This is a genomic window from Bradyrhizobium sp. 137 (genome assembly GCF_023074095.1).
GTDB lineage: Bacteria > Pseudomonadota > Alphaproteobacteria > Rhizobiales > Xanthobacteraceae > Bradyrhizobium.
Genome location: NZ_JADPKU010000053.1, coordinates 281,133 through 335,354, shown reverse-complemented (window position 1 = coordinate 335,354; position 54,222 = coordinate 281,133). Strand labels below are relative to the sequence as shown.

The window sequence follows — 54,222 nt, the reverse complement described above, 5'->3', positions numbered from 1 at the left end:
GGCGGCGTAGCTCAAGCCGCGAGCGGCGGGTGCTTGATGGCGTGCTCATCGAAGATCGCCACCGCCTCGAAGCGGTAGCCGCAGGCGTGGCAATTCCAGAGATAGGAAACGCGGCCTTCGCCCGGCTCGATCCAGTCCGGGAATGGAATCGGCGTGCCGCACTGTGCACAGGGGTTCTGCGTGGGAATGTCGTCGATGTCTCGCGGGGTCATGGACGTCCTCCCGAATGCTGTTTTGAAAGCGATTTTTGGGCGGAGACACGAATGGACAGACCAGCTGTCGCGTAAGGCGCTCTGCCAGCTCCAAGCTTAACGTGAGTTTGAGTCGTAAAAGCGACGGCCCAACGAAAATCGCCGAAGGCGGCGTTTCGCCACATCATCGCCGTGTTCCCACGGCCTAACCCGCATGGGTGCAGGTCCGTTCTGCCAAGGAATATTTCGATGAAAATTTTACGCGTTGCCGCGCTGCTCGCAACCGCACTGATTTTGCCGCAGGGCGCATTCGCCGGCCAAGCCGAATACGCCGAGATGGTCGCAGCCCATGCCCGCGCCAACGGCGTGCCGGAGGCGCTGGTCCACCGCGTGATCATGCGCGAGAGCCGCTATCAGCCCGGCCTGGTCGGCCGCGGCGGCACCATCGGGCTGATGCAGATCAAGCTCGCGACCGCCCGCGGCGTCGGCTACACCGGCGATGCCGCAGGCCTGCGCGATCCCAACACCAACCTCACCTATGCGGTCAAATATCTCGCCGGCGCCTATCGCGCTGCCAACGGCGACCATGCCCGAGCCGTGCGTTATTTCGCGGGCGGCTATTACTATGCGGCAAAGCGGCAGCGGCAGGAGGCCGTGCAGGTCGCCACTATGGGCACGACCAATATGGGCGAGACCAATTTTGGCGAGACTTGGCTCGAGCCGAACGGCAACCCGCAGCCGATGCTCGGCGCCACGCCGCCCAGGAAGCTCGTCCAGCGCGTCCGCAACGCCCGGGCGCAAGTTCCTCACTAGAGATCGTCATTCCGGGGCGGTCCGCAGGACCGAACCCGGAATCTCGAGATTCTCAGGTGCGCAATTGCGCACCATAGTTCGATGCTTTGCATCGCCCCGGAATGACGGCCGTGTGGCTTAACGCGTTGACACCGCCCGTCACTGGCATACATTAGAGCCGTTCCGAGGGGTGCTCCGAGGAGGAGCTGAGATACCGCTAAATGGGCAATACCGCCCAGGACCGCGGTGACCCTTTGAACCTGATCCGGGTCATGCCGGCGAAGGGACAGGGATGTTGCAGACCACCAAGCGACCGGATTCACCGGTATCCATCATCGGCGCAGGCATCGCAGGCGCCTGGCAGGCCTTGCTGTTCGCGCAGGCCGGCCATGTCGTGACGTTACACGAGCGTGGTGACGCCGCCATGACCGATGCCACCAGCCATTGGGCCGGCGGCATGCTCGCGCCCTATTGCGAGGCGGAGGTGGCCGAGCCCATCGTCAGCCGCCTCGGCCTGCGCTCGCTCGAGATCTGGCGCCGCGAATTGCCGGAAACGCCGTTCAACGGCTCGCTCGTCGTCGCCCATCCCCGCGAGCGCAACGATTTCGAGCGCTTTGCCCGCATGACGGAGGGTCACGAGCGGCTCGATGCGGCCGGTCTTGCCGCGCTGGAGCCGTCGCTGGAGGGCCGCTTCCGCGAAGCCCTGTTCTTCCCGAGCGAGGGCCACGTCGAGCCGCGCCGCGTGCTGCCGAAATTGCACGAGCGCATCCGCGCCGCCGGCGGCACCATCAAGTTCGAAAGCCGCGTCAGCGCCGCCGAGCTCGATGGCATCGTGATCGACTGCCGCGGCCTTTCCGCGCGCGACGAGCAGCCCGACCTGCGCGGCGTCAAGGGCGAGATGATCCTGATCGAGACGGACGAGGTGCACCTTGCGCGTCCGGTGCGATTGATCCATCCGCGCTGGCCGCTCTATGTCATCCCGCGCGAGGACAATCTGTTCATGCTGGGCGCGACCTCGATCGAGGCTGAGGACACCGGCGTCAGCGTGCGCTCGGCGCTCGAGCTGCTCGGCGCGGCCTATGCGGTGCATCCTGCCTTCGGCGAAGCCCGCATCGTCGAGTTCGGCTCGGGCCTGCGCCCCGCTTTTCCCGACAATTTGCCGCGCATCGGCATTCGGGGCGAGAAGATCGCCGTCAATGGCCTCTACCGCCACGGCTTCCTGCTCGCGCCGGCGCTCGCCGAGCTGACACTTGCCTATGTCCAGCGCGGCCAGATCGACAATGAGATGATGCAGTGCGGGTGATCGTCAACGGTGAGCAGCGCGAAGTGAGCTCGGCCAGCGTCGACGCGCTGCTCACCGAGCTCGACTACGAGGGCACCCATTTCGCCATCGCGCTCAATTACGACGTCGTGCCGAAAAGCCGCTGGGCGGAGACGCAGCTGAAAGCCGGCGACGAGATCGAGATCATCACGCCGCGGCAGGGAGGGTGATGTGATGCAGGCGAGCTCTCTTCACGACGACGGCTCTTTTTGGCTCGTCATTCCGGGGCACGCGAAGCGTGAACCCGGAATCTCGCGCCGCAACTTCGAGATTCCGGATCGGACCGCGTCCCGCGGCCCGTCCGGAATGACGGGGAATTCATCATGGTGACCTTCTACGGCAAGACCTTCGCCTCGCGCCTGCTGATCGGCAGCGCGCTCTATCCCTCGCCCGCGATCATGCAGGCCGCGATCCGCGCCTCCGGCGCGAGCATTGTCACCGTGTCGCTGCGCCGCGAATCCGCCGGCGGCAAGACCGGAGACGCGTTCTGGAAGCTGATCCGCGAGCTTGACGTCACCGTGCTGCCGAACACCGCCGGTTGCCGCAGCGTGCGCGAGGCGGTGACGACGGCAAAACTCGCCCGCGAATTGTTCGGCACGTCCTGGATCAAGCTCGAAGTGATCGCCGATAACGACACGCTGCAGCCCGACGTCGTCGGCCTGGTCGAGGCCGCCAGCATCCTGATCAAGGACGGCTTTGAGGTGTTCCCCTATTGCACCGAGGATCTCTCGGTCGCCAACCGCCTGGTCGATGCCGGCTGCAAGGTGGTAATGCCATGGGCAGCCCCCATCGGCTCGGCCCGCGGCATCACCAACCGCGACGCGCTGAAACTGCTGCGCGAGCGGCTGCCCGACATCACGCTGGTGGTTGACGCCGGCTTAGGGGCGCCCTCCCACGCGGCCCACGCACTGGAGCTCGGCTACGATGCCGTGCTGCTCAACACCGCGATCGCAAAGGCCGCCGACCCGGTTGCGATGGCCAACGCCTTCCGTCTCGGCGTCGAGGCCGGCCGCACCGCTTACGAAGCCGGGCTGATGGACGCCCGCGACTTCGCCTCCCCCTCCACCCCTGTCGTTGGGACCCCGTTCTGGCATGCCGTATCCTGATCCTTTCTATCCCGTCGTCGACAGCCTCACATGGGTCGAGCGCCTGACGAAACTCGGCGTCGGCACCATCCAGCTGCGCGCGAAAGAGCTGAACGATGCCGACGCGCTGCAGATCGTCACCGATGCGCTGGCGATCACCAAGGACACGCAGGCCAAGCTGGTCGTGAACGACTATTGGCGCGCCGCGGTCGTCGCCGGCGCAAAATATCTGCATCTCGGCCAGGAGGATCTGGCGGATGCCGATCTCAAGGCCATCCGCGAGGCCGGGCTGTCGCTCGGCATCTCCACCCATGACGACGACGAGCTTGCGACCGCGCTCAAAGCCAAACCCGACTACGTCGCGCTCGGCCCGATCTTCTTCACCACGCTGAAATCGATGCGCTTCGAGCCGCAGGGCATTCCAAAAATCACCGAATGGAAAAAGCGCATCGGCGATATTCCGCTGGTCGCGATCGGCGGCATCAAGTTCGAGCACGCCGCGGAGATTTTTGCCGCGGGCGCGGATTCCATCGCCGTGGTTTCCGACGTCACGCAAAATCCCGATTCGGATGCGCGCGTGCGGCAATGGCTCGACCTCACAGTGGAGGCTGCGTGATGAAGGCTCTCTGTCCACACGCTCCGCCGTCATCGCCCGGCTTGACCGGGCGATCCAGTACGCCGCGGCCCTTCGGCTCTAGGCGCGCCGCCGCGGAGTACTGGATCCCCGGCTTTCGCGGGGATGACGGAGATCATCCACCCGGCGTCATTCCGGGGCACGCGAAGCGTGAACCCGGAATCTCGCTCAACAACCTCGAGGTTCCGGATCGGACCGCTGTGCGGTCCGTCCGGAACGACGCCCATTAAAACCGGAGAATCCCCATGAACATCCGTTCCAACCCCGACAAGACCGTCCCCGCCGTCACCACGGGTCCCCTTCCCTCCTCGCGAAAAATCTTCGCGACGCCCGACGCCGCGCCCGACCTGCGCGTGCCCCTGCGCGAGATCATCCTCTCCGAAGGCGCCGGCGAGCCGAACCTGCCGGTCTACGACACCTCGGGTCCCTACACCGACCCGAGCGTGACCATCGACGTCAACGCCGGCCTTGCGCGCAACCGCAAGCAATGGGTGCTGGAGCGCGGCGGCGTCGAAGAATATGACGGGCGCCAGATCAAGCCGGAGGACAATGGCAGCGTCTCCACCGACAAGGCCGCGCGCGCCTTCTCGGCCTATCACAAGCCGCTGCGCGGCCTTCCCGGCCACAAGATCACGCAGCTCGAATTCGCCCGCGCCGGCATCATCACCAAGGAGATGATCTACGTCGCCGCCCGCGAAAATCTCGGGCGCAAACAACAGCTCGAGCGCGCGGAAGCCGCGCTCGCCGACGGCGAGAGCTTTGGCGCATCGGTGCCAGCCTTCATCACGCCGGAGTTCGTGCGCGACGAGATCGCGCGCGGCCGCGCCATCATCCCCTGCAACATCAATCATTCCGAGCTCGAGCCGATGATCATCGGCCGCAACTTCCTGACCAAGATCAACGCCAATATCGGCAACTCGGCGGTGACTTCTTCGGTCGAGGAAGAGGTCGAGAAGATGGTGTGGGCGATCCGCTGGGGCGCCGACACCGTGATGGACCTCTCGACCGGACGCAACATCCACACCACGCGCGAATGGATCTTGCGCAACTCGCCGGTGCCGATCGGCACCGTGCCGATCTACCAGGCGCTGGAGAAGTGCAACGGCGATCCCGTGAAGCTGACCTGGGAGCTCTACAAGGACACCTTGATCGAGCAGTGCGAGCAGGGCGTCGACTACTTCACCATCCACGCCGGCGTGCGCCTGCAATATATCCACCTCACCGCCAGCCGCGTCACCGGCATCGTCAGCCGCGGCGGTTCGATCATGGCGAAGTGGTGCCTGGCGCATCATAAGGAGAGCTTCCTCTACACGCATTTCGACGAAATCTGCGACCTCATGCGCAAGTATGACGTCTCGTTCTCGCTTGGCGACGGCCTGCGCCCGGGCTCGATCGCGGATGCCAACGACCGCGCGCAGTTTGCCGAGCTGGAGACGCTCGGCGAATTGACGAAGATCGCGTGGGACAAGGGCTGCCAGGTCATGATCGAAGGCCCCGGCCACGTGCCGATGCACAAGATCAAGATCAACATGGACAAGCAGCTCAAGGAGTGCGGCGAGGCGCCATTCTACACGCTTGGACCGCTGACCACCGACATCGCGCCAGGCTACGACCACATCACCTCAGGCATCGGCGCTGCCATGATCGGCTGGTTCGGCTGCGCCATGCTCTGCTACGTCACGCCGAAGGAGCATCTCGGCCTGCCCGACCGCAACGACGTCAAGACCGGCGTCATCACCTACAAGATCGCCGCCCATGCCGCCGACCTCGCCAAGGGCCACCCCGCCGCGCAACTGCGCGACGACGCCCTCTCCCGCGCGAGATTCGAATTCCGCTGGACCGACCAATTCAACCTCGGCCTCGATCCGGACACCGCAAAGAGCTTCCACGACGAGACCCTGCCCAAGGAAGCCCACAAGGTCGCGCATTTCTGCTCGATGTGCGGTCCAAAATTCTGCTCGATGAAGATCACCCAGGACGTGCGGGATTACGCGGCGACGCTGAACGATCCGAACTCGGTGGGCATGTCGATGGCCGGCACCGTCGAAGACGGCATGAAGCAGATGAGCGAGAAGTTCAAGGAGATGGGATCGAGCGTATATTTGGATGCGGAGAAGGTGAAGGAGAGCAATCGGGTGTTGTAATTCTCCGCTCGTTATGCGCGGGCTTGCTCGAGCATCCATCAGGAGCGAGAAGCCGGGCGAAAGCTCGGCTTCTTTTTAGAGCGCAGCGTAGCCAGGGTGACATCCGGGATTGACAGCGGCCCGGACGCCGCTGACGCTCTGTAGGCTACAACGCAAAAATTGGCCGATTTGCCCACCCCTACCCTCCACCGCCTCCCCGACCAGCTCCGTCTCAACCTCCGCCTCGTCTTCGTCGGCACCGCCGCTTCTACGCGCTCGGCTGAACTCGGGCATTACTACGCCCATCCCGGCAACCGCTTCTGGCGCGCGATCCATGAGGCCGGGATCACGCCGCGGCGCTATCAGCCGAGCGAGTTTGCGGCGCTGATCGAACTCGGGATCGGCTTCACCGATCTCTCCAAGTCGGGAGCCGGGATGGATCACCAGATCGCGGCGGAGACGATCGACGTGCCGGGGTTTTGGGCGAAAATCGAAACGTATCGGCCGAGGACGATTGCGTTCACGAGCAAGAAGGCGGCGAGCTTGTTCTATGGCCGGCCGTCGGCTGCGATTGCGCTGGGGCGACAACCGCGCGATGCCAGCCTGCCGGAGGTCTTCGTGCTTCCCTCGCCGTCCGGTGCGGCGTCCGGGCATTGGACGATCGAGCCGTGGCGCGAGCTGGCGGCGTGGATCGATCGCGCGCACTGAATAGTTTCCTCGCGGAACGCCTCCGCTCTCGTGTCCCGGGCAAGCGGAGCGCAGACCCGGGACCCAGAGGCTCCGGTACGGATCCGCCATGGGCCCCGGCTCTGCAGCGCATCACGCCGCAAAAAGCGGCGCGCTGCACCGCGTCCGGGGCACGCCGCCACTCGCCTTGCGCTAGCCTGTCGGAAACTGCGTCGGTCGTTCGTCCTCTGGAAACAGACCACCCCGGAGCCTACGCATGCCCCCCACCATCACCGCCTTCGAAAACTCCCCCGACCGCGGCCGGGGGCACGCGCGCGACATGCGGGTGCGCTGGGCGCTGGAGGAGGTCGGCCAGCCCTACGATGTGCGTCTTGTTTCATTCGAGGCGATGAAGGCGCCGGCGCACCTTGCGCTGCATCCGTTCGGGCAGATCCCGACCTATGAGGACGGCGATCTCGCGCTGTTCGAGTCCGGCGCGATCGTGCTCCATATCGCCGAGCGCCATGATGGCTTGCTGCCGAAGGATGCGAATGCGCGGAGCCGTGCGATCGCGTGGATGTTTGCCGCACTCAGCACGGTGGAGCCGCCGATCGTCGAGCTCGCCATTGCGATGCTGTTCGAGCGCGACAAGAGCTGGTACGCGGAGCGCCTGCCCATGCTCCAGGACCGCGTCCGTGGCAGGCTCGGCGAATTGGCCCGCCACCTCGGCAGTGCCGACTGGCTCGACGGCGCGTTCAGCGCCGGCGATCTCATGATGGTGACGGTGCTGCGCAGGCTGAACACATCGGGCCTGCTGGACGAGTATCCTGCCGTTGCCGCCTATGTCGCCCGCGGCGAGGCGCGGCCGGCTTTCAGGCGGGCGTTCGATGCGCAGCTTGCGGTGTTCAACGCCGCGTCGCGACCGTAGGGTCGGCAAAGCGAAAGCGTGCCACCAACTGTTTTGTATTGTTCTGACACCAATGGTGGGCACGGCGCTTGCGCGCCTTCCACCCAGGGCACCTCGCCTACCGCATCGTGATCGCAAGCCCGCTGAGATCTGCATTCGCCATCAACCCGACCTGCTGGCCGGTCAATTCCAGCACCGCGCCCTTCTGGTTGGTCAGCACGATGGCACGGGCGCCGCGGCCGACGGCAAGGCCGGCACCGGCGGCGCCGTAGACGCCAGCCACATCCGAGGGACGGTTGATGTTGGAGACCCGGCCGCGCAGTACGGTTTTCGAGCCGCCGAACACGAGGCCGTAATCGAGGCCGCCGGTGGAGAGCCCATAGGTGCGGCCGCGGAAGCTGAGCACGCCGCTGCCGCCCGAGGCGCCGATGATCCAGCCCGCCTTGTAGATCGTCAGCGTCACGAAGCCGCTGCCGGCCCGTGCCGCAGTCGCAAGGCCAGCCAGGGCGATGATGGCGACCAGCGCGGCGCGGAAGGTGGATGCGAACTTCATGGGTGTCTCCGGGGGGCTATTTTTCAGGGGGATCGAATCAGACGCGACAAATCTATCCGATCGATCGCGGCGGCAACATGATGGGGGCAGACGTGACGTGCAAGATGCAGCAGCGCATCCAACTGTCATCGCCCGCGCAGTCGGGCGATCCCAGTATTCCAGAAGCGGTCATGGTTGCGTCGAGAGGCCGCGGCGTACTGGACGCGCCGGTCCCGGCTCCGCCAAGGCTACGCCGGGGCCTCAAGGGTGCTCGGCCGCCGAAGCTTTAGCGAAGGCGGCAAGCCGGGGCATGACGGTGGAGTTTGAAGCTACAGCGCATTGTCGCCATGATGCCATTCTGCCAGTGTTTTGCCCGACGGGTCAATGATTATTTCGGACTTACCGAACACGTTGACACGTCTCGGCTTTTCTACTGTGCATGGGGTTGTTTTCGCATATTTTGTTTTGAGCGGCCCCGGCCTGCCGCTACGCTCCTGAAACACGAGAACACCGACCGAGGTGATCCCATGCCGATCCAGCATTTCGCGCCCCCGCCGCACGTCAAGGCCCCGCCGCTGTCCTTTGCCACGCGCGTCGGCGACCTCCTGTTCGTCTCCGGCATTCCCGGCTTCGATGCCAATGGCGCGCTGCCCGATGGGTTCGAGGCGCAGTTCGCCAACGTCGTCGTCAACATCAGACGCGTGCTCGACGAGGCCGGCGCGACCATCCGCGACCTCGCCAAGGTCAACGTGCTCCTGACCCGCGCCGCGGACGTCGCCGCCATGAACGCGCTCTATGCCGGCGCCTTCGGCCCGCCGCCCTACCCCGCGCGCACAACTTGCGTGGTGCAGGCGCTGCCCGATCCGAAGATGCTGATCGAGATCGAAGCGGTGGCATCGCTGTCGAAGTGAGCCGCACGAAGTGCGTGTGACTTGCCGGGCACGCGGCCAAACCAAATGCCCGGCGCTGTCTGACATGTCCGTGAACGGCCGTTCCCCGGCTTGCCAAGAACCTGCTTTTACCGCACGAATTTTCGCGTCACACACTTCCCCCACAAGGAGATACTTCATGCGTCGCGCACTCGCGCTCTGTGCCGTTGCCGGCATCGCTTCTTCCGTGTTCGCCGTGCCCGCTTCGGCGAAGGCCGGCTATTACGTGATCCGCTGGGACAACACCGGCATCTGCCAGGTCTGGAACGAGGACCTGCAATACAAGCCGTTCCAGTTCGGCGTGTCGACCTACAAGGTCGTCAGCAAGCCGCTGCCGACCTTCCAGGCCGCCTCCGACCTCCAGATCAAGCTGCGCTCGGAGCGCCGCTGCACGCTCTGAAGCTGACGCAACGGACCGGGTTTGAAGGGCGGATCGCACAGGCGATCCGCCCTTTTCTTTTCGGAAGAGGGCTCGCGTTTTCCGGGCCAAATTCACGCATTTTCCCGCGTGTCCGCTTTGAACCCGATCGGCCCGCGGACCTACTCACATCTTGTCCGGGGCGTATGCCAAAAACGTCCCGCACCGCCCCTCCCCGTCATTGTCGGGAGGCGCATCCCATCTTTCATTTTGAGGAGCTGATCATGCATCGTATTTCCGTGCTCTGCGCAGCCGTCGGTCTTGCCGTCACTGCGTTCGTCGCTGCGAGCCCTGCCGAGGCCGGCTATCACCTGATCCGCTGGCAGGACACCGGCTTCTGCCAGATCTGGGACGAGAGCATCCCGACCATGCCCTGGCCTTCCGACTATGCCCGCGTCAGCGCGACCGTCCCGACGTTCGGCGATGCGTTGATGGTGAAAGATCAGGCGCTCAGGAACGGCCATTGCACCTGGTAACGATTCGATCGGCGGACGAAGAGCCGTGCAAGGACGCCAGCGTTCTTGCCCGGCCGTTTTTTTGCGTGAACGTGAGCTGACCCGCTCTCAAGCGTCCTTGTGTGCACCCGGATGAATCAGGATGTCGCGCGCGGCGGCGAGGTCGATGAAGGCTTGCGCGCTGCCGCCATGGTCGGGATGCATGTCCTTGGCGGCGCGACGATAGGCCCGGTTGATGTCCTCGCAAGTGAGCTGCACGGCGAGCGGCAGGCCGAGAACCTTGCGGGCGCGATCCTCGCGCGACAGCTTCTTCGGCATGGCATTGCGGCGACCGAAGCGCGGAGCGGTCAGATCATGAATGACATCGAGGACCACGCCGACGCGGCGCTGGGCCGCCAGCGTGACGCTGTGATCGTCATTGTCCGCGGCCTGGCGCAGCACCGGCAGCGCCTGCTCCGCCGCCTGGCGCAGCGTGACGTCGCTGCTCATCCGCGCGATCTCGGCCACTAAGCGGCCCGCCTCGGCCCAATCGGCAGACTGCGCCGACCGCAGGCGCTCAAGCGCCAGTTTCCACGATTCAAGCCGTTCCATCATGCGCGCAACGTTTAGCAATCAAGATCAATATGCCAAGGTCGCCGTTTCCGACCCCTTAATTTCGAGTTAGGTTTTCGTGAAACTTCGCAAAGAAATCGGGAGGAAACTGTCATGGCATTGCTCGCAAACCACATCGCCGTGGTCACCGGCGCCGGTTCCGGCATCGGCCGGGCGATTGCGGCCGGCTACGCGCGGGAAGGCGCGCAAGTGGTGCTGCTCGACGTCAATGCCGACACGGTGGCGGAGGCCGCGCAGGAGATCCGCAAAGCTGGGGGCAAGGCCGAGAGCTTTGCGCTGGACGTGACCAGGCGCGAGGATTGCTTCGCGCTGGCACAGCAAATCGCCGACAAGGTCGGGCAGGTCTCGATCCTCGTCAACAATGCCGGCATCACCCGCCGCAACGCCTTCACCGCCGAGACGGAGACGGTGGCCAAGGATTGGAACGACATTATCTCACTCAATCTCAACGGCGTCTTCAACATGACGCAGGCGTTCCTCGCGCCCTTGCGCGCGAGCAAGGGCCGCATCGTCAATATCGGTTCGATCCAGTCCTTCGTGCATCTGCGCACGCCGAGCTCGGCGGCCTATACCACCTCGAAACACGGCGTGCTCGGCTTCACCAAAGCGCTCGCGGTCGAGCTCGGCAAGGAAGGCGTGCGCGTCAACGCGATCGGGCCCGGCTTCATCGAGACCAACATCAACGCCAATGTGCGCGCGACCAATCCGGCGCTGGTGCAGGCCTTCGTCGATCACACCCCGCTGGCGCGCACCGGCAAGCCCGAGGACATCGTGGGACCGGCAATCTTCTTGGCCTCGGATCTGTCGGCCTTTGTCACGGGAACGATCGTGATGGTGGACGGCGGATATCGGACGGTGTGAACGAGGGATACGCGCTGTCACCGCCCGCGCAGGCGGGCGATCCAGTATTCCAGAGAGTCTGATGTCTCACGAGGTGCCGCGGGGTACTGGATCGTCCGCTTTCGCGGACGATGACACGGTATGTGACGCGAGATCGACCCGCATCAGCTCCCATCCCGCGCCAATCGCGGCGGCTTCGCGGCATTGCTGAGGTCAATTGGTGCGATCGTCCACGGTTAACCTTTCGTTAACCAAACCCGACCACCGTACATCTACGGCTTGGGGGTCGTTTGTTCTCGATCCGCTTCCAATGATGGAAGCGGGCGTTGATCGGGGAGTATGTTGATGACCACTGTTCATGTCGCCGCGTCCCAGCCGGGCGCGCAATTCCTTGCACCCAACCAGATCGTTCCGTTGCTGATCGGCGCGACCGTCGACGAGGTCGAGCGCGAGCTCGTGCTCCAGACCCTGGCGCGCTGCGACGGCAACCGCACGCGTGCCTCGCGCGTGCTCGGCCTGTCGGTGCGCACGCTGCGCAACAAGATCCGGCTCTATGCCGCCTCCGGAATCGACGTGCCCGCCTATCAGGATTAGCGCGCGGTGCCGATTGATGTTGGCCGATCCCGTGCGAGACGCGGGCGGAATTGCTGCTGTCGTCAAACGCCGCTAAGTAGCTTGCTTCCGTGACAGGAGCAGCGGCGTGGCAGACGATCAGGGACGACGGCAGGGACCTCAGGGACCGCGCGGGCGGCAGGGTGAGCCGGGACGGCCGGGACCACAGGGTCATCCGGGCCGGCGCGGCCCCGACGGCGCGCGCGGCAAGCCGGGTCCGCAAGGCAAGCCGGGGCCGATCGGAAAGGCCGGACCGCCAGGCAAGCCCGGTCCGCAAGGCAAGCAAGGCGAAGCCGGTCCGCGCGGACCGGCCGGCGCGCAGGGGCCTGTCGGACCGCAGGGGCCGGCGGGGCCGCAGGGCCCGCGTGGCGAGGCCGGACCGCCCGGCCAATTGCCGTCGATCGAACAGGTGCTGCCGTGGCTCGAGCAACTCTTCGACGCCTGGGACGAACGCCGCCGCCAGCGCGAGCGTGAAGCCGCCGAGCGTGAGGCGCTGGAGGCCGCCGTGCAGGAGCCCGACGAGCCGATCGCCGATGACGGAAGCGACGACGAAGAAGAGGTCGATAGGAAAAAGAAGAAAAAGAAGAAGCACGGCAGCAAGGGTTAGCAGACGAGCCTAGTCCTTGTTTTCGCGTCGCGGCAGCATGCCCATGCGCTCGAACTGCCAGCGCATGGCGCGATACCAGAGATAGCCCACTGCGGCGCCGCACAGGGCGAGGATGATCATGTTCATGCTCGAGAAGGAGCCGCCCCACCACATCATCCAGGCAGTCCACAGCACTGTGAGGACGATGGCACCTGCTTTCAGAGGAAGAAGGGGGCGGCTCATGATCCTGCTCCGGGCTGTCAAAATCCCGGCGGTGATCATCGCGCAGTAGGATTCTTGCTTCCGTGAGCCAGATCACGGAATGGGCTATCGGGAAAACCTATCCGAACCGCAGCCGCGAGCGCTCCTTTGCCTTTTCCGCCTCGACCTCGCGGTCGCGCGCCGGCGCATGGGTGTGCAGCGAGGCCAACAGCCGCCGCGCCGCCTCCGAGACTTCCGCCACCGCGCGCTCGAACACCTCCTCATTGGCCTGCGACGGCTTGTTGAAGCCGGACAGCTTTCGCACGAACTGGAGCGCGCTGGCGTGGATCTCGTCCTCCGTCGCCGGTGGTTCGAAGTTGAACAGCGTCTTGATGTTGCGGCACATGCAGTCTCTCCGGATATATCCCCCAGGACGGTCGTCAACGGCGAAATCCTACATCCTTCCCCGCACTTCTGTTAAGTTCCGTGGCAACGCGGCCGCCCAATACGTGCCGCATGGGGAGAGAAACATGAAGGCTTCTTGCGCGGCCTTGTCGGCCGTTCTGCTTTCCATCTCAACGTCAGCATGGGCAGCCGACTATCCGGCGCCGAACCAAGGCGACTGGATCGCCAGGGAGTTCAAGTTCCACACCGGCGAGACCATGCCGGAGCTGAAGCTGCACTACACCACCGTCGGCGAGCCGAGCGGACAGCCCGTGCTGGTGCTGCACGGAACAGGCGGCTCGGGCGCGAGCATGCTGTCGCCCGCCTTTGCCGGCGAGCTGTTCGGCGCCGGGCAACCGCTCGATGCCTCCAAATACTACATCATCATTCCCGACAGCATCGGCCATGGCAAATCATCAAAGCCGTCCGACGGCCTGAAGACGAGATTTCCGAAGTACAATTACGACGACATGGTCGAGGCGCAACATCGCCTGGTGACGGAGGGCCCCGGCATCAAGCATCTGCGGCTCGTCATCGGCAATTCGATGGGCGGCATGCACACTTGGCTGTGGGGCGGAAAAATTCCCGAGCGCGATGGACGCGCTGATCCCGATGGCCTCGCAGCCGACCGAGATGGCCTCCCGCAACTGGATGCTGCGGCGGATCATGCTCGACACCATCCGCAACGATCCCGATTACAATGGCGGCAATTACACCAGCCAGCCGCGCATGATGAAATACGCCATCACGGCCTATGGCATCGCCAGCATCGGCGGCACGCTGGCCTATCAGCAGCAGGCGCCGACAGCAGCGAAGGCCGACAAGATCGTCGACGATCGGCTCGCGACGCCGATCACTGCGGATGCCAACGACTTCGTTTATCAGTGGGAGTCCTCGCATGACTACAATGCCGGGGAGAAGCTGGAGCAAATCGAAGCCCCGCTGCTTCTGATCAATTCCGCCGACGACGAGCGCAACCCACCCGAGACTGGCATTACGGACGCTGCGATGAAGCGGGTCAAGAACGGCCGACTCTTCCTGATCCCAGCGAGCACTGAGACGCGCGGCCACGGCACCACCGGCAATGCGAAATTCTACAGCGAGCAAATCAGGCAATTTCTGCAGACGGCGCCGCAGCGGACGATGTAGGAGCGCCACACGCGCCCTCATCTCGCAAGGCAACATATGCAGCGCCTCGACGCCGCATATGATTTGAGCAATGCATTGCGCTGACAGCTCGGTTAATCGCGCCGACGATACGAATCGACGCGCGGGACAATCGCGCCTTTCGTCGGCGGATGCGGTTTAGCGGTATGGATTTCGTTGGCTGGAGGCGCCTGATCGGGTAGCTTGAGGGAAACCAGAAGCGGAGGCATGCCGTTGACCGATCTTTGCGCCGAAGACCTCGCCACCATCTATGCCAAGCCATCGCCGCGCGTCATTGCGAAAGCGCGGCCCGCGATCGATGCGCATGCGAAGAAATTCATCGAGATGTCGCCGTTCTGCGTGCTCGCGACATCGGGAGCGGACGGCAGCGTCGACGCTTCGCCCCGCGGCGGCGGCATCGGCTTCGTCCACGTTGCCGGTCCGAACCAGCTGTTGATGCCCGACCGCTCCGGCAACAACCGGATCGACAGTTTTCGCAACGTCGTCGAAGGCTCGGGCTTCGTGCACCTGTTGTTCTTCGTACCAGGGATCGACGAGACGCTGCGCGTCGGCGGACGCGGCACGTTATCGGCTGATCCGGATCTGCTTGCCTCGATGGTGGAATTCGGCAAGCCGCCGCGCGCGGTACTGAACGTCGCCGTCAGCGAGTCTATTTCCACTGCGGCAAGGCGCTGATGCGCTCGAAGCTATGGTCACCGGAGAAGGTGCAGCGCTCGGTGATGCCGAGCATCGTCGAAATCATCCACGAGCAGACCAGCCTCGGTGAGCCGCAGAGTCAGGAGATCGTGGAGGAGCTCTACAAGACGCAGCTGTAGCTGGCGCAACCGGTGTCGTCCCGGCGAAGGCCGGGACGACAGTGGGGAATGCAGCGCTAACGCGCCAGATTAATGCCCCTCGCCTTCGAGCCCGCCGACGTGCTTCTGCGTGTAGAGTTCGATGCCAATACGGCCGATCAGGTCGAGCTGGGTTTCGAGGAAATCGATGTGATGCTCCTCGTCGCTCATCAGCTTCTCGAACAGGTCACGCGTGACGTAGTCCTTGACGCCATGGCAGTAGGTCGCCGCTTCCTGGTAGAGCGCCCGGGCGCTCATCTCGGCGGCGAGGTCGCACTCGATGATCTCCTTGACGTTCTGGCCGATGCGCAAGGGATCGAGCACCTGCATGTTCGGAAAGCCGTCGAAGAACAGAATGCGCGCGGTGAGCTTGTCGGCATGCTCCATCTCCTCGATCGACTCCTTGCGCCAGACCTTGGCCATGTCCAGCAGGCCCCAATTGTCGAGGAAACGGTAATGCAGCCAATACTGGTTGATCGCAGTCAGTTCGTGACGCAGTGCCTTATTGAGATATTCGATGACCTTTGCGTCGCCCTGCATGGTTCACTCCAGCTCTTGCAGTCCAAATCGGCCCTAAACCGAATTTAGAATGCTTCTAAATGAGTTTGCGGGCGAGGGCAACCGGCTAGTGGGCACGCAGCCGGGGGAAAAGCTCAGCAGACCATATGGAAGGTTTCAGCAGGCTGCGAGCGCGAACTGAGCGGGTTCGACCGTCTCGTCATTGGCGGCCACAGTGTGGCTGTGCGGACAGCCGGCACAGCAGGATTGGGCACAAGGGCCAAGCGCTTCGTCGATGATGGTTTTGATGGTCCGGGCACAGCGGCCGCATTCGGCGTTACAGCCGAGGCACCCATAAACCTGCTTGGCATGGCGCACGGCGTCGTCGGACTCGGCGACGGCGGCGCGGATGTCGTCATCGCTCAGCACGTTACAAGAACAAACGATCATGGAAGCGGCAGGCCCTTCGGTGATGCGTCAACATCGATATTTAAGGGGGCGGCCGGATGCAAAAGGAAAAATCGGAATTTGAAGCTATTCCAAACTGGCTCGCAAGGGCTAGAACGGCTCTAAAATAGGGCGTTGCGCTGGATCAAGATTGCAGCGGACCTAGTCGCCGCCACCGCCTCCCCCGCCATCGCTGCCGCCCCCGCAATCCCCGCCGCTGCCGCCGCCATCGCTGCTGGAACAGCTGCCGCCGTCAGTCGAGCTCCCCGAACTGTCACTGGAAAACCAGCTTCCCAGCGAGAAGCCGTCGCTCGTCCCCGAGTAGCTATCGCCGCTGCTACTGCCTCCATCGCTAGCGGCTGCTGCGCGGGACCGGCGTCCGCGGTTTTGGAGATATGTGATCCAGCCGTAGCCGATCGCGAAGACGATCCCGGCCGCAATCAATGCATTTGCCAACGCGTTGCTCATCATCGCCTCGGAGCTGCGGTCCATACTAATTGGTCGTACCCCGCAAGGGCGCCGTTCATTGATCATTCAAGCGAAGTATGGAACTCTGCCCCCAAAGAGTTCCGCATGATTGCGCGAAAGGTCAAGCCAATGAAGAAGTCGCTCGTGGCAGCCGCTGCCATCGTCACTCTGGCCCTGACGGCCGGAGCACCCGCCCATGCGCAACGCGGCGTCGCTGCGGGCGTGGCGGCCGGGATCATCGGCGGCGCCCTTGTCGGCGGCGCGCTGGCGTCTCCGTATTATTACGGACCGAGCCCGGGCTATTACGAGCCCGGCTACTATCCGCCCCGCTACTACGCTCCGGGCCCGGGCTATGTCGCCGACGATTATTACGGCGGCGGGTGTGTCTGGCAGAAGCAGCGCTTCTGGGACGGCTACGCTTGGCGCGCCCGCCGCGTCAGGGTCTGCGGCTGAGTCGCCGTGAACCGGTTCATTACGGAGGCGCCGTTCATCTTGGAGCCTGAAAAAGACCGCTTTTTCTCGTCACAGCTCCGTGTGCGTTTACCGTGGATTGACCATTTGCGCGCTTCCTAGCCCAACGGTCAATTCCATCAGAGTGTGCGTGAACCTTTGAAACCCGGGCGCCTCTAACAAGGTGAGCCCATCTCCCAGGAGAGCCCTGAGCATGAAGAAGACTTTAGTTGCTGCCCTCACGGTTGCGACAGTCGCCGGTTCGCTGGTGACCGCGACACCGTCCGCGAAGGCGCATGATGGCGTCGGCGCCGGCATCGCGGCCGGCCTGATCGGCGGCGCGATCGTCGGCGGCGCCATCGCGTCGAGCCGTCCCGCCTATGGCGGCCCCGTTTACGTGGCTGAGCCCCCGCCGCCCGCACCCTGCTACTGGCGGCGTGAGCGGTATTGGGACGGCTACGGCTGGGTCGTCCGCCCGGTCCGCGTCTGCTACTGATCCGATCGCGTGGCGCTCAGACGCGCCGCGAACGAAGCCCGGCCGAGCATCTCGGCCGGGCTTTTTCTTTTGCTGCGCTATCGCGCAGCCTGGATCGAGCGCAGCACCTCTTCGTTCGGCCAGCAATCGACCTTGAGGCCCGCCGACTTCTGATAGGCGCCGAGCGCGGCGCGGGTCTGCATGCCCGCCTTGCCGTCGATCTTGTCCTTGTAGAGCCCGATGCGCGTGAGACCGCGCTGCATGGTCTCGACGTCCTTGGTGCGCAACTGCTTCGAAGCTGACCAGGGCGTTGCGAAAGGCAGCGGGCTGGTCATGCGGTCACTGAGATGGCCGACGAACAGCACGTAGAGATCGGAGAAATTGTACTCCTTGATGACGAAGTAGTTCTTCGTGGTCAGGAACGACGGGCCGTAGATCCCTTCGGGCTGGAGCAACGAGGCCGGCTGCGCCTGCTCGGCCGCGCTGAGTTTCTGCCCGCGCACCGGCACGAAGCCTTCGCGCAGCCACTGGCCGATCGGCTTCGTCACCTCGGGCACGCCGGTGGTGCAATCGAGCTTGGCCGGCGCCTGCACCTCGTAGGCCCAGCGCACGCCACTTTGCCAGCCCTTGTTGACGAGTTGCTGCGCGGCGGACGCCAGCGCATCCGGCACCGAATGCCAGATATCGATGCGGCCGTCGCCGTCGAAATCGACCCCGTGCTTGTAATATTCGGACGGCAGGAACTGAGTGAGGCCGGTCGCACCGGCCCAGGACGAGCGCATGTCCTTGCGCGTCACCACGCCCTCGCCGAGGATCTTCAGCGAGAGGATGAACTCGTTGCGGTACTGATCCTTGCGGCGTCCGACATAGGCCTGTGTCGCCAGCACGCGGACGAGATCGTAAGGCAGCGTGTAGCGGCCGTAATCGGTCTCGCGGCCCCAGATCGCGAGCATGACGGTCGCAGGTACACCGGATTTCTTTTCGATCTCGGTCAGCGCGGTGCGATATTTTTGCAGCAGCCGCTGCCCCTCGCCTGCAAGCCGTGCGATCGAGGCTTCCTTGACGTAGTCGGCGGGCACCTGCACGAACTCGGCCTGCGACGGCGCACCGGTGGCGGGCCGCCCCGGCAGGATCAGATCGGGCAGCTTGTAGTCGGGCTCGAGCCCGCGCGTCTGTTCCTCGAAGGTCGCGCGCGAGACGCCGGCGGCCTGCGCCTCGGGCCACAGCGAGGCGACGAACTGTGTGAAAGCTGCGTCGGCGGCGCGGGCGGGCGACAGGCCACAAGTGACAGTGATCACCGCAGCGATGAGCGCCCGCCACATCATGCCGAAATCACCGCGTCAGCTTCTTGTACTTCACGCGGTGCGGAATGATGCTGTCCTGGCCGAGTCGGCGCATCTTGTCCTTCTCGTAATCCTGGAAGTTGCCCTCGAACCATTCGACATGGCTGTCGCCCTCGAACGCGAGGATGTGCGTCGCGATGCGGTCGAGGAACCAGCGATCGTGGCTGATGATGACAGCGCAGCCAGCGAAATCCTCCAGCGCCTCTTCGAGCGCGCGTAGCGTATCGACGTCGAGGTCGTTGGTCGGTTCGTCGAGCAGCAGCACGTTGGCGCCGGACTTGAGCATCTTGGCGAGGTGCACGCGGTTGCGCTCTCCGCCGGAGAGTGCGCCGACCTTCTTCTGCTGGTCGGCACCCTTGAAGTTGAACGCCGAGCAATAGCCGCGCGAGTTCACTTCCTTCTTGCCGAGCAGGATCAATTCGTTGCCGCCGGAGATCTCCTCCCACACGGTCTTCTTGCCGTCGAGCGCATCGCGCGACTGATCGACATAGCCAAGATGCACGGTCTCGCCGACCGTGATCGTGCCGGAGTCCGGGTTCTCCTGGCCCGTGATCATCCTGAACAAAGTGGTTTTGCCGGCGCCGTTGGGACCGATGACGCCGACGATACCACCTGGCGGCAGCTTGAACGTGAGGTCGTCGATCAGGAGACGATCGCCGAAGCCTTTGCTGAGCCCCTCGAAATCGACCACGTTGGCGCCGAGCCGCTCGGCAACCGGGATGATGATCTGTGCGGTCTGGGTCTGCTTCTCGCTCGCCTTCTTGAGTAGCTCCTCATAGCGCTGGTAGCGCGCCTTTGACTTGGCCTGGCGCGCCTTCGGCGAGGAGGCGACCCATTCCTGCTCGCGAGCGAGCGTCTTCTGATGCGCGGCGTCCTCGCGGCCTTCCTGCTCGAGGCGCTTCTGCTTCTGCACCAGCCAGGACGAGTAATTGCCCTCATAGGGAATGCCGCGGCCGCGGTCGAGCTCGAGGATCCAACCCGTCACGTTGTCGAGGAAATAGCGGTCGTGGGTGACGATCAGGATCGCGCCGGGATAATTGCGCAAATGCCCTTCGAGCCACGACACGGACTCGGCATCGAGATGGTTGGTCGGTTCGTCCAGCAGCAACAGCTCGGGCTGGTCGAGCAGCAGCTTGCATAGCGCGACGCGGCGGCGCTCACCGCCGGAGAGTTTCGTCACATCGGCATCGTCGGGCGGGCAGCGCAGCGCGTCCATAGCCTGGTCGACCTTGCTGTCGAGATCCCAGAGGCCCTGGGCCTCGATCTCGTCCTGGAGCTTGGTCATCTCGTCCGCGGTCTCGTCCGAATAATTGACCGCGAGTTCGTTGTAACGGTCGAGAATCGCCTTCTGCTTGGCGACGCCCTGCATGACGTTCTCGCGCACAGAAAGCTTGGGATCGAGCTGCGGCTCCTGCTCGAGATAGCCGACGCGGGCGCCTTCGGCGACCCAGGCCTCACCGGTGTATTCCTTGTCGAGGCCGGCCATGATCTTGAGCAGGGTCGACTTGCCCGAGCCGTTGACGCCGAGCACGCCGATCTTGGCGTCCGGGTAGAAGCTCAGATGAACGTTATCGAGCACCTTCCGGGTCGGGTAGCTCTTGGTCAGGCCCTGCATGAAATAGATGAACTGGCGCGCCATCGGTCCCGTGAAACCTTCGATTTGAGGAAATTTGCTGCCGCCGATGTAGCGATCCCGCCCCCAAAGGGCAATGTTTTCCGTCCCTTCACTACGGTTGAATACGGAACGGACACCATCCGGCCACCGATCCGGACAATTGAAACCATCTTTTAATAAATCAGGCCAAAGCTCGGTGTCGCGCGGAAACAGCGCCACCCGCTCAGAATGAACGGGGAGCACAGCGAGACAGCGTCATGGCCATGATCGAGACCAACTCTCTCCCCGGTCCGGCAGACGCCGGGCACGTCTCCAGATTCGTTTCGGAGATCCAGAGCTTCTGGAAGCGCTTCTTCGCCACCGCCTTCAACCCGTACCGGCCGGAATTGCACTACATGCGCGGCCCCGGCCCGGCCTGGCGCGCCAAGCACGGCATGGACGCGCCGTTCCGCCTGAAGCCCCGCGACCTCTGAGCCCGCCCCTATCGGATTTTTTGAAGACGCCAGCTGCTTGCGCGCAGGCATAATTGCGCGCAACCATGGCCCGGCTCCGACGAGGGCGCCCCCCCGATCGCGCCGTCACCTCTCGCCATGGATGAATGCTGATGACGCGGCTGCGCTGTGCAATTCTCGACGATTATTTCAACCTCGCCCTCGACGTCGCCGACTGGCCAAAGCTCTCCGACCGCGTCGACGTCACCGTGTTCAGCCACCCATTTGCGTCCGAGCAGGCCGCGGCGAGCGCGCTGGCCGACTTCGAGATCATCTGCGCCATGCGCGAGCGCACGGCATTTCCGAAGAGCCTGTTCGACAAGCTGCCGAAGCTGAAGCTGCTCTTGACCTCCGGCATGCGCAACGCCGCCATCGACATGGAGGCCGCGAAGGTGCGTGGCGTCGCCATCGGCGGCACGCAATATTCGCGCGATCCGACCGCCCCGCTCGCCATGGGCCTGATCCTGGAACTGACCCGCGGCATCGGCCGCGAGAATGCGCGCATGCATGCCGGCGGGTTCTGGCAGACCTTTGCCGGCATCGAGATCGAGGGACTGACGCTCGGCATCGTCGGGCTCGGCAAGCTCGGCAGCAAGATGGCAGGGATCGCCAAGGCGTTCGGCATGAACGTGATCGCCTGGAGCCCGAACCTGACGCCGGAGAAGTGCAAGGAGGCCGGCGTCGGCTACGCCAGCAAGGATGAGCTGTTCGCGAAAGCCGACATCGTCACCATCCATGTGGTGCTGAGCGAGCGCTCGCGCGGGCTGGTCGGCCGCGCCGATCTCGCGCGGATGAAGCCGACCGCCTTCCTCGTCAACACCGCGCGCGGGCCGATCGTGGACGAGCAGGCGCTGCTCGAGGCCTTGCAGCAGAGGAAGATCGCAGGCGCCGGCTTGGATGTGTTCTCGGTCGAGCCGCTGCCGATCGATCATCCCTTCCGCAAGCTCGACAACCTCGTGTTGACGCCGCATCTCGGCTACGCCACTGCGGACGGCCTGCGCATCCATTACGGCCAGATGGTCGAGGCGATCGACGCCTTCACCAGGGGCGGCGAACTGCCGCGCAAGCTGGCCTGAAACGCCATGAAATCGGGATGATCATCGCTCGCTGCAAGCGTTGTTGAGCATGATCTCAGGCCGCCGAGCGCTGGCCGGCGGAAGAGCTTGCGGCGTCGGCAAAGCCATCACGCCAGGACGGGTGTGCCGGCAGCCAAGCCAGTTCGCGCTTGGCCTTGGCGTTGGAGGCGCCGCGCACCTCGGTCATCATCGCCGTCATATGCTCGCCCGCAAGCAGCCGCCCGAGCCATGCGGGCACGTGAAGCGGCGGCTTAGCACCGAGCAATTCGGCGAGCGCCGGCAGCCAGTCCCTGACCAGGGCCGGACGGTCGTCGACGATGTTGTAGATCTCGCCTGCGCGTCCGCGCTCGATGGCGGCGACCGTCGCAGAGGCGGCATCTTCGGTGTGAATGAATGACCAGTAGCCACCGCCATTGCCGATCACCGGCACGCGACGGCGACGAAGCTGCTCTCTCATCTGCGGCGACAGCGTGCCGGTGTCCGGGCCATAGAAGAATCCATAACGCAGCACGATCCCTTCGGGCCTAGTCGATGCCAGCACCGCACGCTCCAGATACTGGATCGCTTCCAGGGTGCGGCGAAGTTCCTGCGGCGGATTGGGGTCAAGCTGATCCGCTTCTGTCTTGATCGCTCCCCCGTCGCGGCTGAAGGTCCAACCGCAGAAGCTCTGGGCAATGAAGCGCTTGGCGCCGGCCTCGCGCGCGGCCGCGAGCAGAATGTCGGTTCCGCGAGTGCGCAACTCGTTGGTTCTCGCGAACGCGCGATCGAAATGCCGCAGGTCGGTAGCTGCGGCGAGATCGGTCATCTCATGGATGACCACGTCCGGCCGTGCCGCCTTTACGGCCGCGCGCATGCTCCCCGCATCGAGACCATCAGCAACGACGGATTCGGCACCAAGCTCCTCGAGAAGGCCGGCCTTCGCGGCGCTCCGGGTTGAGGCGATGACAGAATGACCGGTGGCGACAAGGAGGGGGACGAGCTTGCGACCGACGGCACCGGTGGCGCCCGCAACAAAGATTCGCATCTTGTGTTTCTCGCATTCGTGGCAACCAGCCGGGACGTAGTTGACCCCGGCCCGGATTCAAGCGAGCGAACGTGCGGACGCGGCGGAAAGGATGCGTCAAATGATTACGGCGCGTGGCCGAAGCGCACGCGCCGTTTCTCGATCGATGTTTGAGCGATCGGCCTAGCGCACGGTGACCGGCGCAGGCAGCGGCGGCACCACCGTCGGCTGCGTGCCCGGGACGGGACCGGCCTGGGCGGCCATCGGAGCCGGACCGGCAGCACCCGGCGTCGGCGCAGCGGATGCGGTCGCCGTTCCCGGCGGCGGGCCGCCCGGCAGCACCACCACGCGGGTGCCGACCTTGACGCGGTCGAACAGGTCGGAGACGTCCTCGTTCAGCATGCCAATGCAGCCGGAGGAGACGAACTTGCCGATCGTCGAGGGCTGGTTGGTGCCGTGGATGCGGTAGACGGTCGAGCCGAGATACATCGCGCGGGCGCCGAGCGGATTGCCGGGGCCACCGGCCATGAAGCGCGGCAGATAGGGCTGGCGCTCGATCATTTCGGTCGGCGGATGCCAATCCGGCCACTCGGCCTTGCGGGTGATCTTCTGCACGCCGGTCCAGGTGAAGCCGTCGCGGCCGACGCGGACGCCGTAGCGGATCGCGCGGCCGTTGCCGAGCACGTAATAGAGGTAGGTGTGTGGCGTATCGACCACGAGCGTGCCGGCCGGCTCCTTGGTCTGGAACGCGACTTCCTGGCGGCGCAGGTTCTGAGGCAGCTGCGCGGGAGCAGCATCCGGCTGCTCCTCGGGCGGTAGCGACGCGATCGTCATCGGCCGGCCATCGGCGCCGACGGGCGGCTGGCCGGCCTGGACCGTACCGGTCGCGGCGGGACCACCAACGGCCTCCGGCGGACGCAGGCCGTCATTGGCCGGTGCCTGGCCCGGACGATTGGCATAGATCACCGGCGGCGGACCGGCGGGCCGGCCGTAGCGGGGATCGTCGGGCGACATCACGGGGCCCTGGGGCGGCGCCGCCGAGTAGACCGGCGGAGCGCCGGCCGGGCGGCCATAACGCGGATCATCCGGCGACATCACCGGGCCCTGCGGGGCGGCCGAATAAACCGGCGGCGCGCCGGCCGGACGGCCGTAGCGCGGATCGTCCGCCGGTCCGGGCGGCGGCAGCGAGGCCTGCGGCATCGCGTCGTCGTCTTCGTCCAGGGCGTCGAAGTTCGGCGTGCGATCGCCCGGACGATATTCAGCCGGAGGGCCATAGCCCGGCGCCTGCTGGACCGGATAGCTCTGAGCTTGAGCGAGCGAGGTTCCCGCCGCAGCGACTGTCGCGGCAGCGCATATCGTCAGAAAGTGTTTGATCATCATCGCTCTTGTATAGTCCCCAAGCCCGATCGGACCGTTAACGGCCAGATGACGGAAGATAGCGGCACATTCAAGACGTATCAGGCTCATTTGCGCCGGATTTGCCGATTTGTGATCCGCAAGACTACCGTTGCCCCGTTGCATCACGGGGGCGGAAATCTCATCGCGCCGTCAATTGCCGCGGTGTTCGGCCTCGAATTTAACGAAGCGATGCCGAGCGTTGCGATATGGTCGAATCAGCCTGATTCGTCACCTTTTTGAACTCCGACCCCCGCGTGGCGAACGCGGCACTCAGTACCGTCCACCGCGTTCAGATGGCTCTTGGGCCCTGGCCATTTGCCGCCGGGGCGGAAATTCGCAACCGCTCGATGCTTCCCGGCTTTCGCTTCCTGTTTGCCGCGATCCTGCTGTCAACCTCCATCCTGGTGTTCGGCCTAGGGGCCGCCGCGCTGCTGCGGGCGAGCCATGAGCAGTATGTCAGCAGCCCCTCCTGGCGAAACGGCCCGCAGGAGAAGATGTTTGCGCAGGCGCCAGAGCCGGCTCAGCCCGTGCTCGCGGTCTTACGGGCGGAGCCGGAGATCACCGCCGATCCCGCACCGTCGCTGCGCGACCAGGTGCCGACGATCGCACTGCCGGTGAGTGAGCCCGAGCCGCTGGTCGCAGCAACGACCGTGACCGACGTTCAGCCGGATGTCACTGAAACCGCGCCCCAGGCCCAGGCTCCGACCGCCGAACCCCTCAAGGCCGAGACCACGCCAGACGCCGCAGCGCCGGCTCCCACCGACACGCTCACCCCTGCCGACACCACGGCATCGATCCCCGAGACGCAGCCGGCCGCTGCCGTAACAGTCGGCGGGCCGCCGCCTGCTGATTCCAGTGTTGCCTTTGATTCCAGTGTCGTCCTGACCTCCTCGGCGCTCGATGTCGCCGCGGCCAAGATGGCCGCGCTAGACGCCCCGGCGACGACGGCGGTGAAGGATGCCCCGGCGAAGCCCAAGGCCGAGAGCACCAAGACGGGCAGCAGCGCATCGGACAGCAAGGCGACCAAGCGCAAGGCGAAGGTCAAGAAGCGGCACCGCGTGGTGCGGCGCCCGCCGCCTCAGCAGTTGCAGCAACAGCTCGATCCGTTCGGACAGCGGCAGACGCTAGCAACAACGGCCACACGCACCCGCCAGTAAGGTCACGCCGGCCCGGTCGCGATCGGCGGGCCGCCGGCCTGGCCCCATTCCGACCACGAGCCGTCGTAGAGCGCGGTGTCCGTGATCCCCAAGCGATAGAGCGCGAGCGTCAGCACGCCGGCCGAGACGCCCGAGCCGCAGCTCGTCACGATCGGTGCGTCCAACTTGACGCCGGCGCCGGTGAAGGCGGCGCGGAGCTCGTCAAGCGGCTTCATGGTGCCGGTCGCGGCATCGAACAACAGATTATAGGGCACGTTGCGGGCGCCGGGAATGTGGCCGGAGCGGATGCCCGGCCGCGGCTCCGGCGAGCGGCCCTCGAAGCGGTCGGCGGCGCGCGCGTCGATCACCTGCTCGGCCCGGCTTTCGACATTGGCGATGAGCTGCTGCATGCTGCGCACGCGCTTTGCATCATAGCTCGCCTTGAACGTCGCCGGCTTCGGCTTCACCTCGCCGCTCTCGACCGGACGGCCCTCGGCGCGCCACTTCTTCAGGCCGCCATTGAGGATGCGCACATTGCTGTGGCCGTAAGACAGGAACATCCACCACGCGCGCGGCGCCGCGACCCAGCCGCCGGCATCGTAGATCACCACCGTATCGGCATTGGAGATGCCGAGATTGCCGACGTCGCGGCCGAACTGCTCGGCGCTTGGAAACATGTGCGGCAACGGGTTCGAATGATCCGACACCGCATCGACGTCGAAGAACACAGCGCCCGGCAGATGCGCGGCGAGATAGTCGTCCTTCGGCAGCGGCAGCACGCCGGGCAGCTTGAAGCTGGCGTCGAGGACCTTGACGTTGGTATCGTCGATGTGGGCGGCGAGCCATTCGGTGGAGACGAGGGGGTCGGTGGCGGTCATGCGAGGTCCTTCCTTGTGGTCATTCGGGCGCGCGTCGCGCGAGCGAGGACGATGCAGCGTCTCCGCTGTCATCGCCCGGCTTGCCGCCTTCGCCAAGGCTTCGGCGGGCCGAGCACTCCTATGGGCCTCGGCGTAGCCTGGGCGGAGCCGGGACGGGCGATCCAGTACTCCGAGACGGGTGTGATTCAACCGATAGGCCGCGGCGTACTGGAATCCCCGCCTGCGCGGGGAATGACGAGGCCCTCATCCCTTCTTCTTCGGCACCCATTGCTCGGTCGGCCCACCGGCATCGCGCCAGGCGGCGTAGCCGCCGGCGATGTGGGCGACGGGCTTGAGGCCCATGTCCTGCGCCGTCTTGGCGGCGAGCGCCGAGCGCAAGCCGCCGGCGCAATGGAAGACGAACTTCTTGTCCTCCTGGAAGATCGGTTTTGCGTACGGGCTCTGCGGATCGATCCAGAACTCGAGCATGCCGCGGGTGCAGGCGAACGCGCCGGGAATGCGGCCGTCGCGCTCGATCTCGCGGGGATCGCGGATGTCGACGATGACGACATCGCCGTTCTTGGAGATCTCGATGGCGTCCTTGGCGGAGAGCGTTTCGACCTCGGCATTGGCCTCGTCGATCAGCGCCTTGATGCCGCGCGTGATGGTCTGGGGCATGTTTGTTCCCTTCTTCTCTTCCGTCATTCCGGGGCGATGCGCAGCATCGATCCCGGAATCTCGATCGTCACACGCCATCTCGAGATTCCGGATCGGCCGCGCTGCGGGCGTCCGGAATGACGGTGGATCGCATCAGTGGGTCAATTCCTTCATCGCACCTTCCAGCCCCTCGATCGTGATCGGATACATGCGATTGGCAAAGATGCGTTTGATGATGGTGGTCGATTCCGAATAGTCCCAATGCTTCTGCTGCACCGGGTTGAGCCACACCGCATGCGGATAGGTGCGGATGATGCGGTCGAGCCAGACCGAGCCGGGCTCCTCGTTGACGTGCTCGACCGAGCCGCCCGGCACCATGATCTCGTAAGGCGACATCGAGGCGTCGCCGACGAACACGACCTTGTAGTCGTGCGGATATTTGTGCAGCACGTCCCAGGTCGGGGTGCGGTCGGTGAAGCGGCGCTTGTTCTGCTTCCACACGCCTTCGTAGAGGCAGTTGTGGAAGTAGAAATATTCCATGTGCTTGAACTCGCTCTTCGCCGCCGAGAACAGCTCCTCGACCTGCTCGATATGCGCATCCATCGAGCCGCCGATGTCGAAGAACACTAAAAGCTTCACCGCATTGCGCCGCTCGGGCCGCATGTGGACGTCGAGATAACCGTGATTGGCGGTCTCGCGGATCGTGGTGTCGAGATCGAGCTCGTCCGGCGCGCCGGTGCGCGCGAATTTGCGCAGGCGGCGCAGCGCCACCTTGATGTTGCGAATGCCGAGCTCGACATTGCCGTCGAGATCCTTGAACTCGCGCCTGTCCCACACCTTCACGGCACGGTTGTTGCGGTTCTTCTCCTGGCCGATGCGCACGCCTTCGGGATTGTAGCCGTGGGCGCCGAACGGCGAAGTGCCTGCGGTGCCGATCCACTTGCTGCCGCCCTGGTGCCGTCCCTTCTGCTCCTCGAGGCGCTTCTTCAGCGTCTCCATGAGCTTGTCCCAGCCCATGGCCTCGATCTGCTTCTTCTCTTCCTCGGTGAGATACTTCTCGGCGAGCTTCTTCAGCCACTCCTCGGGGATCTCCGCCTTCTCCATGGCGTCGAGCAGGTTTTCCAGCCCCTTGAACACGGTGCCGAAGACGCGGTCGAACTTGTCGAGATTGCGCTCGTCCTTCACCAGCGAGGCGCGCGACAGATAGTAGAAGTTCTCGACCGTGTAGTCCGCGAGGTCAGCGTCGAGCGCCTCGATCAGCGTGAGGTATTCGCGCAGCGTCACAGGGACCTGCGCGTCGCGCAGAGAGGTGAAGAATTGCAGGAACATGGGTGACAGATTGCCCGTCGGGTGCCGCACGTCAAGGGGCGGAGAACGCCGCGGGACGCTGGACCGGGTGGCTTTTTGCTCTAGAATTGGCGGCCGTAGGGGGACGTTTGCAATGGGAATTGTCGCCGCACTCATCATCGGCGCGATCGCAGGCTGGCTGGCGGGCAAGATTGTCCACGGGGCGGGATTTGGGCTGATCGGCAACATGGTCGTGGGACCATCGGCGCGCTGGTCGCGAGCTGGGTGCTGCCGCAGCTGCATATTGCTCGCCACCGGCACGGTCGGCGCCATCGTGGACGCGACGATCGGGGGCGGTGATTGTGCTGGTCATCCTTTCGCTGATAAAACGGGTCTGAAAGCCTGATCGAACCAGGAACGGCCGCTATGTGCGGCCGTTCGTTTGTCGCGGCCGGGGCCGACGCCCCTCGCTGACAGCTACCTAAGGACACGCAATGAAATTTACCGGCACCAAGGACTATGTTGCGACCGACGACCTCAAGGTCGCCGTCAATGCCTCGATCGTGCTGGAGCGCCCGCTGCTCATCAAGGGCGAGCCCGGCACGGGCAAGACGGTGCTGGCGGAGGAAGTGGCGAAGGCGCTGAACGCGCCGCTGCTGACCTGGCACATCAAGTCCACCACCAAGGCGCAGCAGGGCCTCTACGAATACGACGCGGTGTCGCGCCTGCGCGACAGCCAGCTCGGCGATGCCAGGGTGTCCGACATCAGGAACTACATCAAGCGCGGCAAGCTGTGGGAGGCCTTCACGAGCGAGCAGCGCCCGGTGCTGCTGATCGACGAGATCGACAAGGCCGATATCGAATTCCCCAACGACCTGCTGCTCGAGCTCGACCGCATGGAATTCCATGTCTACGAGACCGGCGAGACCATCAAGGCCAAGCAGCGCCCGATCATGATGATCACCTCCAACAACGAGAAGGAGCTGCCCGACGCCTTCCTGCGCCGCTGCTTCTTCCACTACATCAAATTCCCCGACGCCGACACGATGGGCCGCATCGTCGACGTCCACTTCCCCGGCATCAAGAAACGCCTGGTCGAAGAGGCGCTGCGCATCTTCTTCGAGGTGCGCGAGGTGCCCGGCTTGAAGAAGAAGCCATCGACGTCCGAACTGCTCGACTGGCTCAAGCTCTTGCTCAACGAGGACATGAGCGCCGAGCAGCTGCGCGAGCGCGACCCGCGCAAACTGATCCCGCCGCTGCACGGCGCGCTGCTCAAGAACGAGCAGGACGTGCACCTGTTCGAGCGGCTGGCGTTCCTGAGCCGGCGGGAAGTGTAGAGGTCTCGTGTCCCGGACGCGCCGCAACGCGCAAGCGTTGCTGCGCAGAGCCGGGACCCAGAAGGCGATCCGGATTGCTCGGAGACATGGGCACCGGCTCTGCAGCGCATCGCTGAAGAAGCGCTAGCTGCCTCCGGGGCACGAGAGTACGGTATGACGCACCACTGCCTCCCCATCGTCATTGCGAGCGCAGCGAAGCAATCCAGAATCTTTCCCGTTGAGGCAGTCTGGATTGCTTCGCTGCGCTCGCAATGACGGAGCAAGGGGCATCGGCGTCGTTCTCCAATTCGCATTTGCGCTGCAGACACACGTCCGCAGCCTCGCTGCGCATTTCGCCCGAGCTTTGCTTCGTCGCTCCACCCTCAAAGCCGGGAGGGCGCAGGGAAGGCCGGGCGCCGGCTGGCACCCGCGGTCCGCCGTGCGAAGGCACACGCAGAAAAACTGCACAGCGGCATACAGGTGAAGCCGAACACACGGCCTTCCCTGCGCAGTGGTTGGACGACTTATGCCGCGCTCTCCTGGGAGCCGAATTCCTTCCAGCGAAAGTCGCCGACACCGCGCCGGTTGACGCGCATGCCGCATTCGCCAGGGCTTGACCGTAGCAACGACGGCCAGGACCACACGGTTTTGCCGTACGCACGGCCCGCTTTTCGCCGCATTATCCTCCGGCGTTGTCGACGTTGCCGGAAGAATGCTGGCGAGACGAACCTGACAGCGCCGCTCGTCCGCACGCGGCCTCGGGCTCACGGAGAGCAATCCGCCCTGCCCTTGATCTCGCGTGCCGACGCTGCCGCGTCCACCGCAACCCGGCCCGCGTTTCGAACGACTCGCGAGACGCCCCTCATCATCGGGCCGGGCTGTCTCGATTTATGCCGTATTTCCGAATTTCGGTAAAGTGGAATATTTTCGTGAGAAGGGCTTGACGGGCTGCGGGGTGTTTTGCCCGACGGGTCAGCCATGCCAGCATCGTCGGGCAGGTTAGATCTCGCAGCGTTGGCTCACCCGGTCGCAGTCTGGCTCATGAATAGCTCTCGACCAATGCGGAAAGAAAGCCGCTTCCGAAGACGTCGACCAACTCCCTGTCGCGAGCGGTTCGAAGCGAGAGCCAGTTCTTGACGTCGCCGATCGTGAAGAAGCTGTCTCGAACTGCCGATATTCCTCTCAGGTCTGCGTGGCAATCGACCGCCAGAACGGCCAAGTCAACGGGACGCGCCTGATAGATAACCCACTTCTTTCTTCGATCGATGATAAACATTCCACCTGTGTCACCATCGACCCACATCTCTCGGCTTAGCTTCTTGATCTCGCGAGGCCAACTCGCCTCATTGTCCAGCCTTGCAAGAAATCTTCGGCTTGAGCTCGCAAAAACATCGACCTCGGAATCCAAACCGGAACATACAACTGCGACCTGCCGCAGGGTGGAAATGATCGACTCCGATGAATTCAGATCGATATCGGAGAAGAAATAGTTGCCGAAACGACGAGCAAATACGTCGCTGGGCAATTCACCGACAATGATGCCGTCCAACGGCTCGGCGCCCTCTTCGAGCCCTGCTTTCCTAGTCACGTCCATTCCCGATAAAGACCGCCCAGGCCATCGAGACTACAAGCGCGGAGATATTCAAGCAACTTTTAGTTGTCTGGCCGGATCGGCGGCTCCTTGAGACAGGTGAATTTGACTCGTGGAGTTTCCCTCTTACCCGGAATTCAAGCTGCGCTTGAATTCCGGACTCTCCCCGCACGCGGGGAGAGGCGAAGCGGATCACGCCACCGCCGCCTCCGGTATCCGCGCGGCTTCCATCGGCTGCTTGCCGCGGATCAGGTCCGAGGCGCGGTCGGCGATCATCATGGTGGAGGCGTTGAGGTTCGCCGAGATCATGCGCGGCATGACCGAGGCATCGATGACGCGCAGGCCTTCGAGGCCGTGGACGCGGAGCTGGTCATCGACGACCGCCCAGGTGGAATCCGCCGGACCCATGCGGCAAGTGCAGCCGGGGTGGAAGGTGGTGGTGCCGCGCTGGGTGGCGGCGTGCAAAAATTCCTCATCGGTGTTGACGTTGGGGCCGGGGAAATCTTCGTAGGCGTAATAAGGCGACAGCGGCGCGGACTTGAGAAGTCTGCGCGCGAGCTTCATGCCGGCGACGATGACGCGGCGGTCGAGCTCGGCGTCAAGATAATTGGTCTGGATGATCGGCGGCGCGAACGGATCGCTGGAGCGGATGCGCACATAGCCGCGGCTTTCCGGGCGCTGCTGCCAGGAGGCGACCGTCATGCCGGGCTCGTCCTCGAGCTGGCCCTGCACGCCTTCTTTGTAGGAGGCCGGCGTGAAGGTAAGCTGGAGATCGGAGCTCTCTGCGGTCTCTCCGGAATGCCAGAAGCAATAGACCATGGTCGGCGACAGCGAGAGCAGGCCGCGGCGTGCCGTCGCCCATTTCGCTGCTTCGACCCAGAGCCGCCAACCGCGGCGAAGCTCGTTGATGGTCTTGATGTCCTTGACGCGCGCGACCGTGCGCGGGGCGTAATGGTCCTGGAGGCCCTCGCCGACGGGGAGCGCGTGGCGCACTTTGATGCCGTGGGCCTGCAACAGATCGGGCGAGCCGATGCCGGAGAGCTGCAGCAGCTGCGGCGAATTATAGGCGCCGCCCGAGAGGATCACTTCCTTGTTGGCGCGCACCTCGACAGGCGTGCCGCCACGGCCGCCCTTCATGTAGCGCACGCCGACGGCGCGCTTGCCCTCGAAGATGATCTCGGTCGCGTGCGCATGGGTGTGCACATGCACGTTGGGGCGCTTCATCGCGGGCTTGAGGAATGCGGTGGCGCCAGAGACGCGCAGGCCGTTGTTGATGGTGCGCTGGCAGTAGGAGACGCCTTCCTGAGTCTTGCCGTTGTAATCGGGGTTGCGGGGGATACCGAGCGAGACCGCGCCTTCCATGAAGGCCTCGCAGAGCGGATCGCGCCAGTTCATGGTCGTGACGATGAGGTTGCCGTCGCGGCCGCGATAGGTGTCCTCGCCCTCGCCGATCCGCTTCTCCAGCCGCCGGAAATAAGGCAGCACGTCGGCATAGCCCCAGCCGCGATTTCCCATCTGCGCCCAGGTGTCGAAATCCATGCGCTGGCCGCGATTGTAGATGTGGCCGTTGATCGAGGACGAGCCGCCGAGCGTCTTGCCGCGCGGCGCGTAGATGCTGCGCCCGCCGGTCCAGGGCCCCGGCTCCTGCTGGTAGGCCCAGTTGATGCTCTTCATGTGGAAGGTCTTGATAAAGCCCGCCGGCAAATGGATGTAGGGATGCCAGTCGGAAGGACCTGCCTCCAGCACGCAGACGCTTGTGTTGGGATCCTCGCTCAACCGGCTGGTGAGCACGCAACCGGCGGAACCCGCGCCGACGATTACATAATCAAATCTGTCCATGGTGCCTCAGCCGCCTAGGGTGTCGTGAAGTTGAGTGACGTGCAGCGGCGCTCGCGATCACCTCTCCCCGGAGGGGAGAGCTGATCGAGCGCACCGCAAATCCAGTGTACATCATAACTAGCGCGGCTTGTCGTTGAGTTGAAATTCGAGATGCGCCTGTACGGTCGGCCATTCGGCCGCGGTGATGCTGTAGACCACGGTGTCGCGCAAGCTGCCGTTCGGCGCGACCTGATGGCTGCGCAGGATGCCGTCCTGCTTGGCCCCCAGGCGCTCGATGGCGCGGCGGCTCTGGTGGTTGAAGAAATGCGTGCGGAACTCGACGGCGATGCAGTTCAGGGTTTCGAAGGCGTGCCGCAGCAGCAGGAGCTTGCATTGCGTGTTGAGCGGGCCGCGCTGCGCGCTCTTGCCATACCAGGTCGAGCCGATCTCGACGCGCCGGTTGGCGGCGTCGATGTTCATGTAGGTCGTCATCCCGACGATCCTGCCGGCGGCGTCGAACACCGTGAACGGCAGCATCGAGCCCGCGGCCTGTAGCCCCAAGCGGCGGTCGATCTCCTTGCCCATGTTCTCCGGCAGCGGGATCGCGGTGTACCAGAGCTTCGACAGCTCGCCGTCCTTGACGGCCTCGGCCAGCCCCTCGAGATGCTGATGCGACAGCGGCTCGAGACGGGCGTGCTGTCCACGCAGGGTGATGGGGTCGGGCCAGGGCATGGAAGTCTCTCCTTACGTCATTGCCAGCGAAGCGAAGCAATCCGGACTGCCAACCCCTCATCCTGAGGAGCGCGGAACGCGCGTCTCGAAGGATGAAGGCGCGGCTGGTGGCCTCGCCCTTCGAGACGCGCGCTAAGGGCGCGCTCCTCAGGGTGAGGGTCAGGCAGGTGCTTTGCCTCGCTCTCGATGACGGTAACTAGCACCGTTCATTTGTTTAGGAAATTGAGCGGCAAACCGCCGCGCGGCCAGTCCATGGCGATCAGTTCGCCCTTGCCCGATAGGGTGATGTAGGCGGTCTTCAGCTCGGGGCCGCCGAAGGCGATGTTGGTGGTGACGCGGTCGCCGGTCGGCACCTGCTCGACCAGGGTGCCGTCGGGCGCGATCACCGAGATGCAGCCGGAGACGAGGGTGGCGACGCAGACATTGCCATTGGCTTCCACCGCGAGCGAGTCGAACATCTGGTAGCCGCCGAGGCCGCAGATCGGCTTGCCCCGTTCGCCGCGATAGATCACCTCGCGCGGCTTGAGCGTGCCCGGCGCCGAGAGCTCATAGGCCCAGAGCCGGCCCGTCGGGGTCTCCGCGATGTAGACGGTGTTCTCGTCCGGCGACAGCCCGATGCCGTTCGCCGGCAACACGCCGTGCACGACTTCCACGATCTCCTTCATGCCGGGCTTGAGGTAATACATGCCGCCGACATCCATTTCGCGCGCGCGGCGCTTGCCGAGATCGGAGAACCACAGGCCGCCCTGCTTGTCGAACACCAGATCATTGGGCCCGCGCAGATCGTGCTCGCCGCATTTGGTCACGACGGTCTCGACCTTGCCGGATTGCAGATCGACGCGCTGGATCGAGCCGCCGAGATAGTCGTCGGGCTGCGGGCCCGGCATGATCATGTTGCGGGTCGGGATCCAGGAGAAGCCGCCATTGTTGCAGATGTAGATCTTGCCGTCGGGACCCAGCGCAGCACCATTCGGGCCGCCCGGCACCTTCGCGACGATCTCCTTGCCGCCATCGGCATGAACGCGGGTCAGGCGCTGGCCGCGGATCTCCACCAGGACGACCGAACCATCCGGCATCACGACCGGCCCTTCTGGAAATTCGAGGTCGGTGGCGAGAACGCGGACGTTGGACATGTTGGGACCCTCCCGGTTGCTTGTTATGACTTGCACGGGATGTCCAGCACGGGCCCACACGCAAGATTTGCCGGCGGTTATGACAAAGTCACCGGCGCTTGCCAAGCAAGCCGGATGGTATGCCAGCGTTGCGGAAGCCCCCTATTCCCTAACCGGGACCCAGATCTCGAAGCCGCCATTGCCGGTTGCTGGATCGAACTTTTCGTCATAGCGCTCGAAGCTCGGTGCGTCCGCGGCTTTGAGGCCGGAGGCCGGCAGCCATTGATTCCAGATCGTGTTGACCGTGCGCCGGATCGAGGCGACGTGATCGGTGTGGGTGAAGACCGCGTAGCGCTGCTCGGGGATGCGGATGCGGCCGAAGCGACGCGGCAGGTCCGAGAAATCGGCGACCTCGACGCCGGCGATGTAGTCGAAATTGCCGGCATCATCGCCGTTGCAGCAAACGCCGTAGGCGACGTTACCGATGCGCGCGGGAATGTCGGCGACCTCCTGGTGAAAGCGGTGCCATAGACCGGGAATGATGGCGCCATTGTCGCAGGAGATGCGCTCGGCGGGACCGGCGACGAGGAAGGCCTTTGCAGTCTCGAAACGCGGCGGGGCAAGATGGTCGAGCATAGTGGAGTCCATGAGGATCGGCTCCTGAAGCTTGAGGTGGCTGACGCATGTCGCGGCCCTCACCGCTTCGGGCGTGGTGCCGAACTGGTCGCGGAACGCGCGGGTGAATGCTTCGTGCGAGCCGTAATCCGCCTCCAGCGCCAGTGACAGGATGTCCGGCGCACCGTTGGCAAGACTGCGCGCAGCTTCCGTCAGCCGTCGCGCGCGCACGTAACGCATCACCGGAAGCCCGGTGGCTGCCGCAAACGCACGCACGACGTGGAACCGCGACACGCCGGATATCTGCGCGATCTCGTCGAGCGTCATCGGCTCGGCCAGATGGCTCTCGACATACCAGAGCGCGCGCTGGGCTGGGTTCATGGCGATTCAGGCCCTCGTTCGAAACGCGGCGATGGTGCGCCGGTCACGCCCGCTTCGCTTGATCGGCGTTGCTGTCCTCGCATGAGGATAGTTCGGGAATGGCCACTGGCAACGCCCTCGCGTTCGTGGCTACACTGCCTGAAACCGCTCACCAGAAAGCACGGAGGAACCGCGTCATGGAAATTACCGATGTGCGGGCGCACCATATCCGCATCCCCTATGACGCCGGTGTCGCGAGCTTCCGCCAGGGCGCTTCCGCAATCACAGCCCTCGACATGGTGCTGGTCGAGGTCACGACCGATGCCGGGCTGACCGGCTGGGGCGATGCCTTCGCCTATGTCTGCCCTCGCACCACGCGCAGCGCCGTCGAGGAGATGATTGCACCCCAAGCGCGCGGGCTGAAGGTGCCTGATGCGGCCGGCATCCCTGGGGTCATGGAGCAGATCCAGCGCAATCTGCATCTGTTCGGCCGCTACGGCATCACCATGTTCGCGATCTCCGGGCTCGATATCGCGCTGTGGGACCTTGCCGCCAAGATTGAGGGCGTGCCGGTCCACCGCCTGCTCGGCGAGACCAGGCGCACGGCCATCCCGGCCTATGCCAGCCTCTTGCGGATCGGCTCGCCCGAGGCCATCGCTAGCGAATGCAGGAAGGCGCTGGCGCTCGGCTATGGCGCCATCAAGCTGCACGAGACCACGCTACCTGCCGTGTTCGCCGCACGCGAGGCGATCGGGCCCACCATTCCGCTGATGGTCGACATGAACTGCCCGCTGACGAGCGAGCAGGCGATTGCGTTCGCGAAATCATGTGCAGACGCAAGACCCATGTTCCTGGAGGAGCCGGTGTGGCCGCCGGAGGATTTTGCTGCGCTCGCCGACGTTCGCAGCAAGGGCGGGCTGAATATCGCCGCCGGCGAGAATGCCTGCACGGAATATCAATTCCGCCAGATGATGAATGCGGGCGCGGTGAGCCACGCCCAGCCCTCGGTGATCAAGGTCGGCGGCATCACGGAATTTGTGAAGGTGGCGGCGCTGGCCGATCAGCTCGGCGTCAAGATCGTCCCGCACTCCCCCTATTTCGGTCCGGGCCTGCTCGCGACGCTGCATCTGCTGGCGACGCGCGAGGACGGGCTCGTCGAGATGTTCTATCTGAAACGCGAGGCCTGCCTCTGGGGCGGCCGCGCCGATGTCGATGCGACCGGCCATGTCGCAGTGCCGAGCGGCCCTGGACTTGGCTATGAACCGGATCGCGGCGTGATGGAGCGTTATCGCGTCGCCTGATCGCCGCGCCTATTTCGCCGCGTCCTTCGCCGCCGGCGCATCCTGCTTCTTCTTCAGATCGTCGGCGGTCTTGGCTTGCGCAGCCTGGAGGTCGGCGAGCGTCTTCTGCAAGCCGGCGAGGCTCGTCTTCAACGCGTCGATCTGGCGATTGGCCGCATCCAGCCTCTGCTGATGATCGAGGCTGAGCTTGGTGAGTGTCTTCTGGAGGAAGTCGACATTGCTCTGGAGGCAGCTCGTGCGCCGTTCCATGGTCTTCTCGACCGTGCAGATCTCGATGCCGGGCACGTCCTGCGCGTGCACCGGCAGCGGCGCCAGCGTGGCGAGCAGCAACATTGCGAAACAAACGCCGGCGCTTCGGAGCAGCATGAAGGTTCCTCGTCAAATCGATCACGGCAATGTGCGCCGTTTGCGCGCAGTCGCGTGAGGCTACCACACTCGTACCGCATTCTCGCGTTGAGCTTGCGCCCGTTCCCTCGGACGGGGAACGATGATCGGCACGCGGAAAGAAGTGGGCGTTCTTTCCGCGGCTTTGTTTAGGGGAGATTTTTGGAATGGCAACGCGCGATAGACGTCTGGCGGAATTCGACGGCGCCGGAGAACCACCAGCTGGCCTGCCACTCGAGGTGCTGTGCGAGGACCACAGCGGAACGTATCAGCTGCCGTTCGCCTGCCGCTATGTGGAGGGACGCTGGCAGAACCACGAGGCCGGCATCGCGGTCGAAGCAACCGTCATCGGCTGGCGCCTGCCCCGCATGAAGCAGCGCGGGGCGGCCTGACGGCGATCCCTGTTTCAAAATGCGACGGGGCCGCGCTTCGCCTTAACCTTCGGAACGCGGCCCGAACGAATCACGTCCGAATCGGCCGTAGCGCCCCGTACGCAGCTGTTCACGGCTAGATGTCGCGAGCCGGCCGGTTCGCGCGCACAAGATCTGCGCAGGGCAGGATTGGGTTTGGGCCGGGTATTGGCGGCAGAAGTTAATCGCGTCAGGGACATGGTGGGGCAAGCCGCGTGCCTGCTGGGCGACGGTCCCCAGCCGCCGAAACGGGCAGGACAGCGCGAGGGCTGCCTAATATTCGACCTCGAGCTCCTCGATCTCGGCCGGCTCTTCCCGCGCCGCCGCGATCCATTCCTGCATCTCCGGCATGGCCATGATGGTGTCGGCATAGGCTTTCAGCGGCGCCGCGAGCTTGACGTCATACGTCATGAAGCGCGTCACCACAGGGGCGTACATCGCATCGGCCATGGTGCGCCGCTCGCCGAACAGGAAGGGACCGCCCGATGTCTCCAGGCAGTCGCGCCAGATGAAGCAGACGCGGTCGACGTCGGCCTGTGCGCGCGACCAGATCTTGAAGCCGGGAAAGTGTCCTTTCAAATTGACCGGCAGCGAGGCACGCAGCGTGGCGAACCCGGAATGGATTTCGCCTGAGATCGAGCGGCAATGCGCGCGCTGGATGCGGTCGGCCGGCAACAGCCCGGCGTCCGGCATCACCTCGTTGAGATATTCGGCGATCGCCAGCGTATCCCAGACCACGGCGCCCTCGTGCCGCAGGCACGGCACCAGGATCGACGACGACAGCAGCAGGATTTCCGCGCGCGCGGATGGATCGTCCGGCGCGGTGACGATTTCCTCGAAATCGAGCCCGGAAAATTTCGCCAGCAGCCAGCCACGCAGCGACCAGGACGAGTAGTTCTTGCTGCTGATGGTCAGTGTCGCCTTCGCCATTTGGCCCTTCCCTACGCCTGATCTCGACACCCGCGCGGCCCGTGGGCGTGCCCATGAGCTGTGCTTCCTTCAAAATGAGAGCAAGCGATGTGCCAGTTTTGCGGGCGGTTCAGCTCCCGCTTGGCTTCGATATTGCATAATGGCAGGGGTCAGGTGGGCGTTTCAGTATGATGTCGATGTATTATCAAGCCTTCCAGAACCATATGGACCTGACCGCGCCATGGCGGGCGGGGGCCTCGTCCGCGCTCAAATTCCTCAACCTGGTGCCGCAGGGCGTGTCGGATCAGCTGGTCGGCCGGCTCTCGGCGGCGCTCGAGCTGATCTCGCGCTCCACCCTCACCTATGATCGGCCGGCCTACGGCATCGACAGCGTGATGGTTGGCAATCGGGAAATTCCCGTCACCGAGGAGATCGCCTGCGCGACGCCGTTCGGCTCGCTGCTGCACTTTCGCAAGGACGGCGTGGGCGAGCAGCCGCGCATGCTGCTGGTGGCGCCGATGTCGGGCCACTTCGCGACATTGCTGCGCGGCACCGTGCAGACGCTGCTCCAGGACCACGACGTCTACATCACAGACTGGCACAATCCGCGCGACATTCCGCGCAGCAAGGGCCGCTTCGGGCTCGACGACTATACCGAGCATCTCATCGAATTCCTCGGCCAGCTCGGCCCGCGCCCTCACATGGTGGCGATCTGCCAGCCATCGGTCTCGGCGCTCGCAGCCGCCGCGATCATGTGCGAGGACAACCACCCCTCGCGGCCGGCGACGCTGACGCTGATGGCCGGACCGATCGATACCCGCATCCAGCCGACCAGGGTCAACGAATTCGCCAAGAGCAAGCCGATCGAATGGTTCGAGCGCAACCTGATCAATTACGTGCCGGTGCAGTGCCGCGGCGCCTTGCGCAAAGTCTATCCGGGATTCGTACAGCTCACCGCCTTCGTCGCGATGAATCTGGAGCGCCACATCAAGCAGCATCTGGACCTCGCCAACCACATCGCCAAGGGCGAGAAGCAGAAGGCCGCCAGCATCAAGACCTTCTATGATGAATACTTCGCCGTGATGGACCTTCCTGCGGAATTCTACATCGAGACCGTGCGCGACGTGTTCCAAGAGCACCTCTTGCCGCAGGGCCGACTGATGCATCGGGGACGCCCGGTGAACACCAAGGCCATCAGCCGCATGGGGCTGATGACGGTCGAGGGCGAGAAGGACGACATCTGCTCGATCGGCCAGACGCTCGCCGCGCAGGACCTCTGCACCGGCGTACGCGCCTATCGCCGCGTCCATCACATGCAGGCCGGCGTCGGCCATTACGGCGTGTTCTCGGGCAAGCGCTGGAACAATGAGATCTATCCGCTGCTGCGGGATTTCGTGCACGTGAATTCGTGAAGGCTCAGACGGACCATTCCTCGCCCCAAACCTGAACGAAATGGCCGGGCGACACTTCGCGATATCGCCGGCGAGGCGGCTGGTAATCCGGCGCGCGCATCGGGCTTCTGATCTCGTCGTTGGAGACGTCGCGGCGCGTACCGCGGCGCGATGGATCGGGCACCGGCACGGCAGCCATCAGCTTCTTGGTGTAGGGATGTTGCGGATTGCCGAACAATGCCGCGCGCGGGCCGATCTCGACGATCTCGCCGAGATACATCACCGCGAGGCGGTGGCTCATGCGCTCGACCACGGCGATGTCGTGGGAGATGAAAAGATAGGCAAGGCCCATGTTGGCCTGGAGATCGAGCATCAGGTTCACGACTTGGGCCTTGACCGAGACGTCAAGCGCGGAGACCGCCTCGTCCGCGACGATCAGCTTCGGCCCGAGCGCAAGCGCACGCGCAATGCAGATGCGCTGGCGCTGGCCACCGGAGAATTCGTGCGGAAAGCGCGCGGCCATATCGGCAGTCAGGCCGACGCGGACGAGAAGGTCTGCGACCTTGTCGCGCGCCTGCGACGTCGACGCGAGCCCGTTGGCGAGCAACGGAGCCGCGATCGCCGTCCCCACCGACATGCGCGGATTGAGGCTCGCGAATGGATCCTGAAAGACGATCTGCATCTGCTTGCGGAAATCGCGCAAAGCTCGGCCGTTCATGGCGAGCACGTCCTGGCCGTCGATCAGGACGGTGCCGCTGTCCGGTTCGAGCAACCTGAGAATCGAGCGGCCCGTGGTCGACTTGCCGCAACCGGATTCGCCGACCAGCGCAAGCGTCTCGCCGGCGCGCAAGGTGAAGGAGACGTTCTCGACCGCGTGGACGCGCCCGGAGATCTTGCCGAACAGGCCCGAGCGGATCGGAAAGCGCGTGGTGAGGTTTGCAACTTCGAGCAGCGGACGCTCGGCGGTCGAGACCGTGTCGGGCGTTTCCACCGGCTCGTCCGAGGTGCCCGTGAGCTTGTCGACGATGGGAAAACGCATCGGCCGCGCGCGCCCATCCATCGAGCCGAGGCGCGGCACGGCGGCGAGCAGTGCGCTTGTATAGGGATGCGACGGTGCGGCGAAGATGCGCGACGTCGCGTCGGTTTCGACCGCCTGCCCGCCATACATCACCACGGTCCGATCAGCGATCTCGGCGACCACGCCCATGTCGTGGGTGATGAAGAGGATCGACATTTCCTCCTCCTGCTGGAGCTCCTTCAAGAGCTCCAGGATCTGGGCCTGGATGGTAACGTCGAGCGCAGTGGTCGGCTCGTCCGCGATCAGGAGCTTCGGCTTGCAGGCCAGCGCCATCGCGATCATCACGCGCTGGCGCATGCCGCCGGAGAAGCGATGCGGATGCTCATGGAAGCGCGATGTCGCCGCGGGAATGCGGACGCGATCGAGCAGGCGGATGGTCTCGGCCTCCGCCGCCGCGCGCGACAGGCCGCGATGCTGCATCAGCGCCTCGGCGATCTGGAAGCCGATGGTGAGCACCGGATTGAGGCTCGTCATCGGCTCCTGGAAGATCATGGCAATGTCATTGCCGCGGATGCCCTTCATGCCCGTTTCGGGCAGCGCGAGGAGATCGCGGCCAGCGAGCGTCACGCATCCCTCGATGCGGCCACTCTCCTTCGGAATGAGCCGCATGATGGAGAGCGCGGTGACGCTCTTGCCCGAACCGGACTCCCCGACGATCGCGACGGTTTCGCGCGGCGCGACGTCGAATGAGACATTGCGGACGACCGGGATCCATCGCCGTTCGCGCATGAAGGAGGTGGTGAGGCCGGCGACCGACAGCACCGGCGCCTGCGCCTCGGCAACGCTACGATCGATTCCGCTTGCGCCCTTGCTCATGCAATTGCCCTAATAGCCACGCGTGCGATCGACGAGGCCCGGCAATTCCTCGCCGCGCCGGTGACATGCGATGACGTCGAGCACGAAATCGACCGCCGTATCCGGCATGGTCATGCTGGCATTGTGCGGCGTCAGCAGGATGCGCGGGTGGCTCCAGAACGGATGGCCAGCGGGCAGCGGCTCGGGCTCTGTGACATCGAGAACGGCGCCCGATAGCAAGCCGGTATCGAGCGCCGCGAGGAAATCGGCTTCGACGAGCTGCGGACCACGCCCGACACTGACGAGCCCTGCGCCGCGCGGCAGGCGCGCGAACAGATCGGCATTGAGGATGCCCCGGGTCTCTTCGGTCAATGGCAGCAGGCAAATGAGGATGTCGGTCTGCGACAGGAATCTTGGCAAGGTGTCAACACCGACGTAGCAGGTCACGCCCGGGATCTCGCGCGGCGAGCGGTTCCAGCCGAACAGCGGAAAGCCGAATGCCCTGAGCCGTTCGAGCACGGCGTGGCCGAGCTGGCCGAGCCCCATCACGCCGACACCCCGCCGCTTCGCCGGCGTGATCCGGATCTCGCGCCAGACCTGCTCCCTCTGCTGGGCGATGAAGTGCAGGAGATCGCGATGCAGGCCGAGCACCGCCATTGTGACATATTCCACCATGGTCTCGGCAATGCCGGGCTCCAGCATCCGGATGAGCGGAAGGTGCGGCGGAAGCTTCGTGGCGTCGAACTGATCGACACCCGCGCCAACCGAGAAGACCAGCTCGAGATGGGGGAACGTCGTGGCGATATCCTCCGGCGGCACCCACGCCACCAGATAACGAATATCGGCGGGATTGCCGATGTCGGGCCAGAGCCGGAACGGCAGATCGGGCGCGCGCTCGGCAAAGAAGCGCGCCCACTCGGCGCCGCGAACCATGTTGGCCTTGTAGAGAACCGTCATGCCGCCTCAGAACGGGCTGACCGGCGCGAGCCGCCGGCCGTCGATCATGCGCTTGTGGCTGTAAGCCACCGGGTCGACCAGCGGCGTCGAGCCGGTCACGATGTCGGCGGCGAGCTTGCCGGCCGCGGGACCAATGCCGAAGCCGTGACCGGAGAAGCCGGTGGCGAGGAAGAAGCCGGGCAGGGCATCGACCGGCGAGATCACCGGGATTGCGTCGGGCGTGCAGTCGATGGTGCCGCCCCAGGCCTCCGCGATCTCGATGTCCTTCAATTCCGGGTTCGATCGGATCAGCGACGCCAGCGCCGCACTGACCAGCGACATGTCGGGGGCCGGATCGCGCACGCGCTCAGTCTCGAACGGCGACGGCTTGTCAAAGCTCCAGCTGCTGCCGCGCACGAGCTGATCGAAGAACGACTTGCCGAACGACAATTTCAGTCCGTTCTTACGATGCTGATACGTCGGCCAAAAGGCGCGGGCGTACCGGAATAAGTCGGGCGACAGCTCGACCGTGCCGCGGTTGCGCAGCGCCAGCGTAAAGCCGCCGTCGAGACGGCGACGGATGCAGTAGAAGTCGGTGCCGAGCGCGCCGGAGGTGATCTCAGGTCCTGGGGTGGTCCGGCAAGCCGTGGCGTTGACGAGACCGATCGGCAGCTCGATGCCGTGACGGCGGCAGAACAGCGACGACCATGCCCCGCCCGACAGCAGCACCGATTGCGTGCGAATGGTGCCCTTCTCGGTGACGACGGCGCTGACCCGTCCTCCCTGAGTCTCCAGTCCGCGCGCGGCGCAGCCTTGATGGATGGTGACGCCGTGCTTTCGCGCGGCAGTGGCCAGCGCGGGCACGGCCATCGACGGCTCGGCGCGGCCGTCGCTCGGCGTGTGCAGGCCGCCTACCCATTTGTCGGCATTGCCGGGCATGCGTTCAGCGACCTCCGCCGGCGTCAGGATGGTGGAGTGGACCTGCTGCTCGCGCGCGATCGCCGCCCAGCGCTCCCAGCCGGCGAGCTCATCCTTGCTCTTGGTCAGGAACAGCACGCCGGTGCGGCGGAAACCGGCATCGACGCCGGCATCGTTCTGCATGTCCTCCCAAAGCCGCAGCGCCTCACGTGCGAGCGGAATCTCCTCGCGCGCGCGGCCCTGCTGGCGGCACCAGCCCCAATTGCGGCTCGACTGCTCGCCGCCGACATGGCCCTTCTCGACCAGTGCGACGGAAAGGCCCTTCTTCGCCAGGTGATACGCCGCAGATACGCCGATCACGCCGCCGCCGATGACGACAACGTCTGCCTGCGCCGGCAGGCGTTCATCGCTGTTGATACGATTGAGCGGCGGGGACATGGGGCACTCCTGGTATTCAGTTCAAACGGACCTAGGCTCGTCATGGGATGTTCATTCGCGGATCGAGCGCATCGCGCAGGCCGTCGCCAAGGAAATTGAAGCTCGTCACCGCCAGCGTGATGGCGACGCCCGGTACGATCGCGAGCCACGGTGCGCTGGTGAGATAGATCTGCGCGTTGTTGAGCATGTTGCCCCAGCTCGCAGCCGGCGGCTGGATGCCGTAGCCGAGATAGCTGACATAGGATTCGAGCAGGATCGCCTTGGCGACGTTCAGCGTGGCCGCGACCACGATCGGGGCAATTGCGTTGGGCACGAGCTCGCGGAACATGATGCGCAGGTTTGACGAGCCGAAGGCGAGCGCTGCAACGGCGAATTCCCGTTCCCGCAGCGAACGCACCTGGGCCTCGACGACGCGGGCGACGCTCATCCACGCCGTCGCCGCGATCAGCACGGTGGTGGTGACGAGGCCGGGTTCGGTGAGCGCCGCCAGCGCCAGCAGCAGGAAGATGGTCGGGAAGCACAGCACGGCGTCGACCAGCCGCATCAAGACCGCGCCGACCACGCCGCCATAGAACCCGGCGAAGGCGCCGACGACGATGCCGACCGCCATCGCGATCACCATCGCCACGATCCCGATCGAGAGCGAGACGCGGCCGCCCATCATCAAGCGCGCAAGCACGTCGCGGCCGAGCTCGTCGGTGCCGAGGATGTGCGCGCCCGACAGCGGCGGCGCGAACCGCTTCATGATGTCAATATAGGTGTCGTCGAAAGGCAGCAGATAAGGACCGAACGCGGAGCCGAGGACGAGCACCAGAATGATGACGGCGCCGGCGAGCGCCAGCCGATGGCGGCGGAACCGCCGCCACGCGGCTTGACCGGGGGCGAGCTGAACGGTGGAGAGGGTGGCCGTCGTCATCGCCTAGCCCACCCGAATGCGCGGATCGACAACGGCATAGAGGATGTCGGCAAGCAACGAGCCGATCAGCACCATCGTCGCCGAGAACATCAAGACGCCCATCACCACGGGATAGTCGCGATAGCCGATGGAATCGAGGAAGAGGCGCCCCATGCCGGGCCAGGTGAACACGGTCTCGGCCACCAGCGCGCCACCGAGCAGCGTCGGAAACTGGAGGCCGGCGACCGTGATCATCGGCAACAGCGCGTTCCGGAGCGCGTGCACGGTGAGGATGCGCCATTCCGGCATGCCCTTGGCGCGGGCAGTGCGGATGTAATCCTGGTTGATGACCTCGAGCATGGAGGAACGCATGAAGCGGCCCCACATCGCGGTCTCGACCAGCGCCAGCACCAGTGCCGGCGCGATGAGATGATGCAGCAGGTCGAGAAAGGAGCCGTCGCCGACGGTGTGCCGATTGCCGGCCGGCAGCCAGCCGAGCCTCACCGAGAACACGTAGATGGTAACGAGGCCGAACCAGAAGGTCGGGATCGACAGCGCGATCATGGCGCCGACGGTGGCGAGGGTATCGAACAGCGAGTAGCGGCGCAGCGCACCCAGCACGCCGATCCAGCAGCCGAGCAGCACCGCGATGATCGTCGCCGTCGCCATCAGCTCGAGGGTGGCGCCGAGATGCGAGGAGATCACGGACAGCACCGCCTCGCCGTCGCGGTAGGAGCGGCCCCAATCGCCCCACAGCATGCGGCTGAACCAGTCGAGATATTGGATCGGCAGCGGGCGATCGAGACCGAGCTGCTTGCTGACGCGGTCGAGATCCTCCTGCGTCATCTGCGCAGAGGCCGCGAATTGCGAGAGCGGGCCGCCGGGCGCCAGGTGCAGAATGGCAAAGCCGATCGCCGAGACGATCACCAGCAGCATGATCGACTGTGCCAGGCGGTTGACGACGTAACGGGCCACGTCAGGCTGCCCTGCGCACCTGATCCATCAGGCCCAGTACCATTCGCGGATGTTCCAGCAATTGATCGAGGTGTTGACGTTGGGACGGAAGCCTTGCAGCCCCTCCTTCACGCCTTCTGCGATAAAGCCTTGGAACAGCGGCAGGATGGCGAGATCGTCGCGGATCAGCTTTTGCAGGTCGCCATAGGTCGTCTTGCGCTGTGCGATCTCAAACTGCTTGGCGCCGTCGGCGAGGAGTCGATCGGCCTCCGGGCTCTTGTATTGATAGGTGTTGTAGCCTCGCCCGCCCTTGGCGGGAATGGCGCCGGAGCCGAAGCGCGGCGTCACGTCGGGGTCGCTGCCGAGCATGAAGTTTACGGACACCAGCACCGAATTGAATTTCGACTGCTGCCAGAAATCGCCCCAGATCACCGCGGCCGGCATGTTGTTGACGCGCATCGCGGCGCCGATCGCACGCCAGTCCTGGATCAGGAGCTGCTGGGTCTGCTCGCGCACCGCGTTGCCGGATGTCGTCGAATTGGTGAACTCGAGCTTGACGCCGCCCTTCTCGCGCACGCCACTGGTGCCGCGAACCCATCCCGCCGCATCGAGCAGCGCGTTGGACTTGGCGGGATCGTATTTGTGTTGCGGCAGCCCCTGTTGGAATGACCAGGCTTGCTGCGGCACGAAGCTCTCGGTCTGCGTCGGCAGGCCATAATAGAGCGCATCGATGATCGCCTGCTTGTTGATGGCGAGATAGAGCGCCTCGCGCACGGCGCGATCGGCAAAGGGACCGAACTCCAGATTCGGTGCGATATGCTCCACGGAGGACGTCGAGGAGACCACGATCCTGCGGCCCTTCAGCGTCTTCGCCTCCTGCACGAAGTTCGGCAAGATGCCTTGCAGGCCGGTGTAGTCGACTTGGCCGGTGCGGAACTGGGTATAGAGAACGGTGAGATCGGGGATGTATTTGAAGACCACGCGTTCGACGTACGGCCCCTTGCCGTGATAGCCGGTGTGGGCATTGAGCAGGATGTGGTCGCCGGGCACGCGCTCGCCCCAGCGGAACGGCCCGGTGCCGACAGGCGCATTGTGGAACGCCGAGGCGTTCGGATCGGACACCTTCTCCAGGATGTGCTTGGGCACGATGAAGGTCAGCGATCCCAGGATTGACATGTAGGGCGAGTAAGGCGCTTCCATTCGCCAGTGGATCTCGTCGGGCGCGACGACCTTGATGTCCTTGACCAGGCTATGGCCGACGCGGCTGCGGGCGCGAAAATCGGGACTGTTGATCAGTTCGAGCGAGAACTTGACGTCGTCGGCCGTGAACAGCGTGCCGTCATGCCACTTCACGTCGCTGCGCAGCTTGATTTTCCAAGTCAGGCCGTCGGGCGACAGGCCGCCATTCTCGATGGTCGGAACTTCGCGTGCGAGGTCAGGAACGAAATTGCCGGCGGGATCGATGAACCAGAGCAGCGAGAACACCTGCCACCAGATGCCCTGATCGACCTCGATGCCAGGCATCAGCGGGTGAAAGACGGTCGGCTCCTGCGACAGCGCTGCGATCACCTGCCCGCGCGGTTTGTCCGGCGGATTGGTCGGGCGCTCAACTTGCGCAAAAGCGTTGCCCGCAAGAGTCCATCCTGCCGCGGCGCCGGCCCCAAGCTGGAAGAGCTGGCGGCGATTCGGAATGCCGAGATGCACTGCTCCAACGCCGAACTTGGCGGTGCCGTCTGCCATGGCCACTCTCCATTGTCGCACGCGGCACCGTCTCCCGCGCCCCTAGACCCCGGCGGAGGGACAGGAGTGGGCTTTAGTGCTTCTAAATTTTTCAGCCAAAATTTCATCATGACTAAATACAGCTGTCAATCGCATTGCTAGTATGCGCGACCTTTTCACTCCGACTAAAGCTCGATCCGATGCGGTCCGGGGCTGAGATGATGCATGGGGAGAGCGACATGGATGATCGCGGCGATACGAACGGTCCGAAGGACGTCCCGACGATCCAGGTCGACGATGCGGTCGACCAGCGCCTCGGCGAGTCCGTGCGGCTGCTACGTCAGCGCGCCGGACTTTCGATCCAGGACGTCGCCAACAAGACCGGCCTCTCCACCGGCATGATCAGCCAGCTCGAACGTGCGCGGGCCATGCCGTCGATCCGCACGCTGCGTCTGCTCAGCATCGCACTCGACGTTCCCATTTCGTATTTCTTCGAGAGCAGCGATCCGGCCGACGTACAGCGCTACATCGTGCGCAAGAATAACCGGCGGCTGCTGCGGCTCACCGCCAGCGGCGTCGTCAAGGAAGCGCTCACGCCTGACGGCAAGGCCCAGCTCGAACTCTACGAGCTCACGCTCAATCCCGGCGCCTCCTCCGGCACCGACTTCCTGCAACACAACGGCGAGAAGGCCGGCTATATCCTCTCGGGGAGCCTGCGGCTGTGGCTGGACAACCAGGCCCATCTGCTGGAGGCCGGCGACAGCTTTCGCTTTCCGAGCATCGTGCCGCACATGTTCGACAACCCGACCCAGCAGGTGGCGCGCGCGATCTGGGTCACGACGCTGCGCCAGACCGATCCGCCGGCGGGATGACACGCGGCTTCCATTGCTGGTGACACGGACCGCCGCGCCTGGCTTCGTCGCGCTCTAGCTGATCCGGCGCCGCAGCGTGGCCGACGGCGACTCGCCGAATTTTTCGCGGTAGGCGCCGGCCATGCGGCCGAGATGGGTGAAGCCGAGGTCGAAGGCGATCTCGGTGATGGAGGCATCGGGCGCGGCATGCGCGAGCCGGACGTGAAGGCTGGCGAGGCGCATGTCGAGCAGCATCTGCGAGATCGACAGGCCGAAGTGACGGCGGAAGCCGAGCTGGAGCGCGCGGATGCCGATGCCGGACGCGCAGGCGAGCTGCGCGAGGTCGAGCGGTTCGCCGGCATTATCCGCGAGATGGTCCCGCGCAACGCGCAGCGCACGCGGCAGACGCTCGGCCTGGCCCGAAAACGTCCTGATCGCATCCGACAGGCCATGCCGCTGGCCATTGAGGAGGTGATCGAGCAGAACCTCGCGCCAATCGGCCATCGCGACCGCTGACAGCCTGCCGGCGGGACCGAAACGTTCGGCGAGCGTGATCAGCTCGGCAAGGCTGGCTCGCAACGCCCGCCCGGACGGCGCGTCGAGGTCGATCACAGGATCGAACTCCATCGTGCTGGCTGCCCTGCCCGACAGTGCCGCGGCGCGCTGCTCGACCAAACGGCGGTCGAGCAACAGGATCGCTTGGGCGCAGTCGGCCCAAATCATCCGCGTCGGGATCGTCGGCGACAGCAGTGACGCGGTCCGGTCAGGCGCCGCGTCGAGCTCACAGATGCCGGCCCGAATGCTGGCGCTGCCCGTGAGCGGGACCTGCACCAGGAAGAAGCGCTCGAGACAGCCCGGATCGATGCTGACCGATCCGCCATAGGCGACATAGTTGATGGAAAAGCCGTCGAACGCCGCGCAATTGTGCCGGGCGGAGAAGCCGGCGGCGCGTGCACACATCGGCTTGAGATCGTGCGGACAGAAGATGCGCCCAATCTGCTCGGCCGCTTCATCGACGTCATCGGTGGTAACGCGGGCGAAATCCGCAAGCCGTTCGGCTGCGGATGGTCTCGCGCTCATTTCCAGCACGGCTGCGGACATCGTCGACCACGCTTCGCGTCACGGAATTGCTTTAAGCCTATAATAGTTCCCCAGAGGCGAAAAGGGCCGCATCCGCAAAATCGTCGTGCTGCACGGCAATAGCCGCGTGCAGATTCGTTTGGCGGATAGACAGGCGGCCACGAGCGGCCGAAGCTCCATCCCCGCCGGAATCCATGAGGAGGCGCGCATGACTGCACTCGAAAAGGGCATTACCGCAAACGGCACGGGCTATGGCGGCAAGAGCTGGAACATCCTTGGTCAAGTCTATTTCCCCAAAGCCGTCACCGACTCCACCTTCGCATTCGAGACCAACAGCGATCCCGGCCAGTTCGTGCCGGTGCACATCCATCCGACTCAGGACGAGTTCATCCTGGTGCAGGAAGGCACGCTCGACCTCAAGCTCGACGGCCAATGGGTCAAGGCCCACGCCGGCGATCTCGTGCGCATGCCGCGCGGCATCCCGCACGGCTATTTCAACAAGTCCGACAAGCCCTGCCGCGCGTTGTTCTGGGTCTCGCCGATGCAGAAGCTGGAGGCGCTCTTCAACCGGTTGCACAATCTGACCGACCCTGCCGAAGTGGTGCGTATCTCGGCGCTGCACGAGGTGGACTTCCTGCCGCCCGAGGCCAACGACTAGGCGTCCGCGTCCCATCCACGTTCATCAGCTTGCAGCTCCGACGGCCGCGCCTTGCGGCCGATCGTTGCCGCTTGCGCGCGAAACACATTGGTTGCGAGCAATCCCATGGTCAGCCCCAAGCATGTCTGCGTGATCGGCGCCGGTGTCTCCGGCCTGGCCGCCGCAAAGGCGTTCTCCATCCGCGGTCACCGCGTCACCATCATCGAACGCAGCGGCGATCTCGGCGGCGTCTGGGAGCCGGCGCGCTCCTATCCCGAAGTGCAGACGCAGAGCCCGAAGGAGCTCTACCGCTACACCGACCGCGCCATGCCGGACGCCTATCCGGAATGGCCGACCGGGCCACAGGTCCACGCCTATCTCGTCGATTACGCGAGGAGCTTTGGCCTCGACCGCATGCTGCGCCTCAACACGGCGGTCGCCGGCATGGCGCGCCGTGCCGACGGCAAGCCCGGCTGGACACTCGCGCTCAGCGGCAAGAATGGCATGACAACGAACGAGGACTTCGATTTCGTCGCTGTCTGCACCGGCCAGTTCAACGAGCCGCGCGAGCTGCATTGCCCCGGCGAGGACGGCTTTCTGGCCCAGGGCGGCCAGATCCTGCATTCGTCGAAATACAACGATGCCGCCCTGGCAAAGGGGCGCCGCGTCGTCGTGCTCGGCGGCTCGAAGTCGGCGACCGACATCGCCGTGAACGCGGTAAACGCAGGCGCGCGCGAGGTGACGATCGTGATGCGCGAGCCGGTCTGGCGCATTCCCTATTTCATCGGCGGTCTCGTCAACTTCAAGCGCATCCTCTACATCCGCGTGCAGGAGGAGATGTTTCCCGGCTGGGGCATCAGCACGATGGCCCGGCTCGCCCACCGACTCGCCGCGCCGCTGGTGTGGGCGAACTGGCGCGGGCTGGAGAGCCTGTTGAAGGCGCAGCTCAAGCTCAGTCGGTGCAACATGGTGCCGAAGGAGCGGATCGAGGACGGCGTCAACTGCTCGGTGCCGATCGCAACGCCAGGCTTCTATCCGATGGTCGCCGACGGCCGCATCAAGGCGGTGTTCGGCACGTTCGATCATTTTGACGGCGACAGCATCGTAATGAGCGGTGGCGAGCGCGTTCCAGCCGATATCACCGTGCTCGCGATCGGCTACAAGCTCGGCGTGCCGTTCCTGCCCGCGGCCTATCAGCAGAAACTGGTCGATGCCGACGGGCAGTACCGGCTCTATCGCCTGATCGCCAACCCCGACCTGCCCGAGCTCGGCTTCGTTGGCTTCAACTCGTCGTTCTGCACGGTACTCTGCGCCGATCTCGCCGCCAACTGGCTGGTGCGCTATGCCGACGGCCAGCTCGCCAACCAGCCGACGGCGCAAGCCATGCATGCCAACATCGAGATGATGCTGCACTTCAAGCGTGTCGAACGGCCGGCCGCGGGCGTCTATGGCGGCCTCTGCGTCGCACCCTATCACTACCGTCATTTCGACGAGCTGATGGCCGACATCGGCGCGAAGAACCAGAAGTGCGGCGGGCTCAAAGGGCGTTTCCTGCCGCCGGACGCCGATGCCTATGCCAAGTTCCTGGCCACGGCGCCGGATTATCGCGTGGCGTAAGAGGACGGATCGGGGCTGAGCGAGATTTGCTCGCCAGCCCGCGCGTCCGATGCTTACGATCTTCCTGGCCAACGAATCGACAGGAACCGGCCATGGAGTTCAGACGTCTTGCCGCCGGAGCGCTTGCGGCGCTCGCCTTCCTTGTCACGGCACCCGCCAGCGGACAGCAGGGCACGCTCACGTCCCGGCAATCCGAGGCGCTCGCCGCCTACCAGCGGGCGCTGGCCGACTTCAAATCGATCCTGGCCGAGCGGCGGCGCCAGATCGAGGCGAAGCAGCCGCTGCCGAGCCTGCCGGGCCAGCCGCTGTACCTGGCGCGCATCGCCGTCATCAGCACCTACAAGGATCTCACCGACGCCATTCCGTCCAGAATCGGAAAGCCCAACAAGTTCGAAATTCCCCCGGCCTATTTCGATGCAGATATCGAGCCGCTGATCGACGAATATTCGAGGCTATTCGACATCATGGAGGCACCGCCCGCCGGAGCGCAAAACTCGCCGACGCCGTTCAAGGACGTCGCCGATCTCGCCTTCGCGATCGCGCGCGCCAAGGGGCTTGCACCTGAACACGCGGAAGTCGCGGGGCGCATCAGCCTCGGCCTGTTCTTCGCCGAGACCAACGGCAAGCAGAATGTCCGCAATGCGCGCTCGAACACCTATATGGGCAGCTTCCAGACCGGCCCCTCCGAGGACCGCAACGGCCGCAGGAAATGGGAAGCCCTCAAGGGGGCAATCGCGGCGATCGATCCCGAACTGAGCGCGCGCGACGACAAGGAGGAGGCGCGCACCCGCGGCACCGATCAGCGCTTCAATCACTGGACCAATGTGCGCAACGGCGTGATGAACGCGCATGCCGATCTGTTCCGGGATATCCCCGGGATCGTGAAGACGCTGCCCGACCCGATCGACCAGATGAAGCTGTTCGAGCTGATCCAGATCGTGCCCACCCCGACCAGATCCGCGCTCAAGTCGGGGGATCTCCTGAATTACCGGGTGTCCAGTCCAACGGTCATGAAGCACCTGCGCAACAACAGCATCTTCGCGTTCGGACAGGCCGATCGATCGCGAAGCTCGGCCAGCTTCCGGGAGATTCTCGCTGCGATGTGGCTGTTCAACCGCAAGTTCGAGCGGGCCATGGGGAAATATGCCGAGATCAGGGTGCGCTGAGGGTTCGGCGCACTACAACGTGGAGAACCATCATATTCCGTCCGGATCGGCGCATCCTTCAGGCCGTTGTTGTCATAGGGCTTGCGCAGCGTGCCGTTCGTCGCGGCCTCATGACAAACCTGTCAAAGGGCATGCCACCGTTTGCAGCGCAAGGCCTTTGACTGCCATGGCTATGGTGTTCCACGGCGGGGCATTTGTTGGTAGCCTGCCGCACCGACAGACAGCAATCGGGGGGCCACCGAATGACGCGCGCGAATCCCGCATCTCCCGCACGACGTAACGAAGGGTGGAGACATGTCGCGCGGGCCTTGGCAACGGCAAGCGCCGTTGTGCTGCTCGCCGGCTGCGAGGACAAGAACACGTTCGTGGCCCCACCGCCGCCCAAGGTGGACGTGGCAACGCCCGTGCAGCGCGCCGTAACGCGCTATATCGAGGCGACCGGCAACACCGCCCCGATCAAGAGCGTCGATCTCGTCGCGCGCGTGCAAGGTTTTCTGCAATCGATCGACTATCAAGACGGCACCTTCGTCAAGCAGGGCACCCAGCTCTTCACCATCGAGCCGGAGACCTACAAGCTCAAGCTCGAGCAGGCGCAGGCGGCCGAAGCCGGCGCGCAGGCCTCGCTCCGGCAGGCGGAAGCCGACTACAAG

General features: G+C 64.7%; 57 protein-coding genes, 5 pseudogenes and 1 riboswitch (2 of these 63 running past the window's edge). Of the genes and pseudogenes, 32 read left to right on the top strand and 30 right to left on the bottom strand.

Annotated elements, in window-relative coordinates:
* A pseudogene (locus IVA78_RS15515) lies at window positions 1-10 on the top strand (two-component sensor histidine kinase) (its annotated part extends 175 nt beyond the left edge of the window); the annotation flags it as partial.
* Window position 11: 1 nt separating this feature from the next.
* On the opposite strand, the gene IVA78_RS15510 reads toward IVA78_RS15515, so the two are convergent.
* Window positions 12-212 carry a hypothetical protein gene (locus IVA78_RS15510; protein ID WP_247278426.1) on the bottom strand — a complete coding sequence of 67 codons (201 nt, stop codon included), beginning with the start codon at window positions 210-212 and terminating at the stop codon, window positions 12-14.
* A gap of 228 nt (window positions 213-440) precedes the next feature.
* On the opposite strand from IVA78_RS15510, the gene IVA78_RS15505 reads away from it, so the two are divergent.
* The 8 genes from IVA78_RS15505 to IVA78_RS15470 all read left to right on the top strand — a co-directional run bounded on the left by IVA78_RS15505 (window position 441) and on the right by IVA78_RS15470 (window position 7,740).
* Window positions 441-1,004 carry a lytic transglycosylase domain-containing protein gene (locus IVA78_RS15505; RefSeq protein WP_247466248.1) on the top strand — a complete coding sequence of 188 codons (564 nt, stop codon included), beginning with the start codon at window positions 441-443 and terminating at the stop codon, window positions 1,002-1,004.
* A 155-nt stretch (window positions 1,005-1,159) separates the two neighbouring features.
* A riboswitch (TPP riboswitch) is annotated at window positions 1,160-1,288 on the top strand.
* Window positions 1,276-2,286 (top strand): FAD-dependent oxidoreductase, encoded by a 1,011-nt coding sequence (locus IVA78_RS15500; protein WP_247466244.1) that lies wholly within the window; start codon window positions 1,276-1,278, stop codon window positions 2,284-2,286. Its footprint overlaps the riboswitch before it by 13 nt.
* Entirely contained in the window at window positions 2,277-2,474 is a 198-nt protein-coding gene (gene thiS, locus IVA78_RS15495) for a sulfur carrier protein ThiS (RefSeq protein WP_247278423.1), read from the top strand. The genes IVA78_RS15500 and thiS overlap by 10 nt, the downstream gene beginning before the upstream one ends.
* 153 nt (window positions 2,475-2,627) lie before the next feature.
* Window positions 2,628-3,410 (top strand): thiazole synthase, encoded by a 783-nt coding sequence (locus IVA78_RS15490; RefSeq protein ID WP_247420501.1) that lies wholly within the window; start codon window positions 2,628-2,630, stop codon window positions 3,408-3,410.
* On the top strand, window positions 3,397-4,005 hold the full coding sequence (locus tag IVA78_RS15485; RefSeq protein WP_247466241.1) for a thiamine phosphate synthase: 609 nt from the start codon (window positions 3,397-3,399) through the stop codon (window positions 4,003-4,005). The genes IVA78_RS15490 and IVA78_RS15485 overlap by 14 nt, the downstream gene beginning before the upstream one ends.
* A gap of 263 nt (window positions 4,006-4,268) precedes the next feature.
* The gene (gene thiC / locus IVA78_RS15480; protein WP_247466238.1) at window positions 4,269-6,167 is read left to right on the top strand and encodes a phosphomethylpyrimidine synthase ThiC; all 1,899 of its coding nucleotides are present in this window, start codon (window positions 4,269-4,271) and stop codon (window positions 6,165-6,167) included.
* A gap of 168 nt (window positions 6,168-6,335) precedes the next feature.
* Complete coding sequence (locus IVA78_RS15475) at window positions 6,336-6,854, top strand: mismatch-specific DNA-glycosylase (protein ID WP_247466235.1); 519 nt, start codon at window positions 6,336-6,338, stop codon at window positions 6,852-6,854.
* 235 nt (window positions 6,855-7,089) lie between these two features.
* On the top strand, window positions 7,090-7,740 hold the full coding sequence (locus tag IVA78_RS15470) for a glutathione S-transferase family protein (RefSeq protein ID WP_247466233.1): 651 nt from the start codon (window positions 7,090-7,092) through the stop codon (window positions 7,738-7,740).
* A gap of 97 nt (window positions 7,741-7,837) precedes the next feature.
* On the opposite strand, the gene IVA78_RS15465 is transcribed toward IVA78_RS15470, so the two are convergent.
* Window positions 7,838-8,272, bottom strand: coding sequence for a hypothetical protein (locus tag IVA78_RS15465; protein ID WP_247466230.1), 435 nt, complete (start codon window positions 8,270-8,272; stop codon window positions 7,838-7,840).
* Between the two features lie 506 nt (window positions 8,273-8,778).
* Between IVA78_RS15465 and IVA78_RS15460 the strand changes: the two genes are divergently transcribed.
* From IVA78_RS15460 to IVA78_RS15450, 3 genes are all read left to right on the top strand, one after another.
* Window positions 8,779-9,162, top strand: coding sequence for a RidA family protein (locus IVA78_RS15460; RefSeq protein WP_247466227.1), 384 nt, complete (start codon window positions 8,779-8,781; stop codon window positions 9,160-9,162).
* 157 nt (window positions 9,163-9,319) lie between these two features.
* Window positions 9,320-9,580, top strand: a complete 261-nt coding sequence (locus tag IVA78_RS15455; protein ID WP_247278415.1) for a hypothetical protein — start codon at window positions 9,320-9,322, stop codon at window positions 9,578-9,580.
* Between the two features lie 242 nt (window positions 9,581-9,822).
* Window positions 9,823-10,074, top strand: a complete 252-nt coding sequence (locus IVA78_RS15450; protein WP_247278414.1) for a hypothetical protein — start codon at window positions 9,823-9,825, stop codon at window positions 10,072-10,074.
* 87 nt (window positions 10,075-10,161) lie between these two features.
* Here IVA78_RS15450 and IVA78_RS15445 read toward each other — a convergent pair whose 3' ends face one another.
* Entirely contained in the window at window positions 10,162-10,647 is a 486-nt protein-coding gene (locus tag IVA78_RS15445; protein ID WP_247466225.1) for a J domain-containing protein, read from the bottom strand.
* 111 nt (window positions 10,648-10,758) lie between these two features.
* On the opposite strand from IVA78_RS15445, the gene fabG reads away from it, so the two are divergent.
* The 3 genes from fabG to IVA78_RS15430 all read left to right on the top strand — a co-directional run bounded on the left by fabG (window position 10,759) and on the right by IVA78_RS15430 (window position 12,724).
* Entirely contained in the window at window positions 10,759-11,526 is a 768-nt protein-coding gene (gene fabG / locus IVA78_RS15440; protein WP_247278412.1) for a 3-oxoacyl-ACP reductase FabG, read from the top strand.
* 324 nt (window positions 11,527-11,850) lie between these two features.
* Window positions 11,851-12,099, top strand: coding sequence for a helix-turn-helix domain-containing protein (locus IVA78_RS15435; RefSeq protein ID WP_247466222.1), 249 nt, complete (start codon window positions 11,851-11,853; stop codon window positions 12,097-12,099).
* Window positions 12,100-12,205: 106 nt separating this feature from the next.
* On the top strand, window positions 12,206-12,724 hold the full coding sequence (locus tag IVA78_RS15430) for a collagen-like protein (protein WP_247466219.1): 519 nt from the start codon (window positions 12,206-12,208) through the stop codon (window positions 12,722-12,724).
* Window positions 12,725-12,733: 9 nt separating this feature from the next.
* Here IVA78_RS15430 and IVA78_RS15425 read toward each other — a convergent pair whose 3' ends face one another.
* Entirely contained in the window at window positions 12,734-12,946 is a 213-nt protein-coding gene (locus IVA78_RS15425) for a hypothetical protein (RefSeq protein ID WP_247466216.1), read from the bottom strand.
* Window positions 12,947-13,043: 97 nt separating this feature from the next.
* Entirely contained in the window at window positions 13,044-13,310 is a 267-nt protein-coding gene (locus IVA78_RS15420; protein ID WP_247278408.1) for a DUF2277 domain-containing protein, read from the bottom strand.
* A 124-nt stretch (window positions 13,311-13,434) separates the two neighbouring features.
* Between IVA78_RS15420 and IVA78_RS15415 the strand changes: the two are divergent.
* Both IVA78_RS15415 and IVA78_RS15410 read left to right on the top strand, forming a co-directional pair.
* A pseudogene (locus tag IVA78_RS15415) lies at window positions 13,435-14,497 on the top strand (alpha/beta fold hydrolase).
* A gap of 231 nt (window positions 14,498-14,728) precedes the next feature.
* Window positions 14,729-15,330, top strand: a pseudogene (locus tag IVA78_RS15410) (MSMEG_1061 family FMN-dependent PPOX-type flavoprotein).
* A gap of 69 nt (window positions 15,331-15,399) precedes the next feature.
* Here IVA78_RS15410 and bfr read toward each other — a convergent pair.
* From bfr to IVA78_RS15395, 3 genes are all read right to left on the bottom strand, one after another.
* Window positions 15,400-15,888: a bacterioferritin gene (gene bfr, locus IVA78_RS15405; protein WP_247278406.1), complete on the bottom strand. Its 489-nt coding sequence runs from the start codon at window positions 15,886-15,888 to the stop codon at window positions 15,400-15,402.
* 135 nt (window positions 15,889-16,023) lie between these two features.
* Window positions 16,024-16,296, bottom strand: a complete 273-nt coding sequence (locus tag IVA78_RS15400; protein WP_247278405.1) for a (2Fe-2S)-binding protein — start codon at window positions 16,294-16,296, stop codon at window positions 16,024-16,026.
* Between the two features lie 159 nt (window positions 16,297-16,455).
* Window positions 16,456-16,764 (bottom strand): hypothetical protein, encoded by a 309-nt coding sequence (locus IVA78_RS15395; RefSeq protein ID WP_247466503.1) that lies wholly within the window; start codon window positions 16,762-16,764, stop codon window positions 16,456-16,458.
* 126 nt (window positions 16,765-16,890) lie between these two features.
* Between IVA78_RS15395 and IVA78_RS15390 the strand changes: the two genes are divergently transcribed.
* Both IVA78_RS15390 and IVA78_RS15385 read left to right on the top strand, forming a co-directional pair.
* The gene (locus IVA78_RS15390) at window positions 16,891-17,214 is read left to right on the top strand and encodes a hypothetical protein (protein WP_247466500.1); all 324 of its coding nucleotides are present in this window, start codon (window positions 16,891-16,893) and stop codon (window positions 17,212-17,214) included.
* A 211-nt stretch (window positions 17,215-17,425) separates the two neighbouring features.
* On the top strand, window positions 17,426-17,707 hold the full coding sequence (locus tag IVA78_RS15385; RefSeq protein ID WP_247278404.1) for a hypothetical protein: 282 nt from the start codon (window positions 17,426-17,428) through the stop codon (window positions 17,705-17,707).
* A 77-nt stretch (window positions 17,708-17,784) separates the two neighbouring features.
* Here IVA78_RS15385 and IVA78_RS15380 read toward each other — a convergent pair whose 3' ends face one another.
* Both IVA78_RS15380 and ettA read right to left on the bottom strand, forming a co-directional pair.
* Window positions 17,785-19,011 (bottom strand): lytic murein transglycosylase, encoded by a 1,227-nt coding sequence (locus IVA78_RS15380; RefSeq protein ID WP_247466214.1) that lies wholly within the window; start codon window positions 19,009-19,011, stop codon window positions 17,785-17,787.
* Window positions 19,012-19,018: 7 nt separating this feature from the next.
* Window positions 19,019-20,668, bottom strand: a complete 1,650-nt coding sequence (ettA, locus tag IVA78_RS15375; protein WP_247466211.1) for an energy-dependent translational throttle protein EttA — start codon at window positions 20,666-20,668, stop codon at window positions 19,019-19,021.
* A 233-nt stretch (window positions 20,669-20,901) separates the two neighbouring features.
* Here ettA and IVA78_RS15370 point away from each other — a divergent pair, with 233 nt between their 5' ends.
* Together IVA78_RS15370 and IVA78_RS15365 are read left to right on the top strand one after the other, a co-directional pair.
* Window positions 20,902-21,117 carry a hypothetical protein gene (locus tag IVA78_RS15370; RefSeq protein WP_247466208.1) on the top strand — a complete coding sequence of 72 codons (216 nt, stop codon included), beginning with the start codon at window positions 20,902-20,904 and terminating at the stop codon, window positions 21,115-21,117.
* A 131-nt stretch (window positions 21,118-21,248) separates the two neighbouring features.
* Window positions 21,249-22,211: a D-2-hydroxyacid dehydrogenase family protein gene (locus IVA78_RS15365; protein ID WP_247466205.1), complete on the top strand. Its 963-nt coding sequence runs from the start codon at window positions 21,249-21,251 to the stop codon at window positions 22,209-22,211.
* Window positions 22,212-22,266: 55 nt separating this feature from the next.
* On the opposite strand, the gene IVA78_RS15360 is transcribed toward IVA78_RS15365, so the two are convergent.
* Both IVA78_RS15360 and IVA78_RS15355 read right to left on the bottom strand, forming a co-directional pair.
* Window positions 22,267-23,235 carry an NAD-dependent epimerase/dehydratase family protein gene (locus IVA78_RS15360; RefSeq protein ID WP_247466202.1) on the bottom strand — a complete coding sequence of 323 codons (969 nt, stop codon included), beginning with the start codon at window positions 23,233-23,235 and terminating at the stop codon, window positions 22,267-22,269.
* A gap of 162 nt (window positions 23,236-23,397) precedes the next feature.
* A complete protein-coding gene (locus tag IVA78_RS15355; RefSeq protein ID WP_247278603.1) occupies window positions 23,398-24,591 on the bottom strand; it encodes a L,D-transpeptidase in 1,194 nt (397 codons plus the stop codon).
* Between the two features lie 368 nt (window positions 24,592-24,959).
* Here IVA78_RS15355 and IVA78_RS15350 point away from each other — a divergent pair, with 368 nt between their 5' ends.
* On the top strand, window positions 24,960-25,769 hold the full coding sequence (locus tag IVA78_RS15350; protein WP_247466199.1) for a hypothetical protein: 810 nt from the start codon (window positions 24,960-24,962) through the stop codon (window positions 25,767-25,769).
* A gap of 2 nt (window positions 25,770-25,771) precedes the next feature.
* Here the strand turns inward: IVA78_RS15350 and sseA are convergent, their stop codons facing one another.
* The 3 genes from sseA to IVA78_RS15335 form a co-directional block, all read right to left on the bottom strand.
* Complete coding sequence (sseA, locus tag IVA78_RS15345; protein ID WP_247466196.1) at window positions 25,772-26,626, bottom strand: 3-mercaptopyruvate sulfurtransferase; 855 nt, start codon at window positions 26,624-26,626, stop codon at window positions 25,772-25,774.
* A 243-nt stretch (window positions 26,627-26,869) separates the two neighbouring features.
* Complete coding sequence (locus IVA78_RS15340; RefSeq protein WP_247466193.1) at window positions 26,870-27,283, bottom strand: rhodanese-like domain-containing protein; 414 nt, start codon at window positions 27,281-27,283, stop codon at window positions 26,870-26,872.
* A 132-nt stretch (window positions 27,284-27,415) separates the two neighbouring features.
* Window positions 27,416-28,591, bottom strand: a complete 1,176-nt coding sequence (locus IVA78_RS15335; protein WP_247278395.1) for a VWA domain-containing protein — start codon at window positions 28,589-28,591, stop codon at window positions 27,416-27,418.
* A gap of 112 nt (window positions 28,592-28,703) precedes the next feature.
* On the opposite strand from IVA78_RS15335, the pseudogene IVA78_RS15330 reads away from it, so the two are divergent.
* Window positions 28,704-28,947: pseudogene (locus IVA78_RS15330) on the top strand (GlsB/YeaQ/YmgE family stress response membrane protein).
* A 96-nt stretch (window positions 28,948-29,043) separates the two neighbouring features.
* Complete coding sequence (locus IVA78_RS15325) at window positions 29,044-29,886, top strand: MoxR family ATPase (protein WP_247333898.1); 843 nt, start codon at window positions 29,044-29,046, stop codon at window positions 29,884-29,886.
* A 1,018-nt stretch (window positions 29,887-30,904) separates the two neighbouring features.
* Here the strand turns inward: IVA78_RS15325 and IVA78_RS15320 are convergent.
* From IVA78_RS15320 to IVA78_RS15300, 5 genes are all read right to left on the bottom strand, one after another.
* On the bottom strand, window positions 30,905-31,453 hold the full coding sequence (locus IVA78_RS15320; protein WP_247466190.1) for a hypothetical protein: 549 nt from the start codon (window positions 31,451-31,453) through the stop codon (window positions 30,905-30,907).
* Between the two features lie 195 nt (window positions 31,454-31,648).
* A complete protein-coding gene (locus tag IVA78_RS15315) occupies window positions 31,649-33,295 on the bottom strand; it encodes a GMC family oxidoreductase N-terminal domain-containing protein (RefSeq protein ID WP_247278392.1) in 1,647 nt (548 codons plus the stop codon).
* A 117-nt stretch (window positions 33,296-33,412) separates the two neighbouring features.
* On the bottom strand, window positions 33,413-34,006 hold the full coding sequence (locus IVA78_RS15310) for a GNAT family protein (protein WP_247420440.1): 594 nt from the start codon (window positions 34,004-34,006) through the stop codon (window positions 33,413-33,415).
* 206 nt (window positions 34,007-34,212) lie between these two features.
* Window positions 34,213-35,139, bottom strand: a complete 927-nt coding sequence (locus IVA78_RS15305) for an SMP-30/gluconolactonase/LRE family protein (RefSeq protein WP_247466187.1) — start codon at window positions 35,137-35,139, stop codon at window positions 34,213-34,215.
* Window positions 35,140-35,280: 141 nt separating this feature from the next.
* Window positions 35,281-36,114, bottom strand: a complete 834-nt coding sequence (locus IVA78_RS15300) for an AraC family transcriptional regulator (protein ID WP_247466184.1) — start codon at window positions 36,112-36,114, stop codon at window positions 35,281-35,283.
* 176 nt (window positions 36,115-36,290) lie between these two features.
* Here IVA78_RS15300 and IVA78_RS15295 point away from each other — a divergent pair, with 176 nt between their 5' ends.
* Window positions 36,291-37,394, top strand: coding sequence for a mandelate racemase/muconate lactonizing enzyme family protein (locus IVA78_RS15295; protein WP_247466180.1), 1,104 nt, complete (start codon window positions 36,291-36,293; stop codon window positions 37,392-37,394).
* 9 nt (window positions 37,395-37,403) lie between these two features.
* On the opposite strand, the gene IVA78_RS15290 is transcribed toward IVA78_RS15295, so the two are convergent.
* Window positions 37,404-37,760, bottom strand: a complete 357-nt coding sequence (locus tag IVA78_RS15290) for a hypothetical protein (protein ID WP_247466177.1) — start codon at window positions 37,758-37,760, stop codon at window positions 37,404-37,406.
* Between the two features lie 185 nt (window positions 37,761-37,945).
* Here IVA78_RS15290 and IVA78_RS15285 point away from each other — a divergent pair, with 185 nt between their 5' ends.
* Entirely contained in the window at window positions 37,946-38,170 is a 225-nt protein-coding gene (locus IVA78_RS15285; RefSeq protein ID WP_247278387.1) for a hypothetical protein, read from the top strand.
* 291 nt (window positions 38,171-38,461) lie between these two features.
* Here IVA78_RS15285 and IVA78_RS15280 read toward each other — a convergent pair whose 3' ends face one another.
* Window positions 38,462-39,118 carry a glutathione S-transferase family protein gene (locus tag IVA78_RS15280; RefSeq protein WP_247278386.1) on the bottom strand — a complete coding sequence of 219 codons (657 nt, stop codon included), beginning with the start codon at window positions 39,116-39,118 and terminating at the stop codon, window positions 38,462-38,464.
* A gap of 167 nt (window positions 39,119-39,285) precedes the next feature.
* Here IVA78_RS15280 and phaZ point away from each other — a divergent pair, with 167 nt between their 5' ends.
* Window positions 39,286-40,509: a polyhydroxyalkanoate depolymerase gene (phaZ, locus tag IVA78_RS15275; protein ID WP_247466174.1), complete on the top strand. Its 1,224-nt coding sequence runs from the start codon at window positions 39,286-39,288 to the stop codon at window positions 40,507-40,509.
* Between the two features lie 4 nt (window positions 40,510-40,513).
* Here phaZ and IVA78_RS15270 read toward each other — a convergent pair whose 3' ends face one another.
* From IVA78_RS15270 to IVA78_RS15245, 6 genes are read right to left on the bottom strand one after another with little or no spacing between them, the layout of a single operon-like run.
* Entirely contained in the window at window positions 40,514-42,382 is a 1,869-nt protein-coding gene (locus tag IVA78_RS15270) for an ABC transporter ATP-binding protein (protein WP_247466171.1), read from the bottom strand.
* Between the two features lie 9 nt (window positions 42,383-42,391).
* On the bottom strand, window positions 42,392-43,318 hold the full coding sequence (locus tag IVA78_RS15265; RefSeq protein WP_247278383.1) for a glyoxylate/hydroxypyruvate reductase A: 927 nt from the start codon (window positions 43,316-43,318) through the stop codon (window positions 42,392-42,394).
* A 6-nt stretch (window positions 43,319-43,324) separates the two neighbouring features.
* Window positions 43,325-44,653, bottom strand: a complete 1,329-nt coding sequence (locus IVA78_RS15260) for an FAD-binding oxidoreductase (protein WP_247466168.1) — start codon at window positions 44,651-44,653, stop codon at window positions 43,325-43,327.
* 40 nt (window positions 44,654-44,693) lie between these two features.
* Window positions 44,694-45,569 carry an ABC transporter permease gene (locus IVA78_RS15255; protein ID WP_247278381.1) on the bottom strand — a complete coding sequence of 292 codons (876 nt, stop codon included), beginning with the start codon at window positions 45,567-45,569 and terminating at the stop codon, window positions 44,694-44,696.
* Between the two features lie 3 nt (window positions 45,570-45,572).
* Window positions 45,573-46,523 (bottom strand): ABC transporter permease, encoded by a 951-nt coding sequence (locus tag IVA78_RS15250; protein WP_247278380.1) that lies wholly within the window; start codon window positions 46,521-46,523, stop codon window positions 45,573-45,575.
* A gap of 27 nt (window positions 46,524-46,550) precedes the next feature.
* Window positions 46,551-48,242 carry a peptide ABC transporter substrate-binding protein gene (locus IVA78_RS15245; protein ID WP_247466165.1) on the bottom strand — a complete coding sequence of 564 codons (1,692 nt, stop codon included), beginning with the start codon at window positions 48,240-48,242 and terminating at the stop codon, window positions 46,551-46,553.
* 218 nt (window positions 48,243-48,460) lie between these two features.
* Here IVA78_RS15245 and IVA78_RS15240 point away from each other — a divergent pair, with 218 nt between their 5' ends.
* Window positions 48,461-49,093: a cupin domain-containing protein gene (locus tag IVA78_RS15240; protein ID WP_247466162.1), complete on the top strand. Its 633-nt coding sequence runs from the start codon at window positions 48,461-48,463 to the stop codon at window positions 49,091-49,093.
* Between the two features lie 54 nt (window positions 49,094-49,147).
* On the opposite strand, the gene IVA78_RS15235 is transcribed toward IVA78_RS15240, so the two are convergent.
* Entirely contained in the window at window positions 49,148-50,173 is a 1,026-nt protein-coding gene (locus IVA78_RS15235) for an AraC family transcriptional regulator (protein WP_247466159.1), read from the bottom strand.
* A 187-nt stretch (window positions 50,174-50,360) separates the two neighbouring features.
* Here IVA78_RS15235 and IVA78_RS15230 point away from each other — a divergent pair, with 187 nt between their 5' ends.
* From IVA78_RS15230 to IVA78_RS15220, 3 genes are all read left to right on the top strand, one after another.
* Window positions 50,361-50,810: a cupin domain-containing protein gene (locus IVA78_RS15230; RefSeq protein WP_247278376.1), complete on the top strand. Its 450-nt coding sequence runs from the start codon at window positions 50,361-50,363 to the stop codon at window positions 50,808-50,810.
* 105 nt (window positions 50,811-50,915) lie between these two features.
* Window positions 50,916-52,406 (top strand): NAD(P)/FAD-dependent oxidoreductase, encoded by a 1,491-nt coding sequence (locus tag IVA78_RS15225; protein WP_247466156.1) that lies wholly within the window; start codon window positions 50,916-50,918, stop codon window positions 52,404-52,406.
* A 92-nt stretch (window positions 52,407-52,498) separates the two neighbouring features.
* Window positions 52,499-53,572: a hypothetical protein gene (locus tag IVA78_RS15220; protein WP_247466153.1), complete on the top strand. Its 1,074-nt coding sequence runs from the start codon at window positions 52,499-52,501 to the stop codon at window positions 53,570-53,572.
* Between the two features lie 35 nt (window positions 53,573-53,607).
* Here the strand turns inward: IVA78_RS15220 and IVA78_RS34580 are convergent.
* Window positions 53,608-53,685 (bottom strand): annotated as a pseudogene (locus tag IVA78_RS34580) (amino acid ABC transporter substrate-binding protein); the annotation flags it as partial.
* Between the two features lie 129 nt (window positions 53,686-53,814).
* On the opposite strand from IVA78_RS34580, the gene IVA78_RS15215 reads away from it, so the two are divergent.
* Window positions 53,815-54,222 carry the 5' end (the start) of an efflux RND transporter periplasmic adaptor subunit gene (locus IVA78_RS15215; protein ID WP_247466151.1) on the top strand. It continues 786 nt past the right edge of the window, so only the first 408 of its 1,194 coding nucleotides appear in the window; the start codon lies at window positions 53,815-53,817; its stop codon lies off the right edge, out of view.

Coding starts and splice junctions, on each gene's coding strand:
- IVA78_RS15510 (WP_247278426.1), bottom strand. CDS start 212: ATGACCCCGCGAGACATCGACGACATTCCCACGCAGAACCCCTGTGCA.
- IVA78_RS15505 (WP_247466248.1), top strand. CDS start 441: ATGAAAATTTTACGCGTTGCCGCGCTGCTCGCAACCGCACTGATTTTG.
- IVA78_RS15500 (WP_247466244.1), top strand. CDS start 1,276: ATGTTGCAGACCACCAAGCGACCGGATTCACCGGTATCCATCATCGGC.
- IVA78_RS15490 (WP_247420501.1), top strand. CDS start 2,628: ATGGTGACCTTCTACGGCAAGACCTTCGCCTCGCGCCTGCTGATCGGC.
- IVA78_RS15485 (WP_247466241.1), top strand. CDS start 3,397: ATGCCGTATCCTGATCCTTTCTATCCCGTCGTCGACAGCCTCACATGG.
- thiC (WP_247466238.1), top strand. CDS start 4,269: ATGAACATCCGTTCCAACCCCGACAAGACCGTCCCCGCCGTCACCACG.
- IVA78_RS15470 (WP_247466233.1), top strand. CDS start 7,090: ATGCCCCCCACCATCACCGCCTTCGAAAACTCCCCCGACCGCGGCCGG.
- IVA78_RS15465 (WP_247466230.1), bottom strand. CDS start 8,272: ATGAAGTTCGCATCCACCTTCCGCGCCGCGCTGGTCGCCATCATCGCC.
- IVA78_RS15460 (WP_247466227.1), top strand. CDS start 8,779: ATGCCGATCCAGCATTTCGCGCCCCCGCCGCACGTCAAGGCCCCGCCG.
- IVA78_RS15455 (WP_247278415.1), top strand. CDS start 9,320: ATGCGTCGCGCACTCGCGCTCTGTGCCGTTGCCGGCATCGCTTCTTCC.
- IVA78_RS15450 (WP_247278414.1), top strand. CDS start 9,823: ATGCATCGTATTTCCGTGCTCTGCGCAGCCGTCGGTCTTGCCGTCACT.
- IVA78_RS15445 (WP_247466225.1), bottom strand. CDS start 10,647: ATGATGGAACGGCTTGAATCGTGGAAACTGGCGCTTGAGCGCCTGCGG.
- fabG (WP_247278412.1), top strand. CDS start 10,759: ATGGCATTGCTCGCAAACCACATCGCCGTGGTCACCGGCGCCGGTTCC.
- IVA78_RS15435 (WP_247466222.1), top strand. CDS start 11,851: ATGACCACTGTTCATGTCGCCGCGTCCCAGCCGGGCGCGCAATTCCTT.
- IVA78_RS15425 (WP_247466216.1), bottom strand. CDS start 12,946: ATGAGCCGCCCCCTTCTTCCTCTGAAAGCAGGTGCCATCGTCCTCACA.
- IVA78_RS15420 (WP_247278408.1), bottom strand. CDS start 13,310: ATGTGCCGCAACATCAAGACGCTGTTCAACTTCGAACCACCGGCGACG.
- bfr (WP_247278406.1), bottom strand. CDS start 15,888: ATGCAGGGCGACGCAAAGGTCATCGAATATCTCAATAAGGCACTGCGT.
- IVA78_RS15400 (WP_247278405.1), bottom strand. CDS start 16,296: ATGATCGTTTGTTCTTGTAACGTGCTGAGCGATGACGACATCCGCGCC.
- IVA78_RS15395 (WP_247466503.1), bottom strand. CDS start 16,764: ATGATGAGCAACGCGTTGGCAAATGCATTGATTGCGGCCGGGATCGTC.
- IVA78_RS15390 (WP_247466500.1), top strand. CDS start 16,891: ATGAAGAAGTCGCTCGTGGCAGCCGCTGCCATCGTCACTCTGGCCCTG.
- IVA78_RS15385 (WP_247278404.1), top strand. CDS start 17,426: ATGAAGAAGACTTTAGTTGCTGCCCTCACGGTTGCGACAGTCGCCGGT.
- IVA78_RS15380 (WP_247466214.1), bottom strand. CDS start 19,011: ATGATGTGGCGGGCGCTCATCGCTGCGGTGATCACTGTCACTTGTGGC.
- ettA (WP_247466211.1), bottom strand. CDS start 20,668: ATGGCGCGCCAGTTCATCTATTTCATGCAGGGCCTGACCAAGAGCTAC.
- IVA78_RS15370 (WP_247466208.1), top strand. CDS start 20,902: ATGGCCATGATCGAGACCAACTCTCTCCCCGGTCCGGCAGACGCCGGG.
- IVA78_RS15365 (WP_247466205.1), top strand. CDS start 21,249: ATGACGCGGCTGCGCTGTGCAATTCTCGACGATTATTTCAACCTCGCC.
- IVA78_RS15360 (WP_247466202.1), bottom strand. CDS start 23,235: ATGCGAATCTTTGTTGCGGGCGCCACCGGTGCCGTCGGTCGCAAGCTC.
- IVA78_RS15355 (WP_247278603.1), bottom strand. CDS start 24,591: ATGATCAAACACTTTCTGACGATATGCGCTGCCGCGACAGTCGCTGCG.
- IVA78_RS15350 (WP_247466199.1), top strand. CDS start 24,960: ATGCTTCCCGGCTTTCGCTTCCTGTTTGCCGCGATCCTGCTGTCAACC.
- sseA (WP_247466196.1), bottom strand. CDS start 26,626: ATGACCGCCACCGACCCCCTCGTCTCCACCGAATGGCTCGCCGCCCAC.
- IVA78_RS15340 (WP_247466193.1), bottom strand. CDS start 27,283: ATGCCCCAGACCATCACGCGCGGCATCAAGGCGCTGATCGACGAGGCC.
- IVA78_RS15335 (WP_247278395.1), bottom strand. CDS start 28,591: ATGTTCCTGCAATTCTTCACCTCTCTGCGCGACGCGCAGGTCCCTGTG.
- IVA78_RS15325 (WP_247333898.1), top strand. CDS start 29,044: ATGAAATTTACCGGCACCAAGGACTATGTTGCGACCGACGACCTCAAG.
- IVA78_RS15315 (WP_247278392.1), bottom strand. CDS start 33,295: ATGGACAGATTTGATTATGTAATCGTCGGCGCGGGTTCCGCCGGTTGC.
- IVA78_RS15310 (WP_247420440.1), bottom strand. CDS start 34,006: ATGCCCTGGCCCGACCCCATCACCCTGCGTGGACAGCACGCCCGTCTC.
- IVA78_RS15305 (WP_247466187.1), bottom strand. CDS start 35,139: ATGTCCAACGTCCGCGTTCTCGCCACCGACCTCGAATTTCCAGAAGGG.
- IVA78_RS15300 (WP_247466184.1), bottom strand. CDS start 36,114: ATGAACCCAGCCCAGCGCGCGCTCTGGTATGTCGAGAGCCATCTGGCC.
- IVA78_RS15295 (WP_247466180.1), top strand. CDS start 36,291: ATGGAAATTACCGATGTGCGGGCGCACCATATCCGCATCCCCTATGAC.
- IVA78_RS15290 (WP_247466177.1), bottom strand. CDS start 37,760: ATGCTGCTCCGAAGCGCCGGCGTTTGTTTCGCAATGTTGCTGCTCGCC.
- IVA78_RS15285 (WP_247278387.1), top strand. CDS start 37,946: ATGGCAACGCGCGATAGACGTCTGGCGGAATTCGACGGCGCCGGAGAA.
- IVA78_RS15280 (WP_247278386.1), bottom strand. CDS start 39,118: ATGGCGAAGGCGACACTGACCATCAGCAGCAAGAACTACTCGTCCTGG.
- phaZ (WP_247466174.1), top strand. CDS start 39,286: ATGATGTCGATGTATTATCAAGCCTTCCAGAACCATATGGACCTGACC.
- IVA78_RS15270 (WP_247466171.1), bottom strand. CDS start 42,382: ATGAGCAAGGGCGCAAGCGGAATCGATCGTAGCGTTGCCGAGGCGCAG.
- IVA78_RS15265 (WP_247278383.1), bottom strand. CDS start 43,318: ATGACGGTTCTCTACAAGGCCAACATGGTTCGCGGCGCCGAGTGGGCG.
- IVA78_RS15260 (WP_247466168.1), bottom strand. CDS start 44,653: ATGTCCCCGCCGCTCAATCGTATCAACAGCGATGAACGCCTGCCGGCG.
- IVA78_RS15255 (WP_247278381.1), bottom strand. CDS start 45,569: ATGACGACGGCCACCCTCTCCACCGTTCAGCTCGCCCCCGGTCAAGCC.
- IVA78_RS15245 (WP_247466165.1), bottom strand. CDS start 48,242: ATGGCAGACGGCACCGCCAAGTTCGGCGTTGGAGCAGTGCATCTCGGC.
- IVA78_RS15240 (WP_247466162.1), top strand. CDS start 48,461: ATGGATGATCGCGGCGATACGAACGGTCCGAAGGACGTCCCGACGATC.
- IVA78_RS15235 (WP_247466159.1), bottom strand. CDS start 50,173: ATGTCCGCAGCCGTGCTGGAAATGAGCGCGAGACCATCCGCAGCCGAA.
- IVA78_RS15230 (WP_247278376.1), top strand. CDS start 50,361: ATGACTGCACTCGAAAAGGGCATTACCGCAAACGGCACGGGCTATGGC.
- IVA78_RS15225 (WP_247466156.1), top strand. CDS start 50,916: ATGGTCAGCCCCAAGCATGTCTGCGTGATCGGCGCCGGTGTCTCCGGC.
- IVA78_RS15220 (WP_247466153.1), top strand. CDS start 52,499: ATGGAGTTCAGACGTCTTGCCGCCGGAGCGCTTGCGGCGCTCGCCTTC.